46 protein-coding genes (2 of these 46 only partly in view) are annotated in these 57,055 nt (G+C 72.4%); 22 read left to right on the plus strand and 24 right to left on the minus strand.

Features of this window, described 5'->3' with window-relative positions; genetic code table 11:
• Together FRAEUI1C_RS21355 and FRAEUI1C_RS21360 are read left to right on the plus strand one after the other, a co-directional pair.
• Nucleotides 1-524: the 3' portion of an SDR family NAD(P)-dependent oxidoreductase gene (locus FRAEUI1C_RS21355; RefSeq protein WP_013425420.1), read on the plus strand. Its footprint begins 346 nt before the window's first position; only the last 524 of its 870 coding nucleotides appear in the window; its start codon lies beyond the left edge, outside the window; it ends in the stop codon at nt 522-524.
• Nucleotides 521-1,543, plus strand: coding sequence for an NAD(P)H-dependent amine dehydrogenase family protein (locus tag FRAEUI1C_RS21360; RefSeq protein WP_013425421.1), 1,023 nt, complete (start codon nt 521-523; stop codon nt 1,541-1,543). The genes FRAEUI1C_RS21355 and FRAEUI1C_RS21360 overlap by 4 nt, the downstream gene beginning before the upstream one ends.
• 370 nt (nt 1,544-1,913) lie before the next feature.
• Here FRAEUI1C_RS21360 and FRAEUI1C_RS21365 read toward each other — a convergent pair whose 3' ends face one another.
• Genes FRAEUI1C_RS21365 through FRAEUI1C_RS21380 form a run of 4 tightly spaced genes read right to left on the minus strand, consistent with a single transcriptional unit; the run spans nt 1,914 to nt 6,428 of the window.
• Nucleotides 1,914-3,098 carry an acyl-CoA dehydrogenase family protein gene (locus FRAEUI1C_RS21365; protein WP_013425422.1) on the minus strand — a complete coding sequence of 395 codons (1,185 nt, stop codon included), beginning with the start codon at nt 3,096-3,098 and terminating at the stop codon, nt 1,914-1,916.
• Complete coding sequence (locus FRAEUI1C_RS21370; protein WP_013425423.1) at nt 3,098-4,615, minus strand: class I adenylate-forming enzyme family protein; 1,518 nt, start codon at nt 4,613-4,615, stop codon at nt 3,098-3,100. The genes FRAEUI1C_RS21365 and FRAEUI1C_RS21370 overlap by 1 nt, the downstream gene beginning before the upstream one ends.
• Entirely contained in the window at nt 4,612-5,406 is a 795-nt protein-coding gene (locus FRAEUI1C_RS21375; RefSeq protein ID WP_013425424.1) for an enoyl-CoA hydratase/isomerase family protein, read from the minus strand. Before FRAEUI1C_RS21375 ends, FRAEUI1C_RS21370 begins: the two co-directional genes overlap by 4 nt.
• The gene (locus FRAEUI1C_RS21380; RefSeq protein WP_013425425.1) at nt 5,403-6,428 is read right to left on the minus strand and encodes an acyl-CoA dehydrogenase family protein; all 1,026 of its coding nucleotides are present in this window, start codon (nt 6,426-6,428) and stop codon (nt 5,403-5,405) included. The genes FRAEUI1C_RS21375 and FRAEUI1C_RS21380 overlap by 4 nt, the downstream gene beginning before the upstream one ends.
• 231 nt (nt 6,429-6,659) lie before the next feature.
• Between FRAEUI1C_RS21380 and FRAEUI1C_RS21385 the strand changes: the two genes are divergently transcribed.
• Nucleotides 6,660-7,610 carry an enoyl-CoA hydratase/isomerase family protein gene (locus FRAEUI1C_RS21385; protein ID WP_013425426.1) on the plus strand — a complete coding sequence of 317 codons (951 nt, stop codon included), beginning with the start codon at nt 6,660-6,662 and terminating at the stop codon, nt 7,608-7,610.
• On the opposite strand, the gene FRAEUI1C_RS21390 is transcribed toward FRAEUI1C_RS21385, so the two are convergent.
• The 3 genes from FRAEUI1C_RS21390 to FRAEUI1C_RS21400 all read right to left on the minus strand — a co-directional run bounded on the left by FRAEUI1C_RS21390 (nt 7,558) and on the right by FRAEUI1C_RS21400 (nt 11,152).
• Complete coding sequence (locus FRAEUI1C_RS21390) at nt 7,558-8,511, minus strand: acyl-CoA thioesterase (RefSeq protein ID WP_013425427.1); 954 nt, start codon at nt 8,509-8,511, stop codon at nt 7,558-7,560. The two genes, FRAEUI1C_RS21385 and FRAEUI1C_RS21390, sit on opposite strands and share 53 nt — an antisense overlap.
• A gap of 66 nt (nt 8,512-8,577) precedes the next feature.
• A complete protein-coding gene (locus FRAEUI1C_RS21395) occupies nt 8,578-10,029 on the minus strand; it encodes an aldehyde dehydrogenase (RefSeq protein ID WP_013425428.1) in 1,452 nt (483 codons plus the stop codon).
• A gap of 64 nt (nt 10,030-10,093) precedes the next feature.
• On the minus strand, nt 10,094-11,152 hold the full coding sequence (locus tag FRAEUI1C_RS21400) for an NAD(P)H-dependent amine dehydrogenase family protein (protein WP_013425429.1): 1,059 nt from the start codon (nt 11,150-11,152) through the stop codon (nt 10,094-10,096).
• Between the two features lie 55 nt (nt 11,153-11,207).
• Between FRAEUI1C_RS21400 and FRAEUI1C_RS21405 the strand changes: the two genes are divergently transcribed.
• The gene (locus FRAEUI1C_RS21405; RefSeq protein ID WP_013425430.1) at nt 11,208-11,624 is read left to right on the plus strand and encodes a VOC family protein; all 417 of its coding nucleotides are present in this window, start codon (nt 11,208-11,210) and stop codon (nt 11,622-11,624) included.
• A gap of 28 nt (nt 11,625-11,652) precedes the next feature.
• Here FRAEUI1C_RS21405 and FRAEUI1C_RS21410 read toward each other — a convergent pair whose 3' ends face one another.
• A complete protein-coding gene (locus tag FRAEUI1C_RS21410) occupies nt 11,653-13,287 on the minus strand; it encodes an AMP-binding protein (RefSeq protein WP_013425431.1) in 1,635 nt (544 codons plus the stop codon).
• Nucleotides 13,288-13,465: 178 nt separating this feature from the next.
• Between FRAEUI1C_RS21410 and FRAEUI1C_RS21415 the strand changes: the two genes are divergently transcribed.
• Nucleotides 13,466-14,578 (plus strand): ABC transporter substrate-binding protein, encoded by a 1,113-nt coding sequence (locus FRAEUI1C_RS21415; protein WP_013425432.1) that lies wholly within the window; start codon nt 13,466-13,468, stop codon nt 14,576-14,578.
• Between the two features lie 122 nt (nt 14,579-14,700).
• Nucleotides 14,701-15,768 carry a TIGR03857 family LLM class F420-dependent oxidoreductase gene (locus tag FRAEUI1C_RS21420; RefSeq protein WP_013425433.1) on the plus strand — a complete coding sequence of 356 codons (1,068 nt, stop codon included), beginning with the start codon at nt 14,701-14,703 and terminating at the stop codon, nt 15,766-15,768.
• 1,075 nt (nt 15,769-16,843) lie between these two features.
• Here the strand turns inward: FRAEUI1C_RS21420 and FRAEUI1C_RS21425 are convergent.
• The 3 genes from FRAEUI1C_RS21425 to FRAEUI1C_RS21435 all read right to left on the minus strand — a co-directional run bounded on the left by FRAEUI1C_RS21425 (nt 16,844) and on the right by FRAEUI1C_RS21435 (nt 19,517).
• On the minus strand, nt 16,844-17,806 hold the full coding sequence (locus FRAEUI1C_RS21425) for a DUF7064 domain-containing protein (RefSeq protein WP_013425434.1): 963 nt from the start codon (nt 17,804-17,806) through the stop codon (nt 16,844-16,846).
• Nucleotides 17,799-18,860, minus strand: a complete 1,062-nt coding sequence (locus FRAEUI1C_RS21430) for a phosphotransferase family protein (protein WP_013425435.1) — start codon at nt 18,858-18,860, stop codon at nt 17,799-17,801. Before FRAEUI1C_RS21430 ends, FRAEUI1C_RS21425 begins: the two co-directional genes overlap by 8 nt.
• Nucleotides 18,861-18,932: 72 nt before the next feature.
• Nucleotides 18,933-19,517: a TetR/AcrR family transcriptional regulator gene (locus FRAEUI1C_RS21435; protein WP_013425436.1), complete on the minus strand. Its 585-nt coding sequence runs from the start codon at nt 19,515-19,517 to the stop codon at nt 18,933-18,935.
• 78 nt (nt 19,518-19,595) lie between these two features.
• Here FRAEUI1C_RS21435 and FRAEUI1C_RS21440 point away from each other — a divergent pair, with 78 nt between their 5' ends.
• A complete protein-coding gene (locus FRAEUI1C_RS21440; protein WP_013425437.1) occupies nt 19,596-20,459 on the plus strand; it encodes an NAD(P)H-binding protein in 864 nt (287 codons plus the stop codon).
• 77 nt (nt 20,460-20,536) lie between these two features.
• Here the strand turns inward: FRAEUI1C_RS21440 and FRAEUI1C_RS21445 are convergent, their stop codons facing one another.
• The gene (locus tag FRAEUI1C_RS21445) at nt 20,537-21,997 is read right to left on the minus strand and encodes an aldehyde dehydrogenase family protein (RefSeq protein ID WP_013425438.1); all 1,461 of its coding nucleotides are present in this window, start codon (nt 21,995-21,997) and stop codon (nt 20,537-20,539) included.
• Nucleotides 21,997-22,767, minus strand: coding sequence for an SDR family oxidoreductase (locus tag FRAEUI1C_RS21450; protein ID WP_013425439.1), 771 nt, complete (start codon nt 22,765-22,767; stop codon nt 21,997-21,999). Before FRAEUI1C_RS21450 ends, FRAEUI1C_RS21445 begins: the two co-directional genes overlap by 1 nt.
• 369 nt (nt 22,768-23,136) lie before the next feature.
• On the opposite strand from FRAEUI1C_RS21450, the gene FRAEUI1C_RS21455 reads away from it, so the two are divergent.
• On the plus strand, nt 23,137-24,237 hold the full coding sequence (locus tag FRAEUI1C_RS21455) for a phosphotransferase (protein WP_013425440.1): 1,101 nt from the start codon (nt 23,137-23,139) through the stop codon (nt 24,235-24,237).
• Nucleotides 24,238-24,467: 230 nt separating this feature from the next.
• Nucleotides 24,468-25,244, plus strand: coding sequence for a FadR/GntR family transcriptional regulator (locus FRAEUI1C_RS21460; RefSeq protein ID WP_013425441.1), 777 nt, complete (start codon nt 24,468-24,470; stop codon nt 25,242-25,244).
• A gap of 96 nt (nt 25,245-25,340) precedes the next feature.
• Here the strand turns inward: FRAEUI1C_RS21460 and FRAEUI1C_RS21465 are convergent, their stop codons facing one another.
• Together FRAEUI1C_RS21465 and FRAEUI1C_RS21470 are read right to left on the minus strand one after the other, a co-directional pair.
• A complete protein-coding gene (locus tag FRAEUI1C_RS21465) occupies nt 25,341-25,820 on the minus strand; it encodes a limonene-1,2-epoxide hydrolase family protein (protein WP_013425442.1) in 480 nt (159 codons plus the stop codon).
• A 35-nt stretch (nt 25,821-25,855) separates the two neighbouring features.
• Nucleotides 25,856-26,521 (minus strand): DUF6629 family protein, encoded by a 666-nt coding sequence (locus FRAEUI1C_RS21470; RefSeq protein WP_041259581.1) that lies wholly within the window; start codon nt 26,519-26,521, stop codon nt 25,856-25,858.
• 165 nt (nt 26,522-26,686) lie between these two features.
• Here FRAEUI1C_RS21470 and FRAEUI1C_RS21475 point away from each other — a divergent pair, with 165 nt between their 5' ends.
• Nucleotides 26,687-27,820 carry a hypothetical protein gene (locus FRAEUI1C_RS21475; protein WP_013425444.1) on the plus strand — a complete coding sequence of 378 codons (1,134 nt, stop codon included), beginning with the start codon at nt 26,687-26,689 and terminating at the stop codon, nt 27,818-27,820.
• A gap of 41 nt (nt 27,821-27,861) precedes the next feature.
• Here FRAEUI1C_RS21475 and FRAEUI1C_RS21480 read toward each other — a convergent pair whose 3' ends face one another.
• Nucleotides 27,862-28,050: a hypothetical protein gene (locus tag FRAEUI1C_RS21480; RefSeq protein ID WP_013425445.1), complete on the minus strand. Its 189-nt coding sequence runs from the start codon at nt 28,048-28,050 to the stop codon at nt 27,862-27,864.
• A 181-nt stretch (nt 28,051-28,231) separates the two neighbouring features.
• On the opposite strand from FRAEUI1C_RS21480, the gene FRAEUI1C_RS21485 reads away from it, so the two are divergent.
• From FRAEUI1C_RS21485 to FRAEUI1C_RS21510, 6 genes are all read left to right on the plus strand, one after another.
• Nucleotides 28,232-30,427 carry an MMPL family transporter gene (locus FRAEUI1C_RS21485; protein ID WP_013425446.1) on the plus strand — a complete coding sequence of 732 codons (2,196 nt, stop codon included), beginning with the start codon at nt 28,232-28,234 and terminating at the stop codon, nt 30,425-30,427.
• 58 nt (nt 30,428-30,485) lie between these two features.
• The gene (locus FRAEUI1C_RS21490) at nt 30,486-31,838 is read left to right on the plus strand and encodes a sensor histidine kinase (protein ID WP_013425447.1); all 1,353 of its coding nucleotides are present in this window, start codon (nt 30,486-30,488) and stop codon (nt 31,836-31,838) included.
• Entirely contained in the window at nt 31,835-32,518 is a 684-nt protein-coding gene (locus FRAEUI1C_RS21495; RefSeq protein WP_013425448.1) for a response regulator transcription factor, read from the plus strand. The genes FRAEUI1C_RS21490 and FRAEUI1C_RS21495 overlap by 4 nt, the downstream gene beginning before the upstream one ends.
• A 132-nt stretch (nt 32,519-32,650) precedes the next feature.
• Nucleotides 32,651-33,919, plus strand: a complete 1,269-nt coding sequence (locus FRAEUI1C_RS21500; RefSeq protein ID WP_013425449.1) for an ABC transporter substrate-binding protein — start codon at nt 32,651-32,653, stop codon at nt 33,917-33,919.
• A gap of 251 nt (nt 33,920-34,170) precedes the next feature.
• Complete coding sequence (locus tag FRAEUI1C_RS21505; protein ID WP_232425070.1) at nt 34,171-35,037, plus strand: CYTH domain-containing protein; 867 nt, start codon at nt 34,171-34,173, stop codon at nt 35,035-35,037.
• A 170-nt stretch (nt 35,038-35,207) separates the two neighbouring features.
• A complete protein-coding gene (locus tag FRAEUI1C_RS21510; protein ID WP_013425451.1) occupies nt 35,208-35,972 on the plus strand; it encodes an SDR family NAD(P)-dependent oxidoreductase in 765 nt (254 codons plus the stop codon).
• A 24-nt stretch (nt 35,973-35,996) separates the two neighbouring features.
• Here the strand turns inward: FRAEUI1C_RS21510 and FRAEUI1C_RS21515 are convergent, their stop codons facing one another.
• On the minus strand, nt 35,997-37,253 hold the full coding sequence (locus FRAEUI1C_RS21515; RefSeq protein WP_013425452.1) for an ABC transporter substrate-binding protein: 1,257 nt from the start codon (nt 37,251-37,253) through the stop codon (nt 35,997-35,999).
• Nucleotides 37,254-37,591: 338 nt separating this feature from the next.
• Complete coding sequence (locus FRAEUI1C_RS21520; protein ID WP_013425454.1) at nt 37,592-38,572, minus strand: VC0807 family protein; 981 nt, start codon at nt 38,570-38,572, stop codon at nt 37,592-37,594.
• A 66-nt stretch (nt 38,573-38,638) separates the two neighbouring features.
• Between FRAEUI1C_RS21520 and FRAEUI1C_RS21525 the strand changes: the two genes are divergently transcribed.
• Nucleotides 38,639-39,106 (plus strand): MarR family winged helix-turn-helix transcriptional regulator, encoded by a 468-nt coding sequence (locus tag FRAEUI1C_RS21525; RefSeq protein WP_013425455.1) that lies wholly within the window; start codon nt 38,639-38,641, stop codon nt 39,104-39,106.
• A gap of 111 nt (nt 39,107-39,217) precedes the next feature.
• On the opposite strand, the gene thiC is transcribed toward FRAEUI1C_RS21525, so the two are convergent.
• Together thiC and thrS are read right to left on the minus strand one after the other, a co-directional pair.
• A complete protein-coding gene (thiC, locus tag FRAEUI1C_RS21530; protein WP_013425456.1) occupies nt 39,218-40,933 on the minus strand; it encodes a phosphomethylpyrimidine synthase ThiC in 1,716 nt (571 codons plus the stop codon).
• A 197-nt stretch (nt 40,934-41,130) separates the two neighbouring features.
• Nucleotides 41,131-42,420, minus strand: a complete 1,290-nt coding sequence (gene thrS / locus FRAEUI1C_RS21535; protein WP_095522673.1) for a threonine--tRNA ligase — start codon at nt 42,418-42,420, stop codon at nt 41,131-41,133.
• Between the two features lie 372 nt (nt 42,421-42,792).
• Between thrS and FRAEUI1C_RS21540 the strand changes: the two genes are divergently transcribed.
• Entirely contained in the window at nt 42,793-45,141 is a 2,349-nt protein-coding gene (locus FRAEUI1C_RS21540; protein ID WP_013425458.1) for a hypothetical protein, read from the plus strand.
• A gap of 30 nt (nt 45,142-45,171) precedes the next feature.
• The gene (locus FRAEUI1C_RS21545; RefSeq protein ID WP_013425459.1) at nt 45,172-45,975 is read left to right on the plus strand and encodes a hypothetical protein; all 804 of its coding nucleotides are present in this window, start codon (nt 45,172-45,174) and stop codon (nt 45,973-45,975) included.
• A 214-nt stretch (nt 45,976-46,189) separates the two neighbouring features.
• Here the strand turns inward: FRAEUI1C_RS21545 and FRAEUI1C_RS21550 are convergent, their stop codons facing one another.
• The 4 genes from FRAEUI1C_RS21550 to FRAEUI1C_RS21565 all read right to left on the minus strand — a co-directional run bounded on the left by FRAEUI1C_RS21550 (nt 46,190) and on the right by FRAEUI1C_RS21565 (nt 54,943).
• Nucleotides 46,190-50,893, minus strand: a complete 4,704-nt coding sequence (locus tag FRAEUI1C_RS21550) for a TIR domain-containing protein (protein WP_198318614.1) — start codon at nt 50,891-50,893, stop codon at nt 46,190-46,192.
• Between the two features lie 534 nt (nt 50,894-51,427).
• The gene (locus FRAEUI1C_RS21555; RefSeq protein WP_013425461.1) at nt 51,428-52,000 is read right to left on the minus strand and encodes a dihydrofolate reductase family protein; all 573 of its coding nucleotides are present in this window, start codon (nt 51,998-52,000) and stop codon (nt 51,428-51,430) included.
• 222 nt (nt 52,001-52,222) lie between these two features.
• Nucleotides 52,223-53,245 carry a sigma-70 family RNA polymerase sigma factor gene (locus FRAEUI1C_RS21560; RefSeq protein WP_013425462.1) on the minus strand — a complete coding sequence of 341 codons (1,023 nt, stop codon included), beginning with the start codon at nt 53,243-53,245 and terminating at the stop codon, nt 52,223-52,225.
• A gap of 111 nt (nt 53,246-53,356) precedes the next feature.
• Nucleotides 53,357-54,943, minus strand: a complete 1,587-nt coding sequence (locus tag FRAEUI1C_RS21565; protein WP_013425463.1) for an MFS transporter — start codon at nt 54,941-54,943, stop codon at nt 53,357-53,359.
• A gap of 153 nt (nt 54,944-55,096) precedes the next feature.
• On the opposite strand from FRAEUI1C_RS21565, the gene FRAEUI1C_RS21570 reads away from it, so the two are divergent.
• The 3 genes from FRAEUI1C_RS21570 to FRAEUI1C_RS21580 form a co-directional block, all read left to right on the plus strand.
• Nucleotides 55,097-55,696, plus strand: coding sequence for a TetR/AcrR family transcriptional regulator (locus FRAEUI1C_RS21570; RefSeq protein WP_013425464.1), 600 nt, complete (start codon nt 55,097-55,099; stop codon nt 55,694-55,696).
• Between the two features lie 138 nt (nt 55,697-55,834).
• The gene (locus tag FRAEUI1C_RS21575; RefSeq protein WP_013425465.1) at nt 55,835-56,455 is read left to right on the plus strand and encodes a hypothetical protein; all 621 of its coding nucleotides are present in this window, start codon (nt 55,835-55,837) and stop codon (nt 56,453-56,455) included.
• A 47-nt stretch (nt 56,456-56,502) separates the two neighbouring features.
• Nucleotides 56,503-57,055 carry the 5' portion of a peroxiredoxin gene (locus FRAEUI1C_RS21580; protein ID WP_013425466.1) on the plus strand. Its footprint extends 23 nt past the window's final position, so 553 of the gene's 576 nt are visible here — the first part of the coding sequence; the start codon lies at nt 56,503-56,505; its stop codon lies off the right edge, out of view.

Raw genomic sequence — 57,055 nt, forward strand, 5'->3', positions numbered from 1 at the left:
ACGTCAACTGCCGCACCCCGGTGATCCTGTGCCACCACTTCGGCCGCAGGCTGATCGACCGCGGCCGCGGCGGCATCGTGATGATCAGCTCGATGGGCGGCACCCAGGGCGCGGTCAACTTCAGCACGTACAACGCCGGCAAGGGCTTCCAGTGGATTCTCACCGAGTCGCTGTGGACGGAGCTCGCCGACAACGGTGTCGACGCGGTCAACGTGTTCGTCGGCGCGACGTCGTCGCCGAACTACAACTCCTTTCAGGAGACGCTCGACCCAGAGCTGTGCAACCGCCTCGACACGGACGACCCGCTCGACCGGGCCCGCTCACGGCTCCTGCGACCCAGCACGCCGCAGGAGGTCGCGACCGCGTCCTATGACGGCCTCGGCCACGGACCGGTTGCCTACACCCATCCCGACGACGCGTTCGTCTCCCAGCGGTGCTTCGCGCTACCCCGGGCCGAGGCGACCGGCGTGTGGCGGGCCCTGCAGGAGACCTCGACCCGCCGGCCCGACAAGGTCGCCCGGTGAGCCGGCGCCTCCGGGTGGTCCAGTGGACCACCGGCAAGACGGGCAGCGCCGCCGTGCGCGGCATGGTCGGCCACCCTGTGCTCGACCTGGTCGGCTGCTACGCCTACTCGCCGGACAAGGTCGGGCGGGACGTCGGTGAGCTGTGCGGGATCGACCCCATCGGCATCACCAGCACCGACGACATCGACGCGCTGCTCGCGCTCCAGCCCGACTGCGTCTCCTACATGGCGTACCGGCCGAACTTCGATCACCTCGAACGGATCCTCGAGTCGGGCGTGAACGTCGTGTCGACCATGTACATGATGGCCGGGTTCGGGTACGGCGAGCAGGCCACCCACCGGCTGCGCGACGCCTGCCTGCGGGGCGGCTCGTCGCTCTACGCCTCGGGCATCTACCCCGGCCACGCGCCGATGGTCGCCCTCGCCGCTAGCGCCATGTGCAGCCGCGTCGAGCGGCTCTCCGTCCTGGAGTCGCTCGACATCTCCGGCTACGCCAACGAGCAGATGTTCCGTGCCCAGGGCTTCGACCTCGATCCCGACGACCCGGCCGCCCGCGAGGCCTGCGAGGCGTCCTGCGGCTCGTTCAAGGACCAGATCCCGGTGCTCGCGAACGCCCTCGGCCTGCGGCTCGACGGCGTCGGCTTCCGGGTCGAGTTCGCCACCGCCAACCAGGACACCGACCTGGGCTACATGACGGTGAAGAAGGGCCGTATCGCCGGCTTCAAGGGCACCGTCTCCGGCGACAAGGACGGACGTTCGCTCATCGAGTGCAGCTTCGTCTGGAAGCTCGGCGAGGACATGACGCCCAACTGGCCGGTCACCCACGGCTACGTCATCGAGCTCGACGGCGTCCCCGGGGTGCGCGTCCGGCTGGAGCCCCAGGGCGACCACCTCGACGGCACCGTCACCACCGCGATGCCCGCCGTCAACGCCATCCCGCTGGTGTGCGCCGCACCCCCGGGCATCGTCAACCTGATGGACCTGCCCCTCGTCCGCGCCGCAGGCCAGTTCCGGCCCTGAGGTCGACGCTCTGTCCAACATCGTGGCGGCAAATCCCGCCCGCGGCCGACCCTCAGGTATGAGTGATTGCTGACCCGGCGAACCTCACCGATCAGACTGCCTGCCCAGGCCTCGGGGCGGCCGCGCCGCCGATTTCCATACCCGATCGCGGATCTTCGGCCGCGCCTCGCCGCCTGAATCAACAAGATCGCTAACCTGGTATGGAGAAAATACGCATACCGGACGGGGCGCGACGAATTCGGTACCAGACTGGCGATCATCACATCGGACCGCTTCATCGGCCGTCGATGATCGCCAGTTTGGTAGGGAAATCGACGTCGAGTCGATCCGCGAGCAACACCTCGGCCGCCGATCCAGAGCCCCGGGATCGTCAGGCGCTGCGGGGCATGCCGAGGATGCGTTCGGCGACGAGGTTGCGCTGGATCTGGGAGGTGCCGGCAGCGATCGTGTACTGCAGCGACCAGAGGTAGTCGCGGGCCGCCTCCCGGGCCCGGCCCGGGGCGCCGCCCAGGACCGGGCGGCCGAGCACCCGCAGGGTCAGCTCGGTGATCTCCTGGGCCAGCTCGCTGAACCGCAGCTTCACCGCCGAGCCCGTCGGCGCCGGCAGGCCCGTCCGCTCGGCCTCGGCGATGCCCAGCTGGGTGAGGCGCCACAACGCCTCGACGCTCGCCTCCAGCCGGCCGACCTGCTTGCGCAGCCCCGAGTCGTCCCAGGCCGTCTGCCCACCGGGGCCGGTCGGCGTCGTGCGGGCGACCTCGACCAGGGCCCGGAGCTGGGACCGCATCGTGATGACGTGCTGGGCGAACGCCGTACCACGCTCGAACCGCAGCGTCACGTTCGTGACCCGCCAGCCGTCGTTCTCCGCCCCGACCCGGTTGGTGACCGGGGCCCGGGCGCCGTCGAGGAAGACCTCGCAGAAGTGGCTCTCGCCGTCGATCGTGCGCATCGGGCGGACCTCGACGCCGGGCTGGTGCATGTCGAGGATCAGCCAGCTGATCCCCCGGTGCTTGCGCGCCTCCGGGTCGGTGCGGACCAGCAGTTCGCAGTAGTCCGCGACGTGGGCCCGCGTCGACCAGATCTTCTGGCCGTGGATGACGTACTCGTCGCCGTCGCGCACGGCCCTGGTCCGCAGCGAGGCCAGGTCCGAGCCGGCGTCGGGCTCGGAGAAGCCCTGGCACCAGACGTCGTCGCCGCGCAGGATTCGCGGCAGGTGGAAGGCCCGCTGCTCGTCGGTGCCCTCGGCGATGAGGGTCGGGCCGGCGTGCATCATCCCGACGAAGTTGACGCTGATATAGGGCGCGCCCGCCCGTGCGTACTCCTCCAGGTACACCAGCTGCTGGCTGACCGCCACGCCCTGGCCCCCGAATGCCTTCGGCCAGTGCAGGCCCGCGTAGCCGGCGTCGAACAGCTTGCGCTGCCAGGCCGTGTCGTAGGCCCGCCGCGCCGGCCAGTCCCCGGGCGGCGGGGGCGCGCCGTGCGCCGGGACCGCCTGCTCCAGCCAGGACCGCAGCTGGGCGCGGAACCGCTCGTCGGCCTCGCTGTAGGTGAGGTCCATCAGGTCTCCTGGTCGGTGACAGGTGTGGCGAGCAGTTCCTTGACGGCGCCGAGATCGACCTTCCCCGACGGGGTGCGCGGGAGCGCGTCCAGGACGCGGATCTCGGTCGGCAGCTCGTAGCCGGCCAGCACCCGGGCGGCGCCGGCCCGCAGGTCCTCGACCACCTTCGTCGCCTCGACGTCGTCGACGGGCGTCCGCAGCTCGACGGCCGCGACCGGCACGGCGCCCAGCCGCGGGTCGGGCCGGCCCACGACGGCGGCGCCGCGCACCCGGGGATCGCGTTCCAGCACGGTCCGGACGTCCTCCGGGCGGATCTTGAAGCCGCCGCGGATGATCGCCTGGTCGGCCCGGCCGAGGATCCACAGGAACCCGTCGGCGTCCAGGCGCGCGAGGTCCGTGGTCCGGACCCAGTCCGCTCCGTCGCCGAACTGGTGGGCCCGGACCTCCAGCAGGCCCTCGCTGTCCGGCGGCAGCGGGGCGAAGTCCTCCGCGTCGACGACGCGCAGCTCGACCCCGGCGTGCGCCCGCCCGACGCTGCCACGCTTGGCCGACCAGTGCGCCTGGTGGTCGGCGAGGTTCCAGCCCGCGACGCCGCCGCCGAACTCGGTGGCCGCGTAGGACACGAGGACCGGCACGCCGTACTTCGCCTCGAACGCGTCCGCGTCGTCCGGCGACAGCGGGGCCGTGCCGGAGATCGCCGAACGGACCGTGGCGAACACGGCCGGGTCGAGGTCGGCCTCCAGCACCATCCGCAGCGCCGTGGGGACGAGGCTGACCGTGCGGGGCTTGTGCCGGCGCACCGCGTCGGCCCAGTCGTCGACGGCGAACCGCTCCAGCAGGCACAGGGCCCGGCCGTCGTAGAGGCACTGCAGGATCCGGAACAGCCCGCCCATGTGCACCAGCGGCGCGTTGACGATCGCGACCCCGGAGCGCAGCCGGGGCGTGTCGTCCCGGCTGGACTCGTAGTGCTTGGCCCCGACCAGGCCGCGGGTGAGCATCTCGTAGCCGAGCGGGATCCGCTTCGGCGGCCCCGTGGTGCCGCTGGTCAGCATCTCGACGGCGACCTGCGGCCGGGCCGCCCCGAGGTCGGCGGGCAGCTCGCCGGAGGCGGTGACCGGCTCGCCCAGATCGGTCGTCGTCAGCACGAGCCGCGGGCCGCCGTCGTCGGCGAAGGTGGCGACGTCCTGCGGCGTGCCCGCGAGAATCGGCAAACCGAGGCCGGCGAGGTCGGCCCGGACCCGGTCGACACCCCGGCTCGGGTTGATCGTCACGACGCAGGCGCCGGCGCGCAGCAGCCCCACCAGCAGGCCGACGTGGGCGGGCTGGTTGCGCAGCAGGACCCCGACCCGGGTGCCCGGGGCGGGTACCTGGGCGGCGACCGCGTCGGCGGTAGCCGCCAGCTGGCCCCAGGTACGCCACTGGCCGTGGAACTCCAGGAACGGCCCGCGGGCGTCGAGGGCCAGCGTGGCGGCGATCCGGCCGGACAGCGCGCTCGGCCCGACGGGGGTCGGGGTCACCGCAGCCTCGGCTGACGCTTCGGCAGGGGGTTGGCCTTGATTTCGGCCATGCCGATCGGGTTGCCGAGCCGGGTGTAGATCAGCCCCTGCTCCATGGCCGCGCGGTACGGCCGGTCCAGCGACTCCCAGATCGCGCGGACCGTCCCCTGGGTCGCCGACGACGGCTTCTCGGCGATGCCGGCCGCGATCTCGTGTGCCCGCGCCCACAGCTGCTCGCGGGTGACGACCTCGGACACGAGCCCGATCCGCAACGCCGTGGCCGCGGTGACCCGCTCGTCGTTGCCCGACAGCGCGATCCGCAACGTCTCCCCGAGCCCGATCCTGCGCATCAGCCCGATCGGCTCCAACGCCAGCACCATCCCCCCGCTGACATGCGAGTCGAAGAACGTCGCGTCCTGCGAGCAGATCACGATGTCCGACTCGTTGAGGAAGTAGAACGCCCCCGCCGTGCAGATGCCCTGCACCGCGCAGACGACCGGTTTCCAGACCTTCTGCCACTTCGGTGAGAGCAGCTCACCGGGGTCCTCGTGGTTCCAGACGTCGTCCGGCTGGCCGTAGCTCTTCTTCACGTCCAGCCCGGCGCAGAACGCCCGGTCACCAGCGGCCCGCACCACGACGGCGTTGACGGCCGGATCGTCCTTGACCCGCCGCCAGGCGTCGCGGATCTCCTCGCACATCTGGCGGTCGAACGCGTTCAGCGCCTCGGGCCGGTTCAGCGTCAGCGTCGCCACCCGGTCCGGCGTCACCTCGTACGTGATCGTGCCGTACGGCGGCCGCGTCGTCCCCGTCATCCGTTCACCACCGTCGTCGTCCCGTCAAGGGCCACCCCCGGCTCCGCCGCGAGTGTGTCAGCCAGCGCGAGGGCGTGGTGGTCGGACGTGCCGAAGCCCTGTTCGAGCAGCCAGGCCCGCTTGAGGTAGTAGTGCGGCAGCATCTCCCAGGTGAAGCCCATCCCGCCCAGCACCTGGACGGCGGCCCGGCCGTTGCCGATCCCCGCCTCGCCCGCGAGCAGCTTCGCGGCGCTCGCGGCGCGCACCGCGTCCCCGGCCCGCGGGTCGTCGATCATGGCGGCTGCCGCGTAGGTCGCGCTGCGGGCCAGCGCGACCCGGACGTACATGTCGGCGAGCAGGTGCTTGACGGCCTGGAACGACCCGATCGGCACGCCGAACTGCTTGCGCTGCGCCGCGTAGCCGGCGGCCACGTCGAGCGCGCCCTGGGCGGTGCCGACCAGCAGCGCGGCCGACAGCGCGGTGCCGAGCAGCCCCAGGCGGGCCGCCTCCTCGGCTCCGCCGACCACCGTGCCGGACGGCAGCGTCTCGAACACCGCCGTCGGCGTCAGCGGGTCGAACGGCTCCCCCGCGACGGAGACCGGCAGGTCGGCCGTGTCCAGCCGCTCGACCCGGTCGGGATACAGCACGATCAGCACGTCGCTCTCGGCCGCGTGCTCGACGGCGACCGCCCCGGCGGGACGGCCGGGCTCGACCCGCACCCCCGCCACCCGCACCTCGCCCGCCTCGACGCCGGGGACCAGCGGCGCGGCGAGGGTCGACCAGAGCACCGGCCCGAGGCACAGGCTGCGCCCGAGTTCCTCGAAGGCGATGGCCACCTCGGCGGCGCCGCCGGGCGCCGCGCCGTCGACCTCGTCCGGGACGAGCATGCCGAGCACGCCAATCCCCGTGAGCTCCGACCAGGCGCCGGGGGCCGCCGCCAGGCCTTCTCGGGACGCGACCGCCGCCACGTCGAAATGGCCCTTGCAGAACGACACAACGGTGTCGCGTAGGGCGAGCTGCTCGTCTCTGAGACGGAAGTCCATGCGTTGACGGTTCCCTCTGACTCGCTCCGGCCGGGCGCTTTGGATCTTTTAAATATCCGGATATTTAACCTACGGTGCCCGGCGCCCACGGGGCAACGAACACCGGGCCGCCGGTCGCGGTGACGCCCCCACTGGGGCGCCGGGCCGCCCACACCGAGCCTCACGTAGAAATATATAGATATTTAGCCTAGGATGACGCCGACCGAGGCTCAGAGGGAGAGGACGGCCGCGTTGACCGACGGACGGGTACTGATGGAGCGGAATCCCGAGGCCGGGGTCGCCCGCATCACCCTCAACTGCCCCGAGCGGCGCAACTCCTACGACGCCGCGATGCGCGGCCAGCTCGCCGCCTACCTCGATGACGCGGCCGGCGACGACGACGTCAAGGTCGTCCTGCTGCGCGGCGCCGGCGGCTACTTCTCGGCGGGCGCGGACATGCGCAACGCCTACGCCTGGTACGGCGAGGCCCCGCCCAGGGACGAGGCAGGCACCGGCGGCGCCGCCGCGACAAACGGCGCCGCGACGAGCAACGGTGCGGCGAGCAACGGCCGGGCGGCCAACGGTGCCGGGCGCCGGCGGCCCAGCCAGCGCCGCCGGCTCGCCGTCGACCGGCGGTCGTTCGGCTTCTACCACGAATTTCTCGGGTTCCCGAAGGCCACCGTCGCCGAGGTCCGCGGGCTCGCGCTCGGCGGCGGCTTCGAGCTGGCGCTCATGGCCGACCTCGCCGTCGTCGGCCGCGACGCGAAGCTCGGCATGCCCGCGACCCGCTTCCTCGGCCCCGCGCTCGGCTCCCTGCACATGTTCTTCCACCGGCTCGGCCCGGTGCTGGCCCGCCGCCTGCTCCTGACCGGCGACACCGTCCCCGGCGCCGACCTGGAGCACCTCGGGATCTTCACCGAAATCGTCGACGACGCCGACGTCGCCAGGCGGGCCGAGTGGTGGGCGAGGAAGGTATCCCGCATGCCCGCCGACGGCCTCGTCCTGGCGAAGGAGGCCTTCCGCCTCGTGGAGCAGCTGCAGGCCTACCAGGGCGAGGAGGTGCTCAGCTACCTCTTCCACGCCTACGGAACCAACCTCAGCTTCGAGGAGGGCGAGTTCAACTTCGTCAGGACCCGCGCCCAGCACGGCGTCAAGCGGGCCTTCGAGCTCCGGGACGAGCACTTCGAGGTTCCGGAGCCGTGACAGGTCCGTCCGGCGGGCGGGGCGCCGGGGGGCTGTGCCACAGGGCGGCCGTCTGGCTGCCGACGCCCGCGAGCGAGCCGTCCGGAGCCCACAGCCGCACCGAGCCGTGGCCGTAGCCGCCGGCCGCCTGCTCGGGGGTGCCGTCGACGAGGACCCAGTCGCTGTCGGGCGCGGCGCCGACCCGGATCGTGTTGTCCAGGCTCGACCCGGAACCACGGTCCCCGAGCGCGGCCATGACCATGGTCGGCACGGAGTCGGCCACCAGGGAGAGCAGGGCGGGCCGGGTCGCCGGCCGGCCGGCGAAGCGGATCCAGAAACGCAGCCGAGGCCCGGCGTCGATCTCGCGCATCTCCACCAGGCCGAAGAAGCCCGGCGGCACGTCCGGCGGGAACGGCAGCCGGACCTTCGGGCAGGCCTCGGGCGGCGGCACGACGGGCATCGTCGCGACCACCCCGTCCGCGATCGTGGAGTTGGCCTCGCCGGACGCGCCCAGCCCGGCGAGCACGATCCGACCGTCGACGCGGCCGGTGACCCGGACCTGCGACGTGCGCCGACCGGCGGCCAGCACCTCGGCGACGAGGTCGAGGCGCTCGCCGCGTCGCGGTGAGCCCACGAACTGCGCCGTCGCCCACCGCAGCGGACGCTCGGTCGCCGCCTCGACGAGCGCGCTGACGAGGGCGAGCCCGGCGCCGCCGTACATCCGCCGCAGCTGGGTGAGGTGACGCTCGGCCATCACGACGCTCGCGCGGCTCGCGACGACCCCGTCGGCGTCGGAGCCGGTCTCGACCACGTCCAGGCCGAGCCACCGCAGGTCCGCGTGACGCCCCGCCTGCGCGCCCGCCGCCGGGTCGGCTCCCTCGTCGCCCAGGGCGGGCTGCGCGTCTGTCGTCATGTCGGCCATGGACTCGACCCTACATTTAGTAATATCTAGATCTTTTGACAGCCGCGACCGGGCCGTCGACCCGGCTTACCCGAAGGGCAGCACGACGGTGCGGGTCTCCAGGTAGGCCTCGACGCCCTCGGGGCCCATCTCCCGGCCGATCCCGGACTGCTTGAAGCCGCCGAACGGGCTGCGCGGCTCGACGACCGCGACCGAGTTGACCGCGCAGGTGCCGGTGCGGATCCGGCTGGCCACCGCGACGCCGCGGTCGGTGTCCGCGGTCCACACCGAGCCCGACAGCCCGTAGTCGGAGTCGTTGGCGATGGCCACCGCCTCGTCGGTGTCCCGGTACCGGATCACGGTCACCACCGGGCCGAAGATCTCCTCGCGGGCGATCCGGCTGGTGTTCTCGACGTCGGCGAACAGCGTGGGCTCGACGTAGAAGCCCGCGTCGAGGCCGGCGGGGCGGCCACCGCCGACGAGCAGCCGGGCGCCACTCGCCATGCCGTCGGCGAGGTAGCCCTCCACGCGGTCACGCTGGCGCCCGGAGACCACCGGGCCGACGTCGGTGGCGGGATCGCGGGGGTCGCCGACGACCAGGCCGCGCACGTGGTCGGCCAGGGCGTCGACGATCTCGTTGTAGCGCACGGCGGGCGCCAGGATGCGGCTCTGCGCCGCGCAGACCTGGCCGTTGTTCTGCAGCCCGGAGTCCAGCAGCTGCGGCACGACGGTGGCGAGGTCGGCGTCGTCGAGGATGATCCCGGCCGACTTGCCGCCGAGCTCCAGCGTGCAGCGGCGCACGAGCTGGCCGCAGGTGGCGCCGATGGTCCGGCCCGCCGCGCTGCTGCCGGTGAACGACACCTTGTCGACGCCGGGGTGGGCGACCAGGTAGCGGCCGAGGTCGGCGCCGCCGGGCAGGATGCTCACCGCGCCGGCGGGGAGGCCAGCGTCCAGGAGAACCTCGGCGAGCAGGAAGGAGCTCACCGGCGCCTCGGGGGGCGGCTTCAGGATGATCGGTGTGCCGGCGGCGAGCGCGGCGCCGAGCTTCATGCAGGCGAGGAAGATCGGGACGTTCCACGGCACGATGCCGACGGCGACACCGACCGGGACCTTCTGGATCAGGACCGGCCCGACCAGGCCGGCGCGCCGCTCCTCGAAGGGGAACCGTTCGGCCAGCTCGGCGTAGCCGTCGAGGACCATCGCGGGCGCGATCGCCTGGCCGAACAGCGAGAACTTCGCCGGCGATCCCATCTCGTCGGTGACCAGCCCGGCCAGTTCCTCCGCGCGGGCCTGCAGGCCGGCGGACACCCGGCGGATCACCTCCGCGCGGTCCTTGCCGGTCGTCGCCGCCCAGTCGCCACCGTCCAGCGCCGCCCGCGCAGCGCCGACCGCCGCGTCGGCGTCGGCCTCGACGGCCAGCGGGACGCTCGCGACCTGGCGCTGGTCGTGCGGCGAACGGACCTCGATCCGTTCGCCCGAGGCCGGGTTCCGCCACCTGCCGCCGACGAACAGCTGGTCGCGTTCGATCACTGTGGTCACGCCATCGCCTCCGGGAGGAGCTCGGGACTAGGAGAGGTTCGGGACTACCGGGAGAAGTTCGGGACTAGCGGTGCAGGTGCGGGGGCTGGGCCACCGGCAGGTCGAGGTGCGTGCGCAGGCCGGGCGGCGCGGCGACGACGACGGGGATCGCGTTGACCGCAGCCATCGCCGTCCAGATCCGGCCCCAGTAGCCGATGTCGCCGTCCGGCCCCGGCTCGGTCGGCTCGTAGTTGACCCGGAACGACGGCAGGCCGGTGAAGTAGAGCGCGTACTTGGCGTTCTCGTAGCCCCAGTCGGGCTCGGTGACGTCGTCCATCCGCCAGTAGGACCGGAAGATCACCACCGGCTTGCCGCCGTTCCACACCCGCCATTCGAGGCGCATCCCGGCGACGTGCCCCTGCTTGATCGAGCCGGCCCGCACCGTGACGTCCCTGACCGCGACGGCGGGCTCCCAGGTGAAGTCGTAGTCCTCGACCTCGATGCCCAGGCCGTCGGCCAGCAGGTAGATCGACTCCTTGAAGGTCCGCCCCATCGTGGCGAACATGCGGGGCGGATCGGCCTTCAGGTCGTCGGGGTGGCGCCCGAAGCCCAGACCGTCGAACATCATCGCCGCCGACGGATGGTTGCGGAAGTCGCCGACCTCCTGCACGACGAGCTCGTCGATGCGCGAACTCAGCCGGGCGAACGTCAGGGGCAGCAGGTCGCCTGCGAACCCGGGGTGGATGCCGGAACCGAACAGCGAGACCCCGCCCTGCTGGCAGGCCTCCTCCAGCCGGTCCCTCAGGGCGGCGCCGAGCGCGGGCGGGTAGGTGAAGCCCGACGGCGTGACCAGGTTCTTGCCGCTGCGCAGGATGCGGACGATCTCGTCGACGTCGACGTAGAGGGGCGCGTAGTTCACGCAGTCGGCCTCCAGCGCCAGCAGCGCCTCGACGTCGCGCGTCGCGAGCACGCCGATCGGGTCGATCCCCGCGAGTTCCCCGACGTCCCGGCCGTCCTTCTCCGCCGACGTCACGTAGCAGCCGACGACCTCGAACGCGGGGTTGTCGACCAGATGGCGCACCGAGATCTGCCCGATGCTGCCCATCGCCCACTGGATGACCCGCCACGGACGCGTGCTCGCCACAGCCAAGCCCCTCTCGTCGCCCATCTCTGCCCCGATAGGTCTATATGATTCTGCCGTGACGAGCGCGAAACTCCACCATGTCGTCTTCTGCGTCCGGCCCGAGAACCAGGAGCGGGCCGCCGACTTCTGGCGCGACCTCGGGATGACCTTCGGCGAGGTCCCGTTAGCCGAGGAGGGGATCCGGGTCCTGCTCGACTGGTCCGCCGGGATCGAGATCATCTCGCCGACCCAGCCGGAGGGCACCGAGACGGCCCGCTTCCAGGCCTTCCTCGACGAAGGCGGCGAAGGGATCTACTCCGCGGTGGTTCGCACGTCGGACATCGAGGGCCCGATCTCCGTCGCCGCCAGTCACGGCGCCCCGGTGCGTTACCGGCAGCACCGGGAGACGGGCGACATCGTCGTGGACGAGGCCGACCTGGAGCCGGTGTGCGGCATGCCGGTGACCCTGCTGGCCACCAACCTGCCGGACTGACTCCATCCCTTCCGGGCCCCCGGCCGGCTCAGCGCTTCTCGTAGGTGATCCCGGCGGCTTCGACGTCCCAGGTCGCCGGGGTGACGCCCTCGGTGCGCAGCTCGCGCTTGAGGACCCGGCCGACGGGGCTACGCGGAAGCTCGTCGCGGAACTCGATGTAGCGCGGCAGGACGAAGTACGGCAGCGCGTCGACGCACCAGCGGAACAGCTCCTCCTCGGTCAGCGTCGAGCCGGCGACCCGGGTCGCGGTCACCTTCACGTCGTCCTCGGTGAGCTGGCTGGGGACCGCGTGCACGGCGACGTCGGCGAGCTGCCCGTGGCCCATCAGGACGCGCTCGACCTCGAAGCTCGCGATGTTCTCGCCGCGCCGGCGCAGGTAGTCGGCCTTGCGGTCGACGAAGTACAGGTAGCCGTCCGCGTCGATCTTGCCGATGTCGCCGGTGTGGTACCACCAGTTGCGGCTGGTCTCGACCGTGACCTCGGGCCGGCCCCAGTAGCCCTCGAACATCACGTGGGCGCGCTTCGGCCGGATCACGATCTCCCCGTCGGTCCCGGTCGGCAGCTCCTCGTCCTCGTCGTCGAAGATCCGCACGTCGAAGTACTCGGTGTTCACGATCCCGGCGGCCCGTGGCCTGTTGCGGACCCCCGGCGGCTGCCACGAGATCAGGCTCGCCTCCGTCACCCCGTAGGCGCCCGAGAACGTGTCGATGCCGAACCGCGAGCGGATCACGTCGTCCACCTCGGGCGGCAGCGGCGCCGCGCCCATCAGCCTCAGCGAGGTGTTCGCCGCGGCCGCGCCCGAGCGCGGCATCTCCGGCCGGTCCACGTCGTGCGCCAGCAGGTACGCCATCGTGCCCAGCGTCGAGGTCAGCGTCGCCCCGGTCCGGTTCATCTCCGGCCAGAAGTTCGACACCGAGAACCGCCGGAAGATCGCCCCGCGCCCGCCGTACACCAGCGTCCCGACGACCGCCGTGACCAGCGCGTTGTAGTGGAACATCGGCAGCGGCGTCCAGATGACGTCGTCCGCCGTCCGGCCCCAGCTGTAACCGATCTGGCGGGCCAGCGCCTCGTGGTAGTTGTGGCTGAGCATGCAGCCCTTCGACAGCCCCGTCGTCCCGCCCGTGTAGATGAAGGTCGCCAGGTCTGACGGCCGGCGGGCGACCGGGGCCGCGAGCGGCGGCGCCGTGAGCAGGTCGTCCAGCCGGTGACCGGTCGCGCCGGGGAACACCGGAGCTGCCGCCTCACCGGTGATGACCACATGCGTCAGCTCGTCCAGGTCGGCGGACACGGCGGCGGCCCGCTCGGCGAGGTCGGCGGCGACGACCAGCACCCGCGCGCCCGAGTCGCGCAGCTGGTGGCGCAGGTACTCACCCTTGTACGCGGTGTTGATCGGCACCGCCACGGCGCCGGCCCACTGCGCCGCCCACCACGCGACCAGCATCTCCGGGGAGTTCTCCAGCAGCATCGCCACCCGGTCACCCGGCACGACCCCGAGCGCCTGGAGGCCACCGCCGAGCCGGGCCGCCGCCGTGCCCACCTCGGCCGCGGTCAGCTTGGTGCCGCAGACGTCCAGGTACTCGGCGTCGGGCTCCTGTTCGATCCGCCGCTCCAGCAGCTCGGTGGTCGTGTGCCGCGGGGCACTGCCCCAGACGCCGTCACTCACCTGACCGGTCCCCTCCTCGCCGGCACCACCGCCGGTGATACATCTAGATATAACGAACCCGCGAAACGGGTTGGGCCGATGGCCGGCGATGTCCGCCCGGTCAACCATAAACATATATATGTTTTGACATAGACGGCAACGCCGTCGGACCAGGGAGCCCACGAGACAGGAGACGACCGTGGCCATCGGACACCAGGCAGAGCCGATCAAGCTCGGGGTGCTGCAGGACTTCGCGATCCCGCCCGGGAGCGCGTACGACACCCGGCAGGACTTTCTCGACGCGCTGGCGCTGGTCTTCGAGGAGGCACAGGCGTCCGGCCTGCTCGACCGTTCCGTCGAGCTCGTCGAGCGGGACGCCGCCGGGTTACCGACCGGCAGCGTCAGGTCCGTCATCGACGCCTACGGCGAGCTCGTCGACGAGGGCTGTCTCGCCGTCTTCGGCCCGCACGTCTCCGAGAACACGATCGCCCTGCGGCCGGAGATCGAGCGGCGGTTCCGGGTGCCGTCGATCAGCGTCTGCGGTGCCGACCAGTGGCTGGGAAAGTGGACCTTCGCGCTGCCGAACGGGTCGATGACCGACGAGCCGATCGTGCTCGCGCACCTCGCCGCCAAGGCCGGCGCGCGCACCGTGGGCGTCCTCGTGGAGCGTTCGGTCATCGGCCAGCTGTACGCGCGCAGCTTCCGCGACGCGTGCCGAGAGCTGGGGCCGCGCATTGTCGCGGAGGAGACGATCGCGCAGACCGGACAGGACATCGCCGACGCGGTCCGGTCGCTGCACGGATCGCGCCCCGACGCGCTCGTGCACCTCGGCTTCGGTTACGGCGTGATCCGGATCAACGAGGCGCTCGACGCCGTCGGGTGGGACCCGCCGCGGTACCTGGGGACCGCGTTCGAGGACGTGTACTTCTCCGACGAGATCTGGGACGCGTACGTCGGCTGGGTCGGGCTGGAGCAGTACGACGAGGCGAACCTGGTCGGCCAACGGTTCCTGGACCGCTTCGAGGCGGCATACGGACGCCGTCCGGAGTACTACGCGCCGGGGCTGTGCCGCGACGCCGGCGTGGCGCTGGCCCGCGCGTTCGCGGGTGCCGAGCCGCTGTCGCCGCGAGGCGTCCGTGACGCCCTCGAACGCGTGAAGCTCGTTCCGGCGGCCTCCGGCGCACCGGGAACCACCATCTCCTTCGGCCAGTGGACCCGCCGCGGCTGGATGGGCTCGGGCTACCTGGTCGCCCGCGCCGTCGAGCCCGACCGCCGGTCCCATCGCCTCGTCGCCCGGTTCGAGCCCAGCTGACCGTCCCGCGTTGCATCGCGCTCTACCTCTAGATATTTTGCGACAACAGGGCCAACCACCAGGCTGGTGGACATCGGCGTGCCGGCGCGGGCTCGGCGTCCCCGTCCTTCGAGGAGCAGATCATGACGACGAACGACGCCGAGACCGTCCAGGTGCACGAGGAGCTCGCCTGCTACCTGCTGGCCGGTCAGCCCGCCTCGTCGCGCGACCTCGTCGCCGAGGCCATCGGCGCCGAGCAGCTCGGCCTCGGCACCGCCTACATCTCCGAGCGGTACAACAAGAAAGAGGCGGCGACCCTGTCCGGGGCCGCCGGCGCCGTCACCGAGCGGATCACCATCGCGACCGGGGCGACCAACCACAACACCCGCCACCCGATGGTCACCGCCGGCTACGCCCGCACGATGCAGAGCCTCACCGGTGGCCGCTTCGTGCTCGGGCTCGGCCGCGGCGTCCCGACCATGCAGGACGCCTACGGCATCCCCCGCATCACGACGGCCCAGATCGAGGACTTCGTCGGCCTCGTGCGCCGGCTGTTCCGCGGCGAGGCGATCATCGGCCACAAGGGCCCGGCCGGCTCCTGGCCGGTGCTGCACCTCGACGGGAGCCTGGACGAGCACCTGCCGATGGGCATCACCGCCTTCGGCCCGCAGACGCTGGAGCTCGGCGGCCGGCTGTTCGACCAGGTCGTGCTGCACACGTTCTTCACCGACGAGACGACGGCACGCGCGGTGGCCACGGTGAAGCGCGCCGCCGAGCAGGCCGGGCGCGACCCCGACTCGGTCAAGGTCTGGTCCTGCTTCGCGACGATCGGCGACCATGTCCCGGCGGACAAGCGGCTCATGAAGCTCGTCGGCCGGCTCGGAACCTACCTGCAGGGTTACGGCGACCTGCTCGTGCGCACCAACGGCTGGGACCTGAAGGTGCTGGAGCGCTTCCTCGCCGACCCGGTCATCAAGGGCGTGCGCGGCCTCGACGTGACCGGCACCCCGGAGCAGCTCGCGCACGCCGCGACCCTCATCCCGGCCGAATGGCTCGCCCCGGCCGCCACCGGCAGCCCGGCCGAGTGCGTGGCGGCCGTCCGTAACCAGCTGGCCCTCGGCTGCGACGGCGTCATCCTGCACGGCGCCACCCCCACCGAGCTCGCCCCCATCGTCGCTGAGTACGCCGCCACGGCATCGGTCACCGCCTGACCACCCAGGCCCGGGAGGGCGCAGGCGCGAGCCCGGCGCGGGCGCGGGCCCGGGAGGGCGCAGGCCCGGGAGGGCGCAGGCCCGGGAGGGCGCAGGCGCGAGCCCGGGGAGGGCGCGGGCCCGGCGAGGGCACGAGCCCGGGGAGGCACCGCGCCCCGACCGTCCACGTCCTCCCGTCACCTTGCTGGCCGTGTTGGCCCTGCAGTGGGCGTGGCAGGCGAGTTTCTGCGACCGCCCGAGATCCTGCTGGCCAGTTGGCCCCACAGCGGCTGCCGTTTCCCCTGCGCAAGTGACGATCATCGCGCCCTGACACCGTCACGGTTGTTCATGATCGGCGGTTGGGTAGGGGGAATCGTCGTTCGCCGCCCCGTTTTGTACCATTTTTCCCTGCGCATCTGACGATCATGGCCGTTACCCGCCGCCGGACGGCTCGAAGTTCGCCAGATGCGCAGGCAGACCGGGTGCCCGGATCCCCCGGCCGACTACTCTTGCCCACCGCGGAAACGGCCGCCCAGGGAGCCCCGGCGCCCGAGGCGTTCCGCACGGTGGTGGATCTTCGCGTTCCGCCGAACGGCCGATCTTCGCGTTCCACGGAACGGCCGATCTTCGCCTTCCGCAGCTCTGGACGGTTTCGATACCAGATCGGCGATCATCGACGGTCGGCGGCACGGCCACCCATCATGATCGTCAGCCTGGTAGCCGAACCGTCACCCCACGCCCGAGATACGCCTTTTATCCATACCAGGTTCGCGATCTTGCAGGTCGTGCCCGGCGGCGACCGCCGAAGATCCACGACTGGGTATGGGAATCGGCGCCCTCCCAACGACCCGGAGCCGACGCGCAGCGCCCAACTCCTCGACCCCGGGCCACCAGGCCGGCCATGATCGCCGATTCGGCCCTGAGACGGTCGCAGAAACACGCCCGGCACGACCATTCCAGGGCCGAAACCGCGATCAAGGGCACGCGCAGCCCAGCCCCGGGCCCCAGGCGCCGCCGCGGCCGCGGCCGAGAAGGCCAGCAGGATCAACCGAGGGCGCGATCGTCGATCATGGCCGCTGGTGTTGGTGCTACTCGCCTACTCGGCGCCCTGCGGGGCCTCGTAGCGGCTCGCCTCGAACCAGCCTCGGCAGGTGCCCTCCCAGCCGGTGACCCGGGCCTCGACGAGGGTGCGCCAGTAGGGCCACTGCTCGGGTTCCCGGCAGGTGTGGGCGGTGTCGAAACAGACGCTGGGCGTCACGGGGGCCAGTGCCGCCTCGATCCGGGCGCCGTCGGCGGCCTCGAAGCGCAGGACTCCCGGCGCGAGCGTGTTCGCCTCGTCGTCGTAGCCGACGGTGCCGTCGACCCACCGCAGGCGGCGCAGTTCCCCCGACCGTTCCCGCAGGTAGCCGGAGCCACGGCCGTGCAGCGGGGAGCCGACGAAGTAGAGCTGCCGGTCCTCGCCCTGCAGGTCGCCGATCGCGAACGGCACCCGCCACTCCCGCGGCCCCCACGACCGGTCCCGCTGGGCGCCGGCGCGCACCTGCCACCGTTGGCCACCCACCGAGACGGTGCCCGACGCCGTCATCGACTGCTCGAAGCGCCCGGTCGGGTACACGGTGTCGGCGGCCGGCGCCGCGGCGACAGGGTCGCTGGTCGACGCGCAGACAAGGTCGATCGACACGGGCACGTAGGCGCCAGCCCCCTGGCCGGACCGGGTCAGGAACGTCCCCGCGCAGGTGAAGTGGGCGCCGAGCAGCGGCGGCTCCGGCTGCCAGCCGAACCGCAGGCCCCACTGGTCATAGGCCGGCCCGTCGGCCAGGTCGACGTGGTCGAGCGTCAGGCGCGACTCGTCGACGCCGTGCCACGCGCCGTCCACGTGGACGAAGCACCACAGCATCGCCCGCCGCTGGTTCGGCAGCAGGCCCAGGCGGAAGAAGCCGGCGGGGCCGCCGTCCAGGTCGATCCAGGAGAAGTACCAGGACTCGCTCCACGACCAGTCGCCGGGATCGGACGGGTGCCGGCCCTCGTCCGCCGGGGTGAAGGTGCCTGTCTCAAGCACGCAGCGCCCTTTCCACGGTCTTCTCCCAGCGGGCGACCATCGGGTTCGCCGTCTCGATCGTCCCGCCGGCCAGGCCCCACTGGATCATCGCGCGCGTCGCCGTCACGCACAGCACCGTGACGCCGAACGCCGTCCAGTAGCCACGGTCCCGGGCCGGCCGGCCGGTCGCGCGGCTCCACCGGGCCCACGTCTCGTCGGCGGACGGCTGGCCGTCGACCGGACGCTCGGCGCCGGCCCGGTGCAGGCCGTCGAAGAAGAGCCCGTAGGCGACGTCGGCGGCGGGGTTGCCGAGATAGGCGACCTCGAAGTCGACCAACGCCCGGGCCGTGGTCCCGGCGAGCAGGCAGTTCGCGATGCGGGCGTCGCCCATGCAGACCGCCGGGTCGTCGTCGGCGCCGGCTGGCAGGTTGTCCCGCAGCCAGTCCAGCACCCGCAGCTGTCGCGGGACGCTCGCCGCCGGCGCGACGTCCACGAGCGCGGCCCGCCAGTAGTCGAGGACGTCCAGCACGCCGCGCGGCCCATGGCTGGCGTCGGGGACCTTCGCCGCGTCGACCGAGTGCAGCGCGGCCAGCGCGTCGTAGAACGACTCCCACACCGCCCGCACGGCCTCGGGGCCTTCGCCGCGCAGCCACGCGTCGTCGTGCGGGCCGGCCGAGGTGGCGTCCGCCAGGGCGCGCCCCTCGACGTACTCCATCGCGAAGCACCGCAGGCCGGTGGCCATGCCGGTATCCGTCGCGAACACCAGGGGCACCGGCGCGCCCAGGGCCCCGGCGGCAGCCAGAACGCTGGCCTCCCGGCAGGCGTCGCGCTGGTGCACCACGTTCGGCGGCTGGGGCGCCTTGAGGATCATCGGGACGACGCCACCGGGCGCGACGGCGTCCAGGCGCCAGACCCCGTTCGAGTGGCCGCCGGGCAGCCTGCGCAGGGCCACGGCCGACACCGCCGGGTTCACCGTGGCGGCGAGCCAGGCCGCGATGCGCTCCGCGTCGAGGCCGGCCGCCCTGGCGGGGTCCAGCTCACGGTCCGCGGCATCGGGTAATTCGCCGGTGCTCATTCCCTTCAGCTCCTCACGAACGGGGATCGCAATATATCCAAATGTTTAGTCGCGTGCGCGGTCTCACCCGCGTCAGGACGACGCGCTGTCGGGCCGGCTGGGCGGCGGCCCCGGATCGGCCGGGCGCAGGCCGGCGAGAACGATCTGCAGGCCGAGGCCCTGCCGGTCGGCCGGCAGGTGCTGCTCGATGGCGAGCGCTCCGCCGAGGACCGCGTGCAGCTCGGCGACGGTCAGGTCCGGGCGGACCGCGCCTGCCTGCTGAGCGGCGCGCAGCAGCGCGTCGAGGCCGCCGGTCAGGCGCCGGGCGGCCTGGTCTCCGTCGGAGCCGAGGGTTCCGCCCAGCGCGGCGGTCAGCATCAGGTTGTGCCGCGCCTCGCGCGCCAGGTCGGCGAGGAAGTCGAAGAAGTCGACGGCCGGGTCGCCATCGAGCCGTTCGACCTGGTCGGCCAGCCGGTCGAGCCGGTCGGTCACGACCGCGGCGACCAGTGACTCCTTGGTCGGGAAATGCCGGTGGACCGTACCCGGGCCGACTCCGGCCAGCCGCGCGATGGTGTCCAGCGGCACGTCCGCGCCCTCGCGCGCGAACGCCTCGCCGGCAGCGGCCAGGATCTTCACGCGATTGCGCAGGGCGTCCGCGCGCGGCGCCCGCTCCGGCATCGCCACCTCCCTGTAAGCGGGGCGCACGCCCCGGTATATTTCCGGGGCGCAGACCCCGCTTACATCGTAGGAGGCGCCATGACCATCGCTGTGACGGGCGGCAACGGCGAGTTCGGCCGTGCTGTCCTGGAGTCGCTGCCGGCGCGGACGTCCGAGCCGCTCGTGGGGACCGTCCGTGACCTCGCGAAGGTCGCACCTGTCTCCGGAGTCGACTACCGGCCAGGCGACTTCGACGACCCCGTCGCCGTGCGGGCCGCACTGAGCGGCGTCGACAGCGTGCTGATCAACGCGACGTTCTTCGGTGCCGACCCGGCCCGCCGGCTCGCGCGCGTCACCGCGGCCCTTCGGGCCGCCGCCGACGCCGGGGTCGGCCGGATCGTGCTGACCAGCTGGTCTGATCTCGACAACGCGACGGTGCCCGCCGTGCAGGACTACAAGGACCTCGAAGCGGTCGCGAGGAGCGCGGGTCCGGCCGTGACGATCCTGCGCATGGCGTCCGGGCTGGCCGACGCGTTGGCCCGTGACGTCGTCTGGGGCAGGGCGGGCGGCGAGCTCGTCGCGCCCGCGGCCCGCGCGGCGGCCACGCCCGCGGCCATCGCCGACCTCGCCGAGGCGGCGGCCGCGGTGCTCGCCGAGCCCGCCGTGCCCACCCAGGACGATCTCGTCCACGAGCTCACCGGGCCCGACCAGGTCACCTGGGACCAGCTGGCGGAGCTGGCCGGGGTGCCCTTCCGGGCCGTCGACGACGACGAGTACCTCGACTACCTCGCCCGCTTCGCCCTGCCGCCGGCGGTCACGCGGCAGCTCCTCGAGCTGTTCGCCGACTTCCGCGGCGCCTGGGCGAGCACACCCACACCGACCCTCGCGGACCTCGTCGGACACGCACCGACGCCCGGGACGGAGGCGGTCGCGCGGCGGGTCGCCCGGTTCCCGACGAGCTGACCGGACCAGGCGACGGACCGCCCGCGACCCGCGCCGGCGCCGCCCATCCGGTCGGACGGGCGGCGCGAGCGGGAACGTCAGGCTGGCCAGCCGACGGTCTTGGTCTCGGTGAAGATCTCCAGGCCCTCGATGCCGCACTGGCGCCCGATGCCGGACTGCTTGTAGCCACCGAACGGGGCGTCGGCCCCGTACCAGAGACCGCCGTTGAGGCCGAGGGTGCCGGTCCGGATCCGGCGCGCAACGTTCTTCGCCCGGTCGAGGTCGGCGGACATGATCACCCCGGAGAGGCCGTACACCGAGTCGTTGGCGATCCGCACCGCGTCGTCGTCGTCCTCGAACCCGATCACGACGAGGACCGGCCCGAAGATCTCTTCCTGCGCGATCGTCATCCCCGGGGTCACGTCGGCGAACAGGGTCGGCTCGACGAAGAAGCCGCGGTCGAGGTCCTTCGGCACCCCGCCACCGAGGACGACCCTGGCCCCCTCGGCACGGCCCTTCTCGATGTACCCGAGAACCCGCTCCTGCTGGCGCCTTGAGACCTGCGGGCCCTGCAGCACCGACGGGTCGGTCGGGTCGCCGTACTTCACGCCGGCGAACGCGGCCGTCGCCAGCTCGATCGCCTCGTCATAGCGCGAGTGCGGGACCAGCAGCCTGGTCGGCATGGCGCAGCCCTGGCCGGCGTGCATGCAGACCATCGCCGCGCCCGGGATCGCCTGGGTGAAGTCGGCGTCGTCCAGCAGCAGGTTCACCGACTTCCCGCCCAGTTCCAGGAACGTCGGCTTCACCGTCTCGGCCGCGGCCGCCATGATCCGCCGGCCGGTGACCGTCGAGCCGGTGAAGGCGATCATGTCGACCAGCGGCGACGTCGACAGCACCTCCCCCACCAGGTGGTCCGAGGACGGGACGATGTTGACGACGCCCGGCGGGATGTCGGTGTGCTCGGCGATCAGCCGGCCGAGCCGGGTGGTGTTCCACGGCGTGTCCGGCGCGGGCTTCAGCACGCAGGTGTTGCCCATGGCGAGGATCGGCCCGAGCTTGTTCAGCGCGATCTCGAACGGGAAGTTCCACGGGGTCACCACGCCGACGACCCCGACCGGCTCCTTCCACACCTCCCGCGCCGACGGGTAGCCCATCCCGAAGGCGTCCTTCGCGGGGAGCGTCCGGGTCCAGCCGAACGACTCGATCTGCTCGGCCGGCCAGCGCAGCGCCTCCTTCAGCGGCGCGTCGAGCTGCGGGCCGTACGTGGTGAGCACGGGGCAGCCGACCTCGGCGACGAGCTCGGCCCGCAGCTCCTCGGTCTCCCGCTCGATCGCGGCCTGCAGCTGCAGGAGCGCCTTCTTGCGGCCGGCGTGGTCCCGCGCCCAGTCCGACTCGTCGAACGCCGCCCGCGCCGCGTCGACCGCGCCCCGCATGTCCGCACGGGACGCGTCCGCGGTCACGCCGAGGACCTCCTCGGTCGCCGGGTTGACGTTGTCGAAGACCCGGCCCCCTTCGGCGTCGACGAGCCTGCCATTGATCAACATGCGGTGCTCGGACATCACTTCTCCAGGAGGGCGGTGGTCGCAGGGGCCCGCGGGACGAGGGTGAGCGACGGGATCGCGCTGCTCGCGCCACAGTGCAGCGCGGCGATCGTGACGTCAACGAGGTGGTCGACGTCAATGAAATGTCCGGTGAAGTAGCCGAGGCGTTGCCACTCGGCTACCGCCTGGCTGATGTGCTCCGGGTCGTTGCCGACCAGCGAGCCGGTCGCGGAGTCGCCCTCGCCGCCCAGGCAGTCCCCGATCGTGAGACGGGTGAAGCCGATCGAGGGGTGCTCGACGCGCCAGGCCTCGACGAGCTTGTCGAGCGCCGCCTTGCTCGCCGCGTAGCCGCCGACGAACGGCCACGGCGGCCCCCCGGACGCGCTGATCGACGACAGGTAGACGGCCGAGCCGCCCGCCTGGGCCAGATGGGGCAGCGCGGCGGCCGTCACCAGCGCGGCGCCGGTGACGTTGGTCGCGAACAGCTTCCCCCAGGCGGCCGCGTCCATCTGGTCGAGCGGCTTGATCGTGATGACGCCGGTGGAGTACACGACGCCGTCGATGCCGCCGAGTGCGTCCGCCGCCTGGGCCACCGCGTTCCGGCAGGACGTCTCGTCCGTGACGTCGCACTCGATCGCGACCGCCCCGCCACCCGCCTCGCGCACCGCCGCGTCCAGCCGGTCCCGCCGGCGGGCGAGCATCGCGACCTGCTTTCCCTGCCGGGCGAGCCCGAGCGCGATGCAGCGTCCCAGGCCACTGGACGCCCCGACGACGACCACGCGCTTCACGCGATCGCCTTGGCGCGCTCGGGGCGACCGCCGGCCGATCTGCGTCGCGTCATCGTGAGCCGCCGCCCATCGGGGATAACTCGGCCCGCGGCCGGACGAGCCCGGTCCACGCTGTGCGCCTTCTACAGAAGGTCATCGCCACACCTCCAGCTCCAGAGGGAGCCGTCGGACCTGTCTCGGCCCCCACCTGCTGTTCTACCGCATCTCCCCAGAGACATCTATATGTATTGACCTGCGGCAACGGCCCAGCCGCGGTCCCCGCGTGGGCGGGGAGACCGGCTCGCGACCGTCCTGGAGCGGTCGCGGCGCCGACCGGCCCCGGTCTATAAATATCTAGATGGAAGCCGCCCTTGGCCATCTGGAGCACCCATGAGCACGACCGTGGACCCGCCGCCGCTGGTGTCCGACCCGCGCGACGTGACGGCCGGCTGGCTGACCGACGTGCTGTCGCAGGCGGGAGCCCTGACGGACGGCGCCCGGGTCACCGGCTTCGAGGCGACGGCCATCGGCACGGGCGCGGTCGGCTCGACCCTGCGCTACCGGCTGAGGTACGCCGAGGGCACCGGCGCGGCCGTGGGGCCGGCGACCGTCGTCGCCAAGTTCGCGTCGTCGGAGGAGCAGAGCCGGGCGACCGGCGTCCTGACACTGACCTACGAGCGGGAGGTCGCCTTCTACCAGCAGATCGCCCACACCGTCGACGTCCGCCAGCCACGCTGCTACTACGCCGCCATCGAGCCCGGCACGGCGAACGTCGTGGTCGTCCTGGCCGACCTCGCGCCGGCGGTGCCCGGCGACCAGCTCGCCGGCTGCGACGCCGACGACGCGGCGCTCGCGGTGACCGAGGCGGCCCGCCTGCACGGTCCCCGCTGGGGCGACCCGACCCTGCTCGAGAAGAGCTGGCTGACCGCCCGGTCGCCCGTCGCGATCTCCGAGGTCTACCGCGCCGTGTGGGACGGGTTCGTGGACCGCTTCCGCGCGTCGATCGAGCCCGAGGTCATCACCCAGGGCGAGGCGCTGGGCGCCGGGATCGAGACCTGGCAGGCGCACCGGCCCGCCCAACTGACCGTGACCCACGGCGACTTCCGGATCGACAACATGATGTTCGAGGGCTCCGGCGCACAGCGGCGGGTCACCATCGTCGACTGGCAGACCCCGAAGCTCGGTGCCGGCGCCGGCGACGTCGCCTACCTGATCGGCGGGAGCCTGCCGGTCGGGGAGCGCCGTCCCCGCGAGCGCGATCTGGTCCGCCGCTACCACCAGGCGCTCGCCCCGTACGGCGTGACCGACGGCTACCCGTTCGAGGACTGCTGGGAGGACTACCGCCGCTACAGCTGGACCGGCCTGATCACCGCCGTCGTCGCGGGCATGCTGGTCAGCCGGACGGAGCGCGGCGACGCCATGTTCGCGACGCTGGCCAACCGTCATGCCGCTCACACCCACGACCTCGCGGCGGCCGACCACCTGCGCTGACGCCGGCCCGCCCCCGTCCAGACCGCCGCCCGGGGAACCCGCGCCGAGATCCGAACGAGCAAGACAGCCGGTACGCTGGGCTGATCCTCTTACCCCGGTGCGGCGCGGCATCGAATCAGGACCCGGACCCTCGATGTCCGTCGCGCCGAAGCGGCGACGCGCGCCGACACGGACGTGCGCAGACACAGTCGGGACGGTGGTTGGGAGGCAACGGAAGGAGAGGGTCAGGCATGGCGACCGAGAGCCGGGGATCGCCCAACGGCGACCGCGCGACGCTGCGGGAGAAGCCGCAGCAGATAGCCGACGAGCTCCGCCGGCTGATCGTCTCCGGCGAGCTCGAGGACGGCGCCTCGCTGGGTCGCGAACCCGACCTGGTCGACCGCTTCGGAGTCTCCCGGCCCTCCCTTCGGGAAGCGCTGCGCATCCTGGAGGCCGACGGCCTGATCACGGTCAAGCGAGGCGTGCAGGGCGGGGTGATCGTCCATCAGCCGGACCGGCGGATGACCGCCCGCACCGCGGCGCTGCTGCTCCAGGCCCGCAACGTGCCGCTCGCGGACGTCTACGACGCGCGCAGCATGATCGAGCCGGCCGCCGCGCGCCTCGTCGCCCAGTCGCGCTCCCGCCGGTCCGCCGCCGCGGAGCTGCGGCGGCTCACCGCCGCGCAGCTTGAGGTGATCGACGACCCGGCGGCGTTCGGCCAGGCGAACTCCGCCTTCCACTCCCGTCTTGTCGAACTCGCCGGGAACCAGACCCTGAGCATCGTCGCCGAGATGCTGGCCGAGATCGTCGCGCGCGCCGTCGCCGCGGCCAGTCAGCCGGACGAGGCCAGGGACACCGCGGCGATCCGCGCGCGCGGGCTGCGGTCCCAGGCCAGGCTCGCCGCGCTCGTCGAGGCCGGCGACGCGAGCGCCGCCGAGGCGCACTGGGCTGAGCACATGAAGGTCGTCGGCCGCATCATGCTCACCCAGCGCCCGAAGACCGTCATCGACCTGATGCAGCACTACTGACCTGATGCGGCACTACTGAGATGCAGCACTACTGAGCGGCCCTCGGCGACCGGAGCACGGCCCGTCGGCCCCGGTCGCGGCGCCTGCCGGCGTTCGTCAGGAGGCCCCGGCCTTCCCTCTCGCCCGCGCGGCGACCGTCAGGGCTTTGGCCGCCAGCGCCTTCCCGGCGCCGCGGGCGCTCGCGGCCAGGAACGTCGCCCAGTCGAAGTAGTCCCGCCACAGCACGACCTGGCCGTCCCGCACCTCGAAGGTGCCGCACACCCAGAACTCGGCCTCCCACGCGCCGGCGCGCAGCACGTCGGTCCGTTCGGTCAGCACGATCGGCCCGTCGGCCGCGATGTGATGGGTGCGAGCCTCGAAACCGGTGCTGTACCGAACCATCCCCCACAGCTGCCGCGCGACGGCGGCGCGTCCCCTGGCCGCCGGGAGCGGGACGTTCTGATAGACGACGTCGTCCGAGACGAGCCGGAGCGCGGCGTCGACGTCGAGCCGCTCCAGCGCCGCCAGAAAGGCCCGGACGACGGATTTCGGGTCCGAGGCCTCGTCCGTGCCGGGTACGGCCTGCGCGTCTGCCATGACTGCTCCTGCGGAACGTGGGGGCCGGTGTCGGCTCAACCGACCGGCACGGGGGCGCGGGGACCGGCCGCCGGACCGGTGGCACGCAGGTACACGGCCACCGAGACGCAGGTGATGGCGGCCCAGACGCACCACAGCGAGGTGACGGCATCGGTCGCGACCCAGGCCAGCACCGCGACCGCGGCCAGATTGACGATGCCATACCAGCGCAGGAACCGCCGGCCGGAGATGATCAGCGCACCGCACGTGCTGACGAGGTACAGAATGATCACTGCCGGTCCGGCCTGCAGATGGACGTGATAGACGATGTGATGCCCGTCGGCGCGGGCCACGAAGGGCCGGGTGAGCAGGGCCACGCCCAGCCAGACGGAGCAGAGCACACCGGCGACCAGCGTGACGATCTCCATCGCCCGATGCGTCGCCGAGCGTTCCAGCAACAGCGCCATCACGGGTATGTACACCGGCAGGACGACGAAGGCGATGACCAGGTAGACCGTGGTCGCGACCGTGAGGACCCGGCCGCTGACGTCACCGCGCAGACCCCACCAGACGAACGCCTCGACCAGCGAGTGGCCGGCCAGCAGGAGTGGCAGCGCGGCCAGCGGCCACTGCGCGCGGTCGCGAACGTGGCGGGCGGCGTCGATACCGACACCGCCGATCACGATGCCGGCCACGACATCGGCCTCCGGAGAGAAACACATTCCGCCCCCATTTGCGCACCGCGCCCGCCTCCGCCAGCTCTGAGTATCTCGTGCCGACTGTCCACGTCGCGGCCAGAATCGGCGCTCGTGATCCTTGGCATGCGGCGCACGACCGGAACCGGACCTCTGCGGCACGCGTCGAAGGCGGGCAACGAGGAGGGAAACATGGGGACTTTGTTGTTCCGCTCGTCGCCACGGCTGGCTCCGGCGCGGCCCGCCGGCGCCGCTCGTCGCGACGGACGGCGTGCTCTTCGGCCGGCGGTGGCCGCCGTCGCCGCGCTGGGTCTGGTCCTCTGCTGCACCCTGACGGCCTGTGCGCGGGCAGGTGGCGCGGCGGAGGCGGGGCCGGCGCGAACCGGCTCGCGGCCGAGCGATGCCACGCCGGCGCCGCCCAGCTGGCGAACGGAGTCGTTCCTGGACGCCGTCGTGGATGTCCCGGCCTCCTGGGGGTTCGACGCCGCGCCCACGAGCGACTGGTGTGTGCCGCTGGGGCAGTCACCCGCCGGCCCCCGACAGCCGTACGTGGACACCCGAGGCCCTGGCTCGGTGGTGATGATGATCGGTTGCCCGGGCGGCACCCACGGGCCCGACCTCAACGGGAGCGGCGTGCCACCCGAGTACTGGACCACGCACCTGTGGTTCGCCGCCACGCCGGCACCCGCCGGGAGTGCGCGGGTGCCCGACGGGCGGGTGAGCGCCGACGGCTGGACCAGGATCGTCCGCACGGTCGGCTCGGCGAAGGTGCTCGTCCTGTCGGACGGCGCGCATCTGGGCGACGCCGAGCGGGTCATCGCGTCCGCCCGGCGGGCCACGGTCGACCCGCACGGGTGCGCCGCCAGCTCACCGATCCAGGCTGGCGGCTTCGTCAGACCTGCCCACCCGTTCGACGTCGCCGGCCTGCGCGCCGTGGGCGGTGCCGCCGTCTGCCTCTACGACCTGAGCCGTCCCGTGGGCACCCCCGGGCTGGTGGCCTTTCGCGCGATCGGTGGGCCTGACGCGACGGCACTGCTCGCCGCGATCCAGGCGGCACCCGTCGGCGGCGGTCCCGACGCGCCGCAGGACTGCGTGAAGGGCGAGTCGGGCGACACAGCGATCGTGTTGCGGCTGGTAGCGGCCGGCGTGGCCCGCGAGGCGTACGTCTACTACGACTGGTGCTTCGGCAACGGCATCGACGACGGCACGGCCCTGCGAGCGCTGACCACCGACGACTGCGGCCCGCTCTGGGCCGAACGCGTCACGCTGTGGAGCGGCCCGGGCGGCCCCTTCCAGGTATGCCATCGCCCCACCACCCATTCGTGAGGCCACGCGCCCGCGGGCCAGCCGTGGGAGCGGCCCGGTGGTCAGGCCCGACGGCGGGCCAGCAGGCTGCCGATTCCGCCGCCGAACAGGCCGATCGCGCCCAGCAGGATCCCGAAGACGCCGAAGGTCGTCGGGGTGTCCCAGGAGATGGCGGTGGTGAAGGCGAGGAGAACCCCGATCACGATCAGGGTGATGGCGGCCAACGTTCCGATGATGCCCAAGTCGTTCATGCCGGCGGCCTACCCGGCGATCACCCGCGTTAACACATTCCTCGCGCTGGTCTCGGCCGGCCAGCCTGACCGCGCCGTACCGCGCCTGCGGTACGGCCCGATGACCGCGTCGGGTGGACGTCGCCGCGCTGCTTTCGCGGGACCGTGAAACTGCCACATTCCAGCTCCTGGAGGCAGTCCCGTGTCCTTTCTCGCCCGGTGGTGCGCCCGGCATCGCCTCATCGTCCTGGGCGGCTGGGTCGGCGCCGTCGCCGTCCTGGTCGGCCTCGTCCTCGGGATGGGGTCGGACTTCAAGACCGTCGCCGACCTGCCCCACAGTGAGTCGACACACGCGTACGAGGTGCTCGGCGCCTCGTCCGGGTCCTCCGCCGAGACCGGGCGCATCGTCTGGCACACCACCGGTGTGGCCGTCGACGCGCCCGAGATCCGCGCCGACGTCGGCGCGATGCTGACCCGCGTCGCGTCGCTGCCGGGCGTCACGGCCGTCACGAGTCCCTATACCGCGGGCGGTTCCGCGCAGCTCAGCACCAGCCAGGACACGGCCTACGCGACCGTGACGGTGACCGGCGACGTCGACCGGGTCCAGCAGGTCGCGCGGTCGATCGGGACGAGCCAGCTGCGGGTGGAGACCGGCGGGCAGGCCTTCGCGCCGAAGACGAAGTCGGGTGGCCTGGCCGAGGTGGTCGGGATCCTGGCGGCGCTGGCGGTGCTGCTGGTGGCGTTCCGCTCCGCCTGGGCCGCCGTCCTGCCGATCATCACCGGGGTCGTCGGCGTGGTGGCGTCGCTGCTGTTCGTCATGGTCGGTTCCCATGTCGTGGACCTGTCGAGCGAATCGATCACGATGGGGTCGCTGATCGGGCTGGGCGTCGGGATCGACTACGCGCTGTTCATCGTCGACCGGCACCGCAAGGCCCTGATGGCGGGGGCGTCGGTGCGCGAGGCCGTCGAGCAGGCCGAGAACACCAACGGCCGGGCGGTGATCTTCGCCGGGCTGACGGTGATCGCGGCGTTGCTGGCGATGGTCGTGGTCGGCATGGGGGTGCTCACCGGCATGGGGCAGGCCGCCGCGGTCACCGTGCTGTTCACGGTGCTGGCCGCGGTGACGCTGCTGCCCGCGTTGCTGTCCTGCCTGGGCCTGCGCGTGCTGTCCCGTCGCCAGCGCCGCCAGTTGGCGGCCGGCGGCGCGGCGCCCGGCGCCCCGGAGGTGCGGCATCGCCGTTCGCCCGCCCGGCGCTGGGGCGCGTTCGTCACCCGGGTCCCCGGGCCGATGGCGGTCCTCGCGCTGGTCCTGCTGGCGGCACTCGCGGTCCCGGCGCTGTCGATGCGGGTCGGCCAGGCCGACGCCGGCAGCGACCCGGCCGGCTCCGCGTCCCGGCAGTACTTTGAGCTGATGAGCCCGGCGTTCGGCGAGGGCATCGACGCGACCCTGCTGCTGGTGGCCGAGACGCCCGACCCCGGTGCGGCCCAGGCCCTGGGCACGCTGGTCGGGAACCTGTCCTCGGTGCCCGACGTCGCCGCGGTCTCGCCCGCGACCGCCGCCGGCACCGGCGTCCAGGTGGTGCGGGTGACGCCGTCGAGCAGCGCGGGAGCCCAGGCGACCGTCGGCCTGGTGGATCACCTGCGCACGAGCGTGATCCCGGCCGCGGAGGCCGGCAGCCAGCTGCGGGTGTCCGTCGGCGGCGAGACGGCGACCAACATCGACGTCGCGCACGCGCTCATGAGCAAGCTCCCGCTGTACCTGCTGCTGGTGGCCGCGCTCGGGTTCCTGCTGCTGACGGTGGCCTTCCGCAGCCTGCTGGTGCCGCTGGTCGGAGCGGTCAGCAACCTCGCGACGATCGTCGTCGGCCTCGGGGTGATCACCGCGGTGTTCCAGTGGGGCTGGGCCAGCAGGCTGCTCGGCGTCGGGGACGGCGCGCCGATCTCGTACATCGTCCCCGTCATGATCGTCGGCGTGATGTCCGGCCTGTCGATGGACTACCAGGTGTTCCTGGTCAGCCGCATCCGGGAGGAGTGGACGCACAGCCAGGACAACGCGCGGTCGATCCGGACGGGCGTCGCGGAGACCGCGAAGGTCATCGCGACGGCGGCGGTGATCATGCTGTGCGTGTTCTCCTCGTTCGGGTTCAGCGGCCAGCGGATCGTCGCCTGCATCGGCGTCGGCCTGGCGCTGGCTGTCGTCGTCGACGCCTTCGTGGTCCGGATGGTGCTCGTCCCGGCGGTGCTGCGCCTGATCGGCGGGCGGGTGTGGGCCTACCCTCGGTGGGCCGAACGCGTCACCCCGCGCCTGAGCGTCGAGGGGCCGCCGCAGGCGAGGGAGGCCGCGCAGCCCGCGCGCGTCCTGACCACCGTGGGCTCCGTCGGCGCCGGCGAGCTCTGACCCCAGCCAGCCCTGATCCCAGCCCGCTCTGACCCCAGCCCGCTCTGACCGAGGGACCGTGACGACCCACCGACTCCCCGCCGGGATCACCGGCGACCGCACCGGGTGGCGGTGCCTGCTCAGCGAGAGCAGGCGCCCCACCCGGTGGGATGCCGTCGCCACGGCCGCCACGCTGGTCACGATGACGGTCGCGACCATCCTGCGCACGAGCGAGCCCACCGCGCCGGGAACGGCGCGGCTGGTCTTCCTGGTGCTCGCGTGGCTGCCGCTGCTGGTCCGGACCTACTGGCCCGAGCCGGTCCTGGCCGTCGTCCTGGCCGTCGAGGCCGGCCAGCTCGTGGTGATGCGTGACCTAGGCGCCGGTCTGGTCGGCGGCCTCGCCGTCGCCGCCTACCAGCCGGTGCCGGTCGCCACGATGCTCGCGGTCTACACGGTGGCGTCGCGTCGCCGGCAACGCGACGGCTGGGTCACCGGAGCCGTCAGCGCGTTCCTGCTGCTGGTCACGGCGCTGCTGTTCCAGGAGATCGAGCTGATCGGCACGGACGTCGTCATGACCGAGCTCGTCCTGATCGCCGCGGCCGTGGGCGTCGGGGTCCGAGCCCGCCAGGACACCCGCGCCCGACGGGCCCGCGAGGCCCGCGAGCAGTCCCGCCAGGCCGTGCTGGAGGAACGGCTGCGGATCGCCCGCGAGCTGCACGACACCCTCGCCCACGACCTCGCCCTCGTCGACGCGCAGGCCGGGGTCGCCGACTACCTGCTCGACCTCGACCCACCGGCCGCGCGCCGCGCCCTGCGCGACATCACCCAGCACACCTCGGCGGCGATCGACGACCTGCGGGCCACCCTCGTCCTGCTGCGCCAGGACGTCGACGAGACCGACCGCCCCACCGACGGGCCCGACCCGGATCGGCGGGCCGACGGAGATCCCACCCGCGACCGCGCGCTGCCCCCGGTCCCCGGCCTGGACCGGCTCGACGGGCTGCTCGACCGGTTCCGCGACGCCGGCACCCCCGTCAGCCTCGACACCGTCGGCGAACCGGCGTCGCTCGGCCATCACAGCGACCTGGCGGCCTACCGGATCATCCAGGAGGCGCTGACCAACGCGACCAAGCACGCCCCCGGCGCCCCGGTGAGCCTCAGCCTGCGCTGGGCCCCGCGCCATCTGGAGGTCGAGATCCGCAACCCGCCCGCTGGCCTGCCCACCAGCACCCGCGGTGTCGGGACGGGGCACGGCCTGATCGGCCTGCGCGAGCGCGCCCGCGCCGCGCACGGCACGTTCGACGCCGGCCCGACCCGCGACGGTGGCTACCGGGTCGCGGCCGAGCTGCCGATCAGGGCACACCACACCACCGGCGGGCCGGGCGTTCCCGGCCCGGACGCCGCAGGGCAGACCGAGGAGCCCCAGCCGTGACCGCCCCGATCAGGGTCCTGCTCGCCGACGACCAGGAACTGCTGCGCGCCACCTTCCGGCTTCTGTTGGACGCCGCGCCGGGCATCGAGGTCGTCGGCGAGGCCGGCACCGGCCGCGAGGCCGTCGCGGTGGTCCGCGCGACCAACCCCGACGTCGTCCTCATGGACATCCGGATGCCCGACCTCGACGGCATCGCCGCCACCGCTCAGATCACCGCCGACGAGGCCCTCGCCGGGGTGCACATCCTCGTCCTCACCACCTTCGAGACCGACGAGCTCGTCCTCGCCGCCCTGCGCGCCGGCGCCAGCGGCTACCTCGGCAAGGGCGTGGCGCCGAACACGCTGCTCGACGCGATCCGGACCGTCGCGGCCGGCGAGTCCCTACTGTCACCCACCGCGACCACAGCGCTGGTCCGACGTTTCCTGGCGAGTCCCCAGCCACGGCTCGACGCCAGGCTCCCCGCGATGACCGACCTCACCGCCCGGGAACGCGAGATCACCGTCCTGGTCGCCCGCGGGCTTTCCAACGAGGAGATCGCGGAACTGCTGGTCATCAGCCCCGCGACCGCCAAGACCCACGTCAACCGTGCCATGACCAAGGTGCACGCCCGCGACCGTGCCCAGCTCGTTGTGTTCGCCTACGAAAACGGCCTCATGACTCCCGGGGGCCGGACGCCCTGAGAGCACCGGCCGGGCCGCACTCGGGGCTTTGGTACCTTCCCGTAGCCGGGCCCGCCAACGCCCTGGAATTCCGGCTGCCGCGGCATTCAGCCGGCGGGGCGGCACAGTCCGAGGACGCGAGGAGGAGAATCCATGCTGGCAGCGCCGATTCACCGATTAGAACGGCGCACGACGCTGACGGCAATCGCGGCGACCATCCTGGCCGCGCTGGCTACCGTAAGCTGCACCAACGGATCGTCTCCCGCCAATACGTCGGCGGCCTGCGCAGCCCCCGGTGTCTCGCCGCACGAGATCCGGGTCGGCCTCATCTATCCGGACAGTGGCCCCATCAGTGGGGAGCTCGAAGCGGCTCGCAGCGGTGCTGATGCTCGCTTCGGACTGGTGAACGCCGCCGGCGGCATCAACGGGCGAAAGATCACCTATACCTGGCAGGACGACAACAGCTCGACAAGCGGCAACGGCACTGCTGTGCGGAGCCTCTTCGAGTCGAGCTCGGTCTTCGGGCTCCTTGAAGCCTCTATTAACGCGGACGGCGGCGCGGACTACCTCCGGTCGAACCAGATTCCCGCCGTCGGCCTGCCGATCACCAACGTCTGGTCGGACCCGTCGTATACGACGATGTTCTCCTATCCCTCCCTCATCACCGGCGGACCAGTGTCCGATGTCGTGGGGCGGTATGTCCGCGAACACGGTGGCCACCGCGCCATCGTGGTCACGACGGAGACGGCCAGCGGTGTACAGGGATTCGACCCTCCACTCGCGAAGAGCTTCGCCGAGGCCCAGGTTCCGACGACGACGGTCCCGTACAACTCGGCGGTGACGAGTCCCGCCGAGTTCGTCCACCGGCTGCCGACCGACGCGGATGTCCTCGTTCTCGCGCTCGGCCCCAACGATGTCCTCCCGATCGACGCGGCCGTGAACGCCGCGGGCAACCGCTTCAAGGTGGTCGTCGCGATCGCCGGCTCCGGTGACGCGACGATCCAGAAGTACGGCTCCTCGGTGGCCGGCCTGACGACCTTCTCCACGCTCGTGCCATTCCGGGCGAACCTGCCCGCGCAGCAGGACTACCTCCGGGCAGTGGCCTCCTACGCGCCCGAGCTCCAGCCGGCGACGCAGGAGGTCGCGTACGGCACCTACATCGCCGCCGACATTCTGGTCCAGGGGCTGATGGCCGCGGGTGCCTGCCCGACCCGGACCGGGTTCATCAACGCCCTGCGCGGAATGCAGAACTACAACGCCGAGGGGATGCTCGCCGGAAAGGTCGACTTCACCAAGACCCACCAGGCGATCAACTGTCTGATCTTCACGCGCGTCAACGATGCCGGCACCGCGTTCGACGTCGTCCCGGATACCGTTCCCGGCGCGCCGTCCCAGACAGAATGGTGCGGCACCGGCACCTGAGCACCGGCGCGCCGTCGCCGACGCCAGCCGGAACCGGCGGGCTCCGGGCCGGTCCGGCCCGGAGCCCGCCGTCGCGGCCCCGACCTGCACCGGGCCGATCCGGCTATGGTGGGAAATGGCCGATACAGCGGGGGCCGGGTATCATGCGCCCGAAGACTACGAACCGACGCGCCAGACGCAGCAACTCCGCCGGCCCGCTCTACCGGCGCCGGGCCCGGCTGGGCCCGCGCACGGCGACAGAGGGGGACGTGATGACGGCGCGCAAGCCGGTGCGAGCCGCGCAGAACTTCTGGCAGCTGCCCGAGGACGACCTCGACGGGCTCCTGCGGCTGGCTCCGCAGGCGGACCGGGTGGAGCTCAAGCTCCTGATCCCGATCGACGGGCACCAGGAGACCTGCGACGTGCTCGGCATCCAGTTCGCCGACGCCCCCGCGCACCGCGTCTACTACCTCGACACCCCGGACCGCCAGCTGCACCGCCGTGGTGTGGTGGCCCGGGTGCGCAGCATCCGGCACCGCCCGGACGACTCCGTCGTCAAACTGCGCCCGGTGGCCCCCGCCGACGTGCCCTCCTCGCTGCGCCGGTCGAAGGACTTCGTCGTCGAGATCGACGGCATGCCCGGCAGCTACGTGTGTTCCGGGGCGCTGAAGACCCGTCTCGGCTCCGACGACGTCGAGTCGGTCATGTCCGACCGGCGGCCCCTGCACGCGCTCTTCTCAGCCCGGCAGCGCGCGCTGCTCGCCCCGCGGCTGCCCGGCGGCCTCACGATCGACGACCTGATGGTCTTCGGGCCCGTCGACGCCCGCCGCCGCAAACTCACCCTGTCCGGCTTCGACCGCACGCTGCTGGCCGAACAGTGGACCTTCCCCGACCGGTCCCAGATCCTCGAGCTGTCCACCCGCTGCGCACCCGACCAGGCCCTGAAGGCGGCGGCGACCACGGCGGCCTTCCTGGGCACCCACGGTATCGACCTCACCGGCCCCCAGCAGACCAAGACCCTCACGACCCTCAAGTTCTTCACCGCCCGGGCCACCGCCGCCACGCCCTCGGCCATCCGCGAGCCTGAGTCGCGGCGCCGCCAGCGGCCACGTTCCCGCAAGCGCCCGGGCCGTCGCTGACGGCCCACGCCAGGGCAGGAGTCCGGGCGTGCCCGGCCGTCCGATCCGCGCGTGGCTGCCGTCGGCCGGCCGCCGAAACCCCGGATACGTTTGTCCCCGGGACGCCGGCCGGCCTCGGTGGGCCGTGGCGGCTCGGCCGGAATCACGCACGCATGGGCTGGAGCGAAGCGATGACGGAACGACTGGACGGCACGGTCGCGCTGGTGACCGGCGCGAGCAGCGGCATCGGCGCGGCGGCGGCACGGGAGCTGGCCAGCCTGGGGGCCTCCGTCGCGCTGGTCGCCCGCCGCAAGGACCGGCTCGACGAACTGGCCGCCGAGATCACCGCGGCCGGCGGCACCGCGCTGGCGATCGAGGCCGACGTCACCGAGCAGGCCGAGGCGGTCGCCGCGGTCGAGCGCACGGTGGCCGAGCTCGGCCGCCTCGACACGGCGGTCAACAACGCCGGGGTGATGCTGCTGGGCCCGGTGCTCGGCGCGCCGACCGAGGAGTGGGACCGGATGGTCCGGCTGAACGTCCAGGGCCTTCTCTACATCGCGCACGCCGCCCTGCCGCACCTCGTCTCCGCCGCGGACAGCGAGCCGAGGCGCGTCTCGGACCTGGTGAACATCAGCTCGGTCGCCGGCCGGCGCCCCACCGCGTTCTCCGGCGTCTACAACCTGACGAAGCACGGCATCAACGCGTTCAGCGAGGCATTGCGCCAGGAGATCACCGAGCGCCACGTCCGGGTGTCGCTGGTCGAGCCCGGCGCCGTCGACACCGAGCTGACCGATCACCTGAGGCCGGCCGTCCGCGAGGTCGCCCGCCAGCGGTTCGCCAGCGTCGAGACGCTCCTCGCCACGGACATCGCGGACGCCATCGCCTACGTCGTGACCAGGCCCCGCCGGGTCGCCGTCAACGAGATTCTGGTGCGCCCGACCGAGCAGCCCGGCTGACGCCACTCGCTCCGGCGGCCACCGCTACTGGATGGTGTGGCCGCACCAGAACCCGTTCTGGTCGACGGTCGCCGGCGGTGGCACCGGGGTGAGGCCGCCGCCGGCCCGATCGACCTTGAGGAACTCGACGCAGATGGTGGGCGCCTTCGGCTGGCTGAGGTTCACCGGGGCGATCAGGCCGTTGCCGGTGAAGGCGCCCACCTGGCGCAGGCTCTTGATGAACGCGTCGCGGGTCGGGCAGGCACCGGCTCGCTGCAGGCCCTCGATCATCTCGTCGGCGGCGACATAGCCGTCGAGAGCGAGCTCGTCGTAGGGATTGGCGAGCTGCGGGGCGTAGGTGTGCATCACGCTGCTGTAGGCGACCATCGCCGGAGAGGTTGTCGGCGAGAAGCTCGACAGGAATGACAGACCGGCCATCTCGGGCCCGCGTTGCGCGACCAGGCTGTTGTCGATGCTGCTGCCCAGCACGACCCTGAGCTTGACCCCGAGCCGCTTCGCCGCCGCGTAGATGTCCAGGACCGCGCTGGTGGGGACGGCGGCGACGAGCGCGTTGGCGCCGGAGCTCTTCAGCTGTTCGGCGATGTGCGCCGGGCTCGTGCCGGTGTAGCTGACCGTGCCGATGACGGCGATTCCCGCGTTGCGCAGGCTGGGCGCGATCTTCGCGTCGAGGTTCTGGAACACCTCGAAGGTCGGGTCGGCGACGATGAGGGCCTTCGTTCCGCCCTGCGCCTGGACGTAGTCACCGAACGTCGAGACGGCGCCCGGGTTGAACAGGTTGCCGAAGTCGAAGAAGTTGGGATACCTGGTCCAGTCGGCGGTCGTGGCCGCGCCGGTGACCGGGACGTTCTGCACGCTCAGCCAGGCGGCGGAATCGCTGACGACGATCGACTGCGCGATGAGGCCAAAGATCTTCTGCGTGTCGACCAGGTCGTGCGCCACCGCGGAGAACATCGGGGCGTTGGCCTGGTCGTCGCGCCAGACGAGGTCGATGGTCCGGCCGTTGACGCCGCCGTGGGCATTCTGCAGAGCGATTCGGGCCTCGACGCCGCTGCGCGTCCCGCTGAAAGTGGACACGATGCCGCTCGGCCCGGAATCCGGATAGACGAGCCCGATCTTGATGGATTTCGCCGTCACGCCAGATTCCTGGGTCGGGCAGGTGCCCGCCGTGGCCGTACCCGTGCTCGACAACTGCCCGCAACCCGCGAGAAAGGTCGATGAAACGACCAGGAACGCCGCGAGGACGGCCGTGGTCGTTCCGGCGCGCAGGCGCTGGAGGCTCATACCGCCATCCCCCTCGCTGATCACCCCGAGCGCGCCGTCGCAGCGTCTTCATCGGGCCGAAGGGAACGGTATAACGGCTCCTCGCGACGCCTTTCCGCCAGGCAAGCATCATCCCGCGACGTTCATCTGCCGGTTTCTCGGCAGTCACCAGAAATGCATACCGGGCATGCGGCGAGACTGATACGCGTTATCGAATGTGGCGGAGGTTACAGCGCGGAGTGCCTACCGGCGGGGCGCGCCAGGCCCTTACTTCCTGCGGCGGCGTTGGATGAACTGGCTGATCGCGAAACCCACGATCAGGATGGCAGCGAGCAGAACACCCTGTTCGGCGCCGGACATCACGCCTCCTCACTGACGCTGGAAAGGGATTCCGCCGAGGCGTGGGCGACCTCGGCGTCGACCTCGCGCGAGGCGATGGGAACCGCGAACAGTCGAATGGCGACCAGGTAGCCGACGAACAGCACGAGCCCGGGCAGCTGCGAGGCCACCGAGGCGTGGAACAGGTCCGAGCGAGAGTGGCTGTAGACGAGGGCCACCCGCAGGAGCGCCTCCAGCAGCAGCACGATCCCAAGCCCGAACGTCATGGCCTGCTCGACCCGGCGGAACACGCCCGACGTCGTCCACGCGCGGTCGAACGCCGCCGCGCGCACCGGGTCGCCACCGGCGGCCATCGGGCGGCTGACCTCCATCATCAGGGGGCGCGCGGTCCAGCAGGTGATGATCGCGTAGACGCCGGCGACCGCGGTGTAGAACGCCGGCCGGACCAGGATGAACCTGGGGTCGGTGCTGACCGTCACCAGCGCCACGCTCATCGCCACCTCGACGAGCACCAGCAGCGCGAACCCGTCGATCCGGCGCCGCCGCGACAGCAGCGGCACGGCGCCCAGCCCCAGCGCGACCGTGCCGGCGACGATCGCCCAGGTGTCGGAGGCGCCGGCATAGGCGGCGACCAGCGTCACGGCCCCGGCGAGCGCCGCGACCGCCACGCCCGCGAGCACCCGGGATCGCCGTCCCGCGCCCTCGGCGTCCCGGACCTCGCCCGTCACCGACTTGGCCGCCACCGCGAAGCCGCCGACGGTCAGCCGGACCGCGGCCGAGCGGCCGGTCGGCGCGAGTGCCGCGTAGACCACGGTCGGCAGCAGGAGGTCGACCACGATGTCGACCAGGCTGAACGCCAGGATGCGGGCCTTGACCGCCACGCTCCCACCGGAGGCCGCGCCGTCCGCCGTCGCGGCCGGCGACGGGCTGTCCCCTGGCAACCGGCCGTCTTCTGGGGAGCCAGGGCTCTCGGAGTGAATCTCGACCTCCACAAACGTCATCGCCACGCCCGATCCGTCCCCCCGACGGAAAGATATCTTAGGAGCTAAGACGTTTTATCATGGGGTATGGCGACCGAACCACCCCAGACGCCGGAGGCCGGCGAGCTGCTCGGACGCGAGTTCATCACGGCGGTGGTGATCTTCCACGAGAGCGTCGGTCGGCTGCTCGGCCTGACCGCGGTCGAGCGCAAGTGCCTCGACATCCTCGCCCGCCGGGGGCCGATGGCCGCGAAGGCGATCTGCGAGCACACGGGCCTGACCAGCGGCGCGGTGACCGGGCTGGTGGAACGACTACGCGCGGCCGGCTTCGTCGACCGTCAGACCGACCCCGACGACCGGCGCCGGATCGTCGTCTCGCTGTTGCCGAACCCGAAGCTCGACGAGATCCGCGCGCGGGTCTTCGGCCCCCTCGGCGCCGACATGGCGGCACTGACCGCGGGCTACTCCCAGGAGCAGCTGCTCACGATCGCCGACTTCCTGCGCCGCACCACCGACGTCCTGGTCGCCAACACCGCCCGCGTCGGCGCCATGTGACCTGCCCGGTGCCGTGGCCGCGAAGGCGGCCGGGCGGAGTGATCGCCGTTTTCGCCCTCGAACGGTTGCGAATCGAGCCTTCCCGCAACCGTTCGAGGGCCGAATCGGCGATCAGGTTCGGGGTTCCGTCGGGGCCGGGCCGGCCGCGGTGGCGGGGGCGGGCAGGTAGAGGCGGGAGCCGGCGGCGGTGAACTCGGCGGCCTTGGCGCGCAGGCCCGCCTCGACGGCGTCGGCGGAGATGAGGCCCTGCTCGTCCGCGTGGCGCCGGACGTCACGGGTGATCTTCATCGAGCAGAAGTGCGGCCCGCACATCGAACAGAAGTGGGCGGATTTCGCGGGCGCGGCCGGCAGCGTCTCGTCGTGGAAGGCCTGGGCGGTCTCCGGATCGAGGGCCAGGTGGAACTGGTCGGTCCAGCGGAAGTCGAAGCGGGCCTGCGACAGGGCGTCGTCCCAGGACTGCGCCCCCGGGTGGCCCTTGGCGAGGTCGGCGGCGTGTGCCGCGATCTTGTAGGCGATGACGCCCGCCTTGACGTCATCTCGGTCCGGTAGACCCAGATGCTCCTTGGGGGTGACGTAACAGAGCATCGCGGTGCCATGCCAGCCGATCATCGCGGCGCCGATGGCGGAGGTGATGTGGTCGTAACCCGGCGCGATGTCGGTGGTCAGCGGACCGAGCGTGTAGAACGGCGCGTCGTGGCACAGCTCGCGCTGCAGGTCGACGTTCTCCTTGATCTTGTGGAGCGGCACGTGGCCCGGCCCCTCGATCATGACCTGGACGTCGTGCTCCCAGGCGATCGTCGTCAGCTCCCCGAGGGTCGCCAGCTCGGCCAGCTGGGCGGCGTCGTTCGCGTCGGCGATCGAGCCGGGCCGCAGCCCGTCGCCGAGGGAGAAGGTGACGTCGTACCCGCGCAGGATCTCGCACAGCTCCGCGAAGTGGGTGTAGAGGAAGTTCTCCTCGTGATGCGCGAGGCACCAGGCCGCCAGGATCGCCCCGCCGCGGGAGACGATCCCGGTGCGCCGGTGCGCCGTCAGCGGGACGTGGCGCAGCAGTACGCCGGCATGGACCGTCATGTAGTCGACGCCCTGCTCCGCCTGCTCGATCACCGTGTCGCGGTACAGCTCCCAGCTCAGGTCCTCGGCCCGCCCGCCGGCCTTCTCCAGCGCCTCGTAGATCGGCACGGTCCCGACCGGCACCGGCGAGTTCCGCAGGATCCACTCCCGGGTGGTGTGGATGTCGCGGCCGGTCGAGAGGTCCATGACGGTGTCCGCGCCCCAGCGGGTCGCCCAGACCATCTTCTCCACCTCCTCCTCGATCGAGGAGGCGACCGCCGAGTTGCCGATGTTGGCGTTGATCTTCACAAGGAAGTCGCGGCCGATCGCCATCGGCTCGGACTCGGGATGGTTGACGTTCGCCGGCAGCACCGCCCGCCCGGCGGCGATCTCCGCGCGGACGAACGCGGGGTCCAGCCCCTCCCGGACGGCGACGAACTCCATCTCCCGGGTGATCTCCCCGCGGCGGGCGTACCCGAGCTGGGTGACGGCCCGGCCGGGCAGCGCCCGGCGCGCCGGGCGAGCGCCGGTCTCGGCCGTGTCGCCGCGGGCGTCGATCCAGGCCGCGCGGGTGGGGGCGAGTCCTCGGTGGACGTCGACGAGCACGTCGGGGTCGGTGTACGGCCCCGAGGTGTCGTAGAGGACCACCGAGTCGCCGTTGGACAGCGCCACCTCCCGCATCGGGACGCGCAGGCCCCCATCGGGCCCGGTCAGATAGGTCCGCCGGCTTCCCGGCAGGGGCACGGAAACGGGGGTCGGGTGAGCGGAACGCTCCATGAGACTTGCTCCCTACGCCGGCATTACCCGGACAGGTTCATGCGGTCGGCGACCCCGGGCCCACGACCCAGCCGCCCTCTCAGCCTCCTGAGGTGGAAGCTCCCGCGTCGATGCCCGGGAGTGCCCCGGGCAGGTCCACAGCCGAACCGGCGCCGACCGACGTCGGCGACCGGTGTGGTCTGTGGCTTACGAGGACGCTACGACAGATCGCCCGCGGTCGCGTCCCAAAGCCGGGTGCTGTGGGAGGCGACGAGGGCGCCGACGCGGGCCAGGACGTCGCCGGCGGGTTGGGGCCCGAGCCGGTGGCCGTCGCGCAGACGCAGCGAGACGTGCCCGTCGCTTGCCTCCTTCGCGCCGAGGACGGCCTGGTAGGGCACGAGCCGTGCCAGGCGGACGCGGGCGCCCAGGCTGCCGCGGTCCGGCCCGAGAACCTGCGCTCGCAGGCCGAGGTCGGCGCACCGCCGGGTGAGCGCCACGGCGGCCGGCAGCTCGGAGGCGGAGATCGGGAGGATCACCAGCTGGATGGGGGCGAGCCAGGCGGGCAGGGCGCCGCCGTGCTGTTCGAGCAGGTGGGCGACGGCCCGCTCCACGCTGCCGATGATGCTGCGGTGGACCATGACCGGGCGGTGCCGCGCGCCGTCCGGGCCGACGTAGCGCAGGTCGAACCGTTCGGGCTGGTGGAAGTCGATCTGGACGGTGGACAGGGTCGACTCCCTGCCCGCGCCGTCGGTGACCTGGACGTCGATCTTGGGACCGTAGAACGCCGCCTCGCCCTCGGCCGCCTCGTAGGGCAGGCCGGACCGGTCCAGGACCTCGGTCAGCAGCGCGACGGAACGCCGCCACAGGTCGGGCGCGGCGACGTACTTGCCCCCGGGCCCGGGCAGCGAGAGGCGGTAGCGGCTCGGGGTGAGGCCGAGCGCCTCGTAGGCGTGGCGGATCAGGTCGAGGGCCGCCCGCGCCTCGTCGGCGACCTGTTCCAGGGTGCAGAAGATGTGCGCGTCGTTGAGCTGGATGGCCCGGACGCGGGTGAGGCCGCCGAGGACGCCCGAGAGCTCGGAGCGGTACATCCCGCCGAGCTCCGCGATACGCAGGGGCAGCTCCCGGTAGCTGTGGGACCGGGAGCGGTAGATCAGCGCGTGGTGCGGGCACAGGCTCGGCCGCAGGACGACCTGCTCGCCCCCGAGGTCCATCGGGGGGAACATGTCGTCGCTGTAGTGCGACCAGTGCCCCGAGATCTCGTACAGCTCCCGCTTGCCGAGGACCGGCGAGTAGACGTGCTGGTAGCCGGCCCGCCGCTCGACGGCGCGGATGTACTCCTCCAGGGTGTGCCGCACGGTCGCGCCGTCGGGCAGCCAGTACGGCAGTCCCGCGCCGATCAGGGGGTCGGTGTCGAACAGGTCGAGCTCGCGGCCGAGCTTGCGATGGTCGTGCACGGCGGTCTCCTCGCGAGAACGGGCGAGTGACCGCAAGACGAAGCCCCGGGGCACTCGCCCCGGGGCTTCGGACTGCAGGATCGGTCAGCGCGCCGGGACACTCTCCGGCGTCGTCGTCATCGCGGCACGCTTCACGCGCCCAACCGTAACAGAGGCCCGCCCCTGCGCCACAGGCGCCGCGCTCAGCCGGTACCGTCCAGGAGAGATCGTGACGGGGGCGCGCCCGGCCGACGCCGCTCGACTCGGCGAGTCGCCGCGCCCGGGCACGCGGTCGGTGATGACCGACCTGGACGGGGGCGGCGAATCCACGTGAGCAGCAACTCCGGCGAAGCCCAACAGGCGCCCGCGCCGACCTCCTGGAACTGGGCGCCACCTCCGCAGGGCCCACCCGTGGCGCCCGCTGGCCCCGTCGCGCCCACTGGCCCCATGGTGCCCACTGGCGCCGTCGCGCCCGCTGGCCCGGTAGCGCCCGCCGGCCCCGTCGCGCCGATTCCCGCGCCGTACGCGCAGGTGCGGGGGCGGGTCGTGTTCGACAGCGCGTGGTGCGCCCTGCGGGAGGGGCGGACCAGCGGCTTCTCCATGATGGGAATGCGCCAGCTGCTGCTCACCGACCTGCCGGCGGTCTACGTGCACGACACCGGGGGCCTGAGCAGCGCGGTCCTCAGCGCGCTGGAGCCTGCCTTCGACCCCGCCGCGACGGTCGAGCTCGTCGAGGGCAGCACCCGGCTCGCCGTCGACGTCGCGTTCCCGGACGGGCGGACCTACCAGGCGACGACCATCACCCCACTGCCACCGGAGCTGCACACCGCGCTGACCGGGCTCGCCGGCCGGCTGCTGTCCGACGCGCCGACCGCGGCGTTCGTCAGCCCGTGCGCCATGTCCGTGACGCCGCACTACGAGCGGGACCCGACCGAGGACGTGACGGTCAGGAACCCGCCGGCCCCCGTCCCGCCGCCGCCGGCCGCCGGGCCGCTCACCGCGGCCACCGTCAAGGGCGCGGCGGCCCGGGTCGCGGCCGCCGCCCGCGCCACCGCGACCGGCGGCGGCCAGGCACCGGCGGACGATCCCGACGGGGACCTCACGGCCTACGCCGTGATCAAGGACGGCCGGCTGGAGCTGCGGTCCCGGGGACGCGCGATCATCGACTGGCCGCTCAACCGGGTCGTCGTCGAGCAGGCCTCCGCCACCAGCGCGCACGTGCGCGGCGGCGCGGTGCTCGACGGACGGTTCCTCACCGGCGTGACGCTGCACCTCGCCGCCCCACCGGTGCTCGCTGCGTTCCTCGCCGTCGCGCAGGCCGAACGGCGCGAGGCCGAGACGACGACCATGGGCACGTCCGCCCCGGTCTGGGCGAGCGGCCTGAGCGGCGACGCGGCCCGCGGCCGGGCGGACTGCGTGCTCGGCGACACCGTGCTGGAGCTACAGCCGCGGGACGGCGCCACGACGCTGACCCGGTTCGACCTGACCGACTCCCGGCTGCGGATGGCCGGCTCGGCGCAGCGGTTCGTCATCTTCGACCCGGAGCACGGCCCGGTGGTCGTCGAGAGCGACTCGGAGGCGTTCGGCGCGCGGGTCGCGGCCCATCCCGGCGTCCGGGCGGCCGCCGAGCGGACGCTGGCGGGCGGGCCCTACCCGGCCGAGCTGGCCGACGGGGGCCCGGTGGCCTGCGCGGTCGCGGCCGGCACGCTGCGGGTGAAGGGCCCCGGCGCGGACCTGCGGGTGCCGCTCGCGCGGATTCGGTCCGTCGAGGGCGTCGCGGGCGAGGCGCGGGCCAGCCTGCGGGTCGCGGGCCCGGACGGGGACGTGACGATCGTCGGCCAGCTGGAGCTGGTCCGAGCCCTGCACACGGACGTCGCGGCCGGCAACTACGCCACCGAGGACCCGCGCCACCTGGCCGACATGCTGCGGGCCGCCGCGGGCCTGGAGGACGACTACTTCCTCTACACGATCTTCGGCCCGTTCTACGAGCTGCACGCCGCCCTGCTCGGCGACGCGGCCGCGGGCGGCCTGGCCGCGCGGGTCGAGCTGCCGGCCGACGACGAGGGCCGGCTGCGCACCGCCGCGGCCCTGTCGGAGGGCCTCGACGAGCTGCGCCGCCACCTCGACCAGGTCGGCTCGGTGCTGCCCGCCTTCATCCGCCATCGCGACGGGCTGCTGCTCGCGCCGGTCACCGAAGGGCGGCCGGAGCCGGAGTGGCTGAAGGCGCAGGAGGCCCGGCTGCGGGCCGCGTTCGCCCCGGCCCAGCGCGCGGCGGCCGAGACCGGCGCGCTGTCGGCCCAGGTGCAGCGCCTGATGGACCTGGACCCGTCCGCGTTGCCGAAGGCCAACTACGCGGGCGCCGCCGTCGCGCTCGGCGCCGCACTGCTGAACCCCGTGTTCCTGGTCTCCGGCGCGACCCAGGCGTTCAACCAGTACAACCAGCGCGCCCAGCGGTCGGCGCTCATGAGCACGCAGGCCGCGAGCGGCTGGGCAAGCGCCCTCGACCGGTGGAACACGCTGGTCGGCTCCACGCTCCCGGTGCTCGGCTACGTGCTGACCGAGAACCTGTTCGCGCCGCGCTGGGAGACCGCCCGCCGGCTCGCCGAGGAGCTGCGCCGCGCCGCGCCGACGGCCCGCGGGCCCTCGATGGGTGGCGTCGCCCGCAGGCTCGCCCAGCTCGACGTGATGCGCCGCTACCCGGCGACCTCGGGTATCCGGCTCACCCGCGGCGAGATCACGCACCACCTGCGGGTCGCGCGTGACTCGGTCAGCACACCCCGGTTCGTCGACTTCTGATTCCGTCACCCGACCCGCGCGGGAGCCACGATGACCATCTTCGCGAGCCAGTTCGACCGCGCTCGGGTCTACACGGGCAGGTACACCGGGCCGCCGGGCGACCCGACCTGGCGGACGCCGCCCGGCGCCCCCGCTGGCGGCGGCTTCCAGGCCGCCACCATGGTCGCCGCGCTGGCCGCCGGCGGCCTGGTCGCCGGCCTGGCGGCCGCCGCCGCCTTCGAGGCGTTCTTCGACGGGGGCGCGGGTCCGCACCCGGACGGCCACCCCGCTCCCCTGGCGGACGCGGCGGACCACGCGCACGGCGGAACGGACGGCGTGCAGGCCCACGACGCGACGAGCGCCCTCTCCGGGAGCTCCGGCGGCGGCGACGCGGGCACGCACACCAACGCGTGGGGCACGGGCTGGGGAACCGGCTGGGACCAGGGCTGGGACGCCGAGTCCAGCCACCAGCTGGCGACCGGCGGCCATGCCGCGGCCGCGGCCGGCGGCACCGCGACGGACCACCTCCAGGGCGCCTCCGGCCAGGCGGCCCATCAGCTCTTCGCCGAGTCCGCCGGACCCGAGAGCGCCACGGACGGCCCGCATGGCGCCGGGCCGGGCGCCACCGCGGCCCACGCCGACCCCGCGCATTTCCACGTGACGGGCACCGAGAGCGAGGGCTCCGGCCATCACGACGGCTACGACGCCTTCGTCCATGACGGTTCGGGCTATGACGGCTCCGGCGACGAGGACCACCACGCCGCCGACCAGCACATGCTCACCGTCCACGAGGACGCCTGGACCCACGAACCCGGCCACGACGGCGGCCTGACCGGCCACGAAGGCCTGTCCTGAGGGGTGGACGGGATCGGGGCGGCTCGGTGCTCTCGCGCGGACTTGATCGCGGCTTTGGCCCTCGGGTGGTCGTGGCGCCGGCGGTTCCGCGACCATCCCAGGGCTCAAACGGCGATCATGACGGTGCCGCAGACCGACTAGCGATCCGCCGTGACCGCCCGGGTGCTGATCACGGGCCGGTGACCTGGCAGGAAGCCCGCGACCGAGGCCGTGTTCAGCTGTTCCGGCGCCGCCGTGGCGCGGATGGGCCCTTCCTGTCCTCCGGGGTGTCCCTGACCGGGCGCGGCAGCGGAGAATCGGGCGCGAGGCGCCGGATCGATGGCTCGAGATGGTCGAGCTCGCCCGCCGAGAATCTCAGCTGCCCCAACGTCCACCACAGTTCCTGGCCCGCGTCGCCGGACAGTTTGTAACTCCCGTCCGGCAGGAGGACGGCCCAGTCGCCGTTGGCGAGGCCAGCGAGCGTGGCAACACGGGTGCCCGAGCCGACGTCCCAGAGAATGGCGGTTCCGTCGCGGCTGCCCGTGGCGACGGTGCCGCCGTCGGGGCTGAAGGCGACCGACTCGACCGTTCCGGTGGGATGGGCGAGCTGGTGGGCCTGCTCGCCGGTGGCGGTGTGCCAGAGCTGGATGCCGGAACTCCCGTCCGCGACGGCCAGCGTGTCGCCGTCTGGCGAGAGGGCCATCATGTTCACGGCCCCTGCCTTCCCGGCCAGCCGGCGGCGGCGCTTCGCGGTGGTCGCGCTCCAGAGCCACACGACGTCGTCCTTGTCGGCGGTGGCGAAGATGTCGCCGCGGGAGGCGAAGGCCACCTTCCGTACCTCGCCGGTGCTCTCGGCCAGCAGATTCGCCCGTGTGCCGGTCGCCACGTCCGCGGCCTGCAGATCGCGCGAGCCTTGGAGCACGAACCGGCCGTCGGAGGTGAACACCAGCGGATCCGGTGCGCCGGCGTCGGTGAAGGGGATGCTCCGGATCAGTCCGCCGGTGGCAGCGTTCCAGAGATCTACCTGGCCGAGGTTCGTCTTGGCTGCGATCGTGGCGCCGTCCGGGGCGACGGCCACAGAGACCACCCAGCCGACCCCGCCGTCGAAATCGCGGATCCTCCTGCCAGTCGCCGTGTTCCACAGGATGACGGCGCCGTCATCGTCACCGGAGACGAGAGTCGTGCCGTCGGGGCCGAAAGCCAGGGCGGTCACCGGGCCGAGGCGTCCGGAAAGCTGCCGGATCTGCCTGCCCGTGGCGGTGTCCCAGAGCCGGATCATGCGATCTCCGCCCGCGGTGGCAAGAGCTGTGCCGTCGGGGGCGAACGCGACCGCCTTGACCACGCTGCCAGGGCCGGTCAGTTGTCCAATTTTCCGTCCCGTTGCCGGGTTCCACAGGATGGTGGTGCCGTTGACGTCGCCAGTGGCGAGCGTGCCGCCGTCGGGGGTGAAGGCCGCGGCGCCCACCCGGTTGGTGTGACCGGTGAGCCTGCGCAGTCGCCGTCCGGTGCCGCTGTCCCACAGCCGAACGGAACGATCGTTGCTGACGGCGGCGAGTACGCCTCCGTCAGGGGAGAACGCCACCGCGTTCACCGTTCCCGCGCCGAGCAGCCGGCCGACGGTGACTGTTCGGATCCGCCTGCCGTCGGCGACGCGCCACAGCCCGACGGTGTTGGTGCCCGCGACCGCGAGAACGTTGCCGTTCGGGCTGAACGTCATCGCGTCGACCGAACCAGGAAGATCCACGAACTGGCGGACCTGCCTGCCGGTGGCGGTGTCCCAGAGCTGTATGGCTGCGCGGTCGTGGGCACCCGCCAGGATCCGCCCGTCGGGCGTAAAGGCGATCGCGGCGAACCGGACGCCGGTCGACTCGTGGGTCTGCTCGCCGGTGACCGTGTTCCAGAGCCGGAACGTGTAGTCCTGATCCCGGGGCCAGCTGGCGTTCCTGGGGTAGGTGACGGTGGCGAGGATGGCACGATCGGGGCTGAGGGCCCACTTCGACAACAGGCCGGAGTAGCCGGCGAGCTTCCGTACCTGTTCGCCGCCGCGCGCGTCCCAGCGGCGAATGACGCCCGCACCGAACTCGACGGCGAGCAACGACCCGTCGGGGGTGAACGCCGGGTGGCCGGCCATCACCTGGACTGGCCGCAGGTCGGCGGTCGCTATCACCGTGTCCGTGGCCCTGTCGATGGCGAGCGTCGTGCCGTCCGGTGACCACTCCAGCGCCTCGACCCGGCTCCACTGCGATTCGCCGGGCGGTAGTCGCCAGACACGTACCGGGTCGCGACCGGTCATCGCGGCGGGCACGAGCTCCGTTGCCGCGCGGGCCTGCTCGTCCAGGTCCGGAGCGAGCAGTGCCGCGTCCCGCCAGCGGCTACCGGTCAGGCGGGTCCGGTGCAGGCGGGGCCGCACGAGGTACGCGCTGGTCAGATCAGCGTCCGTCAGATCAGCGTCGGTCAGGTCGACGTCGCTGAGCCGGACACCGGACAGGTTGGCCCCGCGCAGGTTCGCGCCGCGCAGCACCCGGCCGGACAGGTCGATGCCGCGCAGGTCCTGGCCGGCCAGGTCGACAGGCAGCTCGCGCAGTCCGAGGCGGCTGGCGACGGCGAGGGCGTTCGCGTGTGCCGTCCCGCCGCGTTCGGGCAGCGAGCCGCCGGCCGCGGCCCGCTCCTCTGGGGTGAACCGATCACCCAGCAGGGCGCGGGCCCAGCGCTCCAGCGCCGTCCGGTCCGCGGCGCCGATGAGGAAGTCGACGATCAGCGTCGACAGCTCGCGCTCGCGCAGCGCTGGGCTGTCACCCGTCGCGGCGATCTGGCCGGCGGTGGTGACGGCGACCAGGTACTCCAGGACGGACGAGTGGACGAAGCGGAACCGGTCGGCCTCATCGCGGACGAGCAGGCTGCCGGAGCCGATCGTGAAGACGGCCTGGGCCGGGTCGAGCGTCGTGGGGCCCAGCTCGGGAAACGTCTGGCCGACGACGGTCGAGAGCGTGGCCAGATCGAGGCCATCGGCGCGGCTGGTCCACAGGCGCAACGCGACCGCTCGCGCCGCGGTCGCGAGCTGACCGGTCGAGAGAGTGGGCATGGACCCGCGGGTGGGGCGTCGCCGGCCGGTCTCCAGCGTGAGCCAGCGGTCGACCAGGAGCCGGTACAGGTCGGCCTGGGTCATCTGGCCGCCGGTCGCTCGGGCCGCGAGCAGGTCAGCTTCCGCCAGGTCGGCGATGAAGGCGAGCATCCGTGGCGTGCTGGAGAGCCCGCGCAGGTCGGCGACGCCGGCCAGCAGGTCGAGGCGGCGACGCGCGGCGGCGCCCGGGGCCGTCTCGCCGGCGTGGGCGTAGTGACGGGTGAGGAACTCCAGGATCTGGTCGTCGTCGAAGCCGGTCAGCCGGATCGTGCGGGCGGCGGGGAAGAGCTGGACCTGCGCGCCGAGGGCGGTGAGCCACGGCTCCCCCGGCCGGGCGGGCGGGCCGCTGCGCCGTTGGTCCTCCGCGCGCAGCGCGGCACGCCACTGCTGGTCGGAGGCGAAATGCTGGGTGCGGCTGGTGACGATCACCTTCGCCCGGCCCGACACCGCCGAGAAGATCATGTTGAGGTGCTCGACGGCGCCGTCGTAGGTCAGCCGGATCGCCAGTTCGTCGAAACCGTCGAAGATCAGCAGGATCTGGCCGCGGTCGAGCATGCGGCGCACCGCCCGAGCCGACACGCTGTCCTCGCCGGACTCCTGCAGGTGCACAGCCAGCACCGTGTCGAGGTTGTGGCTCTTCTCGTAGGTTTGCAGGCTGATCAGCATCGGCGTCAGCTGGGGCAGCAGCAGCGGGACCCGCCGGGCAAGCTCGCGGGTCAGGAACGTCTTGCCGTGTCCGAAGTCGGCGAGAACGAGGACGAGGCGCGCGTCCCGCGTGTCGAGCCAGTCCACGACCGCGCCGAACACGTCGGCATGCGCCGGACTGCCTGGTGGCTCGTCGAACCGCACGTACCGCTGGGGCACATAAAGCTCCGGCGGGTAGACCTGGTCGGCCGCGAGCAGGGTGGCCTGCCGGGCGCGGTACTCGGCCGGATCCCAGCCCCGCTCGACCGCGCGCAGACTGGCCACCTCGACGCCGCGTCGTCGGGCGCGAGCCCGCACCTGGCCGTCGGTGATCCTCCCGTCGTACACCAGCTCGGACTCGGCGAGCTCGTCGGCCTCCAGCCGAGGAGAGTGGACCTCGGCGAGAAACCGGGCGAGTGCCGCCTCGTCCAGGTCTCCGGCGTGGACGCCGACCGTCCAGCGTCGAGGCTCGCCGTCGACCCTGGCCAGGATCTCCAGATAGCGCAGGCCGTCCGGGCTGACGGCCCGAGTCACCGCGGCATCCGGAAACCGTTCCAGGTAAGCCTCGGTCACCCGGTTGAGCAGCTCGACCAGCTTGTCGGGCAGCTGCGGCCCGGGAAAGGACGGTCCTGCCCCAGCCGGGGCGTCGGCGGTGCCCGGGAACATCGGCTCGGTGCGGGGCCGTGCCGTGCCGTTGATCGCCGCCTCGACACCGGCGGCAAGGGTTTCGGCCGCCTCCTGCTCGTCGAGCCCAGCCAGATCGATCGCGACCAGACCGCCGAGGACGCCCGGCAAGGTGGACGGTCGAACCTTGACTGGTATGAGGCGCCGCCCCGAGCCGTCTGGGTCCGAGCGGAACGCCGCCTCCCAGGTCGCGACCGCGCCTCGCGACTCCAGCGCCTCGGGGGAAACGACGACGAGGGTGCGCTGGGCGACCCGCACCGCGTGATCGAACCAGCCGACCCGCGAACTGCCCGGCACGGCGTCCCAGGCCTGGACCAGCGGCCAGAGGCCGGCCACCGTCAGCTGCCAGCCGATCCACTCCGCCCACAGCCGATCGGCGTCGACCGTCTCGACGTAGTTGACGAGGAAATCGGGCTGCCGGCCGTCGCCGCCCGCCAATGCGCGGTCCACATCGCCGTCCCCCGTCACAGTCCCCTAGCTTTCCATCAACATCACTGACGCGGAGCCAGAACCGCGGTCCCCTCAGGCGCCGATCGACTCGGCCTCGCCGCGCGGAACCTCCAGATCCCCCAAAGGAGGTACCCGCGCCGTTGTCTTGCTCCTCTGGCCGGCTCGGGAGCCCGGCGCCTGTCCGCGGACGCCGAGGTGACGCGCAGCCGCTACGTCGAGTAGCGGTCGATTTTCGTCGACGACGCCCGATGGGATCGCCCGGGCTCCGACGTCACCCGACCCAGGAGATGGCCGAGTCCAAGTCGACGAATACCGCCTCTGGGTCTTCCCTGTCCTCTCGGCACAGGCGAACGTCTCCTCGGTGACGGCCTCCCGTCCGCTGGGCTATGCCTGGTCGGCTCGCGGACGTCCGGGTCGGGCGTCGTCGTCCACACCTATCAACGGCACCTGGCTGCGCGAATTGATGCCGGACACGACGCGGGGGCACCGCCTGGCCGGCGGTGGCCCCCGCGTCAGGGTGGGTGCGTCCGTGGGTTATCTGACGAACTCGTAGGTCAGGAACGACAGGCCCTCGCCGAGGGGGCGGGTGCTGATCAGCCGCAATGCCTTCTTGTCGCTGGTCGCGCCGAAGAGCCGGTCGCCGTCGCCGAGGATGACCGGGAAGACGACGAGGCGGATCTCGTCGGCCAGGTCGTGCTCGATCAGGGTACGGGCGAGCTGATAGCTGGCGTAGACGAGAATGTCGCCGTCCGTCTCCGCCTTCAGCTTCGCGATCTGGGCGAGCACGTCGCCGGACACGACCGTCGCGTTGTTCCACTTCGGCGCGGCGAGGGTCGTGGAGACGACGTGCTTGGGCAGACGGTTCAGCTGGTCGGCCCATTCGCCGGTGCGGTCGTTCCAGCGGGTGGCGAACCATGCGTCGCTGCGGCGGCCGACCAGGATCGCCGCGGAACGCAGCGCCTCGTCGGTCTCCAGCCGCGACCAGTCCGCGAGATCCGCGCCGCCGGACTCGCCGAACCAGCCACCGAGCCTGAATCCTTCCTGCCCGTCCGGGTCCTGAACGACGCCGTCGAGCGACATGTTCGTGGTGATGACAATCTTTCCCATGTGGGTTTCTCCTTGCCGGTGGGTGCGTCCACAGGGATAGACACCGGACCGGCTCGAAACTACGCGGCGCCTTCCTGCTGCCTCCGCCGACAAGGTTCACCGTTCCGGCGCCCCCATGATCGCCGTTTCGGCCCTCCGGTGGTGGTAACCAGGCCTGTTTCATAGCCATCAGAGGGCGAAAACGGAGATCAAGGTGACGGGCCGACCTCGGCGGTCGCCGCGTTAGGTGGATTCGGTGCGCCTTCCGGCCGGGAGGGTGAGTGGGAGGCCGAACCAGCCGAGGACGGTGTTCTCGAACCGGGTCATCGCGCTGATATGCCCGTCGGTGACGGTCACGGCGAACAGGCCTGTGGCGTGCCGCTGCCCGTCCGCGCCGTGGACGTACGAGCCGAACGCCGGCCCGCCGTTGGCGCGGGTGGGGACGAGGCTGTAGCGACGTCCGGGGACGAGCAGCACCCGGAAGAACTGGGTCACGACGTCGACGCCCTGGTACTCGTGCGGCATCGGTGGCATCGAGAGGAACACGTCGTCGGTGAACAGCTCGACGAGCGCGGTCAGATCGGCCGCCTCGTAGGCGCGGACGAACCGGGCCACGATCGCGCTCTCCTGCGCCGACCCGATCGTCGATGGTGCGTGCCGCAGGTGCGCGCGTTGCCGTTCGAGGTTGGCGCGCGCCCGGGTGAGGCAGCTGGTGACCGAGCGCACGGTGGTGTCCAGCATGCCGGCGGCCTCGCTGGCCTGGAAGCCGAGCACGTCGCGCAGGATCAGCACCGCGAGCTGCCGGGGCGGTAGTGCCTGCAGCGCGGCGACGAAGGCCAGCGAGATCGATTCGGTCTGCTCATAGCGGGCCTCCGGCCCGACGGGCACGTCGAACCCGCCGTCCAGCAGCGAGTCCGGGAACGGGCCGAGCCAGACGGCGGTCCCCTGGCGGGTGGGCGCGGGCGGCTCGATCCCGGGGATGTCCCAGGCCTTCGCCGGACGGCGGCGCGCCGTGCGCAGCGCGTTGAGGCACTTGTTGGTCGCGATCCGGTACAGCCAGGTGCGCAGCGACGCCTGCCCGCCGAACCCGCCGAGGCCCTGCCACGCGGCCACCATCGTGTCCTGCAGCGCGTCCTCCGCGTCCTGCACCGAGCCCAGCATCCGGTAGCAGTGCAGGTGAAGCTCGCGGCGGTGCGGTTCGGTCAGCGCACGGAACGCCTCCCCGTCACCCGCCCGCGCCCGGGAGATCAGATCCTCGCTGGCCATGGCTCGCCTCTCGACTCCGACCGGGACCTCCGGCCTCTCGTCGTATCGACACCACAGCAGCCCAGAACTGCTCGCTCGTCGCGGCGCGTCGCGGAAAAGGTGGCGGCCGAGCTACACCTCGGAGCGAGGCCCCGTGGCCGTGGCCTGCTCGCCGCGGGCCGCGGGGACGAGCGGCGCCACCCGGGTCGGCTGCGCGGCGGGCTCGTCGCCCTGGCCGGCCGCTGTCTGGGCCGCGTGCGCCCGTCCGGGATGGACGTTGATGAGAAGCCCGGCGGTCAGCGCGCCGAGGACCAGGATGCCGGCCGCCCAGGCGCTGGCGGTCGCGTAGCCGTGCACGGTCGCGTGGATGGCGTCGCCGCCGCGGTGCGACGCCAGGTAGCTCGTCACCGCGGAGGCCGCGATCGTGTTCAGCAGGGCGGTCCCGATCGAGGCGCCGATCTGCTGCGACGTGGTCGACATGGCCGAGATGACGCCGACGTCGCCCGGGTCGGCGTTGCTGGTCGCCGTGCTGATGACCGGGACCATGGCGATGCCGAGACCGACGCCGAGCAGGATCTCGGTCGGCAGCACATGGGTGAGGAAGGCCGACTCGGGAGTCAGCCTCGTCAGCAGCGCGACGCCGACCGCCGCGGCGAGCAGGCCCGGGACGATGAGCAGCCGGGTCGGCACGTAGGGCATGAGACGGCTGGCGAGCTGGGTCGAGGCCAGCCCGTTGAGCACCATCAGCGGCAGGAAGGCGATCCCGCTGCGCAGCGGCGAGTAGCCGTCGACCGCCTGGAAGAGATAGGTGAGCGAGACGAACGTGCCGAACATGGCGGTCATCGCCAGCAGGATCGTCAGGTAGGCGCCGCTGCGGTTGCGGTCCCGCAGCACGCGCAGCGGCAGCAGCGGGTTCGGCCCCTTGCTCTGCCAGACGACGAAGCAGGCCAGCAGGACGACCGCGACCGCGAGCGGTACGAGGACGCCACGCGAGCCCCAGCCGTCCGCCCCGGCCTCGCCGAGCCCGTAGACGAGCGCGACGAGGCCGCCGCAGCCGAGGATCACGCCCGCGACGTCGAGCCGCACGCCGGACCGGCCGACGGACTTGGGGATCATCGTCACGATGCCGAAGATCACCAGCGCGGCGATCGGCAGGTTCACATAGAGGCACCAGCGCCAGTCGGCGTACTGGGTCAGCAGACCGCCGAGGATCAGCCCGAAGGCCGACCCGCCGATCGCGATCGAGGCGTAGATCCCGAACGCCCTGGCGCGTTCCCGGGGGTTCGTGAAGGTCGCCGAGAGCAGCGAGAGCACCGACGGGGCGAGCAGCGCGCCGCACAGTCCCTGCAGCCCGCGGGCGGCGATCAGCACGACGGTGTCCGGGGCTGCGCCGCCCAGCGCCGAGGCCAGCGCGAAGCCGATGACGCCGACCATCAGGGTGCGCCTGGGCCCGAGCATGTCGCTGATCCGGCCGCCGAGGAGCAGGAACCCCCCGAACGCCAGGGTGTACCCCGTGATCACCCACTGGCGTTCGGTGTCCGAGAACCCGAGCGCCTTCTGGGCCGATGGCAGTGCGATGATCATGATGGTCGAGTCAAGGACCACCATCAGCTGCGCACAGGCGATGATGACGAGGATCCACCACTGGGCTTTCGTCGACTGGACCTTCGTCGATCGCGCCGAACGGGTCGTCAGCTCGTGCTGGTCAAGGCTGGTCACCCACGCACCCCTCTATGGCCAGACGGCTCGACAATGAGCCTTGATCCGCGAGGATTGAGCCGCCCAGCGGCAACCTATGTCACCATGGCAGAAACTGCCAAGGTGACGTGACGCAGGAGACGATGAACTCTGAGCGCCAGACAGGAGGGGGTCATGACCGCCGGCTTGACGGAACGGAACAAGCTCCGGGCGCGGCGCGAGATGGCCGAGGCCGCCGGTCGGCTCTTCCTGGAGCGGGGCTACGACGCGACCACAGTCCAGGACATCGCCGACGCGGCCGGCGTCTCCTCGCGCACCTTCTTCCGCTACTTCCCCGCGAAGGAGGACGTCGTCACCGCCCTCGCCAGCGCCTCGATGGACGACGTGATCGACCACCTCGGCGGGCGTGACGAGAACGAGACCCTGCGGTCGGCGGTGACGGCGATGTTGCACGCGGTCCTCGCCCCGGTCGGCGACGCCGCCGACCGGGCGCGCCGCTTCCAGTTCCTGTTGCGCGAGACCCCGGCGCTGCGGGGCCGCTGGCTGGAGGAACGGCGCAAGAGCCGCGACCGGCTCGCCGACGCGCTGACTCCCTGGTTCGGCGCCGACGTCGACCCGATGGCCTCTCGTCTGGTCGCCGGCACCGTGCTGCTGGTTCTCGACGAGGTGATGAGCCGGTGGGCCGACGACCCGTCGCTTGCCCATCCGCTGGGCCTGCTGGACGAGGCCCTGCGCCTCCTGGGCGAACCCCTGCTCCCTACCAGCGGGCAGTAACCGCCTCACCGTAACCGGCACAGCAGGCACCCGCACGCCCGGATGACCTTGGCCACAGCCCTGTGACCCGCGAATCTTCTCGGTTAGGTTAGGAAAACCTAAGAAGGTTGACCCCTAGCGAAGGACGCGGTGGAGCAGATGACGGGCCTTGCCGGCAGCGGTGCCACCTCCCTGCTCCACCCCGAGCTCGTGGCTGCCGCCCGCGCTCTGACCGGCTCGGCCGACGACGGCTGCCTCGTGCGGTGGGGTGGCCAGGTCGCCCACGGCCTGCGCTTCACCGGCGGCCACGCCGCTCCCTCGCCGAGCCTGGCCGCGTCCCAGCCGGCGTCGGCCGCCGAGGCACCATCCACGCCTCCCTCGGCCGCCGACCACCGAACCACCGGCCTCGAGCAGATCGCCGGTCCGGACGCCGGCTGGCTGTCCGAGGCCACCGGACGCCTGTTGCTGCTCGCACCCGCCACGATCGGCCGGTCGCTCGGGCACGGCGACCAGGCCTGCCGGTTCCAGTTCTGCGGGCCGACCGCCGAGGGATCGACGTGGGTGTCGGTGGCGCTCGGCGGCTGGGTGGGCGCGGTGCCGGAAGCCGACACGGACCGGCTCGCGGCCCACTTCGCGCGGCGCCATCCCACCACCGACCTGTTCGACCTCGGCGACCGCTGGGCGTTGCTCCAGGTCGAGGTCGTCGAGGGTTTCGTGCGCACCGAGCGCGCCGGCGCGCACCTCGACGGCGACGACGCCCGCGCGCTGCTCGCCCGCTGACCGCTTTGTCGACCCCAACCCGAATGACCGAGAGGACGCCCACCCCGATGCTCACCGTCGGTGACACCTTCCCCACCTACGACCTGACCGCCGTGGTCAGCACCGACCCTGACACCGCGTTCGTCCAGGAGTCCTCCGCCGGCCGCCCGGGCCAGTGGCGCGTCGTCTTCTTCTGGCCGAAGGACTTCACCTTCGTCTGCCCGACCGAGATCGCCGCCTTCGGCCGGCTCAACGACGAGTTCGCCGACCGCGACGCCCAGGTGCTCGGCGTTTCCACAGACAGCGAGTTCGTCCACCTCGCGTGGCGGCAGAACCACGCCGACCTGCGCGACCTGCCGTTCCCGATGCTCGCCGACATCAAGAAGGAGCTCACGACGGCCGCCGGGGTCCTCGGCGACGACGGCGTCGCGCAGCGGGCGACCTTCATCATCGACCCGGCCGGCGAGATCCAGTTCGTGATGGTCACGGCGGGGAGTGTCGGCCGGAACCCGAACGAGGTCCTCCGCGTGCTCGACGCCCTCCAGACCGACGAGCTGTGCCCCTGCAACTGGCAGAAGGGCGAGAGCACGCTCTCCGTCGGAGGCAGGATCCCCGCGCAGG

It is taken from the genome of Pseudofrankia inefficax (assembly GCF_000166135.1).
GTDB lineage: Bacteria > Actinomycetota > Actinomycetes > Frankiales > Frankiaceae > Pseudofrankia > Pseudofrankia inefficax.

Coding starts and splice junctions, on each gene's coding strand:
- FRAEUI1C_RS21365 (WP_013425422.1), bottom strand. CDS start 3,098: ATGGACCTCACCTACAGCGAGGCCGACGAGCGGTTCCGCGCCCAGCTG.
- FRAEUI1C_RS21375 (WP_013425424.1), bottom strand. CDS start 5,406: ATGACGGGGACGACGCGGCCGCCGTACGGCACGATCACGTACGAGGTG.
- FRAEUI1C_RS21380 (WP_013425425.1), bottom strand. CDS start 6,428: ATGGACTTCCGTCTCAGAGACGAGCAGCTCGCCCTACGCGACACCGTT.
- FRAEUI1C_RS21390 (WP_013425427.1), bottom strand. CDS start 8,511: ATGGCCGACATGACGACAGACGCGCAGCCCGCCCTGGGCGACGAGGGA.
- FRAEUI1C_RS21420 (WP_013425433.1), top strand. CDS start 14,701: ATGACGACGAACGACGCCGAGACCGTCCAGGTGCACGAGGAGCTCGCC.
- FRAEUI1C_RS21430 (WP_013425435.1), bottom strand. CDS start 18,860: ATGAGCACCGGCGAATTACCCGATGCCGCGGACCGTGAGCTGGACCCC.
- FRAEUI1C_RS21435 (WP_013425436.1), bottom strand. CDS start 19,517: ATGCCGGAGCGGGCGCCGCGCGCGGACGCCCTGCGCAATCGCGTGAAG.
- FRAEUI1C_RS21440 (WP_013425437.1), top strand. CDS start 19,596: ATGACCATCGCTGTGACGGGCGGCAACGGCGAGTTCGGCCGTGCTGTC.
- FRAEUI1C_RS21445 (WP_013425438.1), bottom strand. CDS start 21,997: ATGTCCGAGCACCGCATGTTGATCAATGGCAGGCTCGTCGACGCCGAA.
- FRAEUI1C_RS21455 (WP_013425440.1), top strand. CDS start 23,137: ATGAGCACGACCGTGGACCCGCCGCCGCTGGTGTCCGACCCGCGCGAC.
- FRAEUI1C_RS21460 (WP_013425441.1), top strand. CDS start 24,468: ATGGCGACCGAGAGCCGGGGATCGCCCAACGGCGACCGCGCGACGCTG.
- FRAEUI1C_RS21465 (WP_013425442.1), bottom strand. CDS start 25,820: ATGGCAGACGCGCAGGCCGTACCCGGCACGGACGAGGCCTCGGACCCG.
- FRAEUI1C_RS21470 (WP_041259581.1), bottom strand. CDS start 26,521: ATGTGTTTCTCTCCGGAGGCCGATGTCGTGGCCGGCATCGTGATCGGC.
- FRAEUI1C_RS21475 (WP_013425444.1), top strand. CDS start 26,687: ATGGGGACTTTGTTGTTCCGCTCGTCGCCACGGCTGGCTCCGGCGCGG.
- FRAEUI1C_RS21480 (WP_013425445.1), bottom strand. CDS start 28,050: ATGAACGACTTGGGCATCATCGGAACGTTGGCCGCCATCACCCTGATC.
- FRAEUI1C_RS21500 (WP_013425449.1), top strand. CDS start 32,651: ATGCTGGCAGCGCCGATTCACCGATTAGAACGGCGCACGACGCTGACG.
- FRAEUI1C_RS21505 (WP_232425070.1), top strand. CDS start 34,171: ATGACGGCGCGCAAGCCGGTGCGAGCCGCGCAGAACTTCTGGCAGCTG.
- FRAEUI1C_RS21510 (WP_013425451.1), top strand. CDS start 35,208: ATGACGGAACGACTGGACGGCACGGTCGCGCTGGTGACCGGCGCGAGC.
- FRAEUI1C_RS21515 (WP_013425452.1), bottom strand. CDS start 37,253: ATGAGCCTCCAGCGCCTGCGCGCCGGAACGACCACGGCCGTCCTCGCG.
- FRAEUI1C_RS21520 (WP_013425454.1), bottom strand. CDS start 38,572: ATGACGTTTGTGGAGGTCGAGATTCACTCCGAGAGCCCTGGCTCCCCA.
- FRAEUI1C_RS21525 (WP_013425455.1), top strand. CDS start 38,639: ATGGCGACCGAACCACCCCAGACGCCGGAGGCCGGCGAGCTGCTCGGA.
- thiC (WP_013425456.1), bottom strand. CDS start 40,933: ATGGAGCGTTCCGCTCACCCGACCCCCGTTTCCGTGCCCCTGCCGGGA.
- FRAEUI1C_RS21540 (WP_013425458.1), top strand. CDS start 42,793: ATGGTGCCCACTGGCGCCGTCGCGCCCGCTGGCCCGGTAGCGCCCGCC.
- FRAEUI1C_RS21545 (WP_013425459.1), top strand. CDS start 45,172: ATGACCATCTTCGCGAGCCAGTTCGACCGCGCTCGGGTCTACACGGGC.
- FRAEUI1C_RS21555 (WP_013425461.1), bottom strand. CDS start 52,000: ATGGGAAAGATTGTCATCACCACGAACATGTCGCTCGACGGCGTCGTT.
- FRAEUI1C_RS21560 (WP_013425462.1), bottom strand. CDS start 53,245: ATGGCCAGCGAGGATCTGATCTCCCGGGCGCGGGCGGGTGACGGGGAG.
- FRAEUI1C_RS21570 (WP_013425464.1), top strand. CDS start 55,097: ATGACCGCCGGCTTGACGGAACGGAACAAGCTCCGGGCGCGGCGCGAG.
- FRAEUI1C_RS21575 (WP_013425465.1), top strand. CDS start 55,835: ATGACGGGCCTTGCCGGCAGCGGTGCCACCTCCCTGCTCCACCCCGAG.